Origin of the sequence: Bacillus cereus group sp. BceL062 (assembly GCF_051780025.1) — a bacterium.
GTDB classification, from domain to species: Bacteria; Bacillota; Bacilli; order Bacillales; family Bacillaceae_G; genus Bacillus_A; species Bacillus_A toyonensis.
The window spans coordinates 57,672-115,342 of the sequence record NZ_JBPWGY010000008.1; the positions used below are offsets into that span (position 1 = coordinate 57,672).

Consider the following 57,671-nt stretch of genomic DNA (forward strand, 5'->3'; position numbering starts at 1 on the left):
GATGTAGAAGTGTTAAAATATGTACCAAGCGAAGGCAAAATAATTGATTAAGATATTATTTTCGACAAATTAAAACATAGACTTTATAATTTTCTATGTAACGGTAACAACCTATTTACAAGTAGGTTGTTATTTTTTTACGATAGGATGAAATATTGGTACTGAAGAGCTGAGAAACCTGTTTCAGTATTATAAGTTTGAAAAAGAAAGAGGACGAGCCATATGCTAAAAGGGAAAAAGATACTCCTATGTGTAACAGGAGGCATTGCGGTCTTTAAAGCGGCTGCGTTAACTAGTAAATTGACACAAGCTGGTGCTATTGTAAAGGTGATCATGAGTGAGTCGGCAATAAAATTTGTTACGCCTCTTACATTCCAAGCACTTTCTCGTCATGATGTATATACAGATACATTCGATGAGAAAGACTCAGCTGTTATTGCTCATATCGATTTAGCAGATTGGGCAGATGTAGTACTTGTTGCACCTGCTACAGCCAATTGTATCGGGAAGTTAGCTGGTGGTATTGCGGATGATATGATTACAACTACTTTGTTAGCTACTACAGCTCCAGTATGGATTGCACCTGCTATGAATGTGCATATGTACGAAAATAAAATTGTTCAAAAAAATATGATGACGTTAAAAACGTTAGGATATACATTTATTGAGCCTGGGGAAGGCTTTTTAGCGTGTGGTTATGTAGCGAAGGGAAGACTAGAGGAACCTGAAGCAATTATTGCGCGGTTAGAAGAAGCATTCACGGAACAAAAACCACTACAAGGTAAGAAAATGTTAATAACTGCTGGCCCGACGCGTGAAAAGATTGATCCAGTTCGTTTTATGACGAATTTTTCTTCTGGAAAAATGGGGTATGCGATTGCAGAAGTAGCAGCGAACTTAGGGGCTGATGTCATACTTGTTTCGGGGCCGACGGCATTAAATCCGCCACTACATGTAACAACGATACAAGTGGATTCAGCGCAGGATATGTTAGAAGCAGTCCTTCAACATTATCAAAATGTAGATGTTGTCATCAAAACAGCAGCTGTTGCAGATTATCGCCCGAAATATGTTCATGATAATAAAATGAAAAAGCAGAATGGTGATGCTGTAATTGAATTAGAGAGAACGGTAGATATTTTAAAAACGCTAGGTGAGAAGAAGGGTAAACAGTTACTTATCGGTTTTGCTGCTGAAACGACAAACGTAGAGGAATACGCAACGAAAAAGTTACGTGAGAAAAATGCGAATATGATTGTTGCGAATGATGTAAAAGCGCAAGGAGCTGGATTTGGCACAGATACGAACATTGTAACAATGTATAGAAAAGATGGAAAAGTTATTGAGTTGCCACTTTTAACGAAGAAAGAGGTAGCTCGCGAAATATTAAAGCAAATTGAAATGATGTTAGAAGATGATCGTTTATGAAATTTGCAAGTGTAATTGTTGATGTACCTGCCCGTCAGACAGATAGACCGTTTGATTACATTATCCCTAGAAAATGGGAAGATATTGTACAGACAGGAATGCGTGTAGTAGTTCCATTTGGTCCAAGAAAATTGCAAGGTTTTATTATTGAGATTAAAGATTCGGTTGACGTGGAAAGTAAGAAATTAAAGACAATCCATGAAATATTAGATGTAACACCGGTTTTAAATGATGAATTATTAAAGCTTGGATATTGGCTTACAAGTGAAACGTTATGTTATATGATTTCAGCATTTCAAGTCATGCTTCCGACAGCGATAAAAGCAACGTATAAAAAGCGTCTACAACTTCGTAAACAAGAAGAAGTAGCACCTGCAATACTGTATTTATTTCAGGATAAGGAAGCAATCGATTGGGAAGTTATTGAGGCGCAGCCACATTTATACCGCGCTATTCAACAAGAAATTAAAAATGGTACGATGGAAGTCGTATATCAAGTGAAAGATAAAGTGCAGAAGAAGAAACAAAGAGTCGTTCAGCCAGAGTTGCCGGAAGATAAATTAGAATTAGCTGCATTTGAATTGAAAAGTAAAAAACAACAAGATGTACTCTATTATTTTGTGGAAAATTATAAAAGTGTACCGTTGAAATTGTTAACAGAAGAGCTACAAATAACAGATGCTCCAATAAAATCACTTGTTAAAAAGGGGCTAATCTCAGAAAAATATGTGGAAGTATACCGGAATCCGTATGACGATGATGATTTTGAACAAACGAAACCATTTCCACTTACAGAGGAACAAAAGCAAGTTATTACACCTATTTTATCATCAATTACAAATGAAACTTACAATCCATTTTTACTATATGGTGTTACAGGAAGCGGAAAGACAGAAGTATATTTACAATCTATAGCAGCGGTGCTGAAGAAGGAAAAAGAAGCTATTGTACTCGTTCCTGAAATTGCGCTAACGCCTCAAATGGTAGATCGTTTTAAAGGTAGATTTGGCTCGCAAGTAGCGGTTCTTCATAGTGCACTGTCTGTTGGTGAAAAATATGATGAATGGCGTAAGATTTTAAGAAAAGAAGTGAAAGTGGTAGTTGGTGCCCGTTCAGCTATTTTTGCTCCTTTTGAAAATTTAGGGATTATTATTATTGATGAAGAGCATGAATCGAGTTATAAGCAAGAAGATAACCCGAAGTATCATGCAAGAGATGTAGCGGTGTGGAGAGGGCAATATCATAAATGTCCAATCGTTCTTGGAAGTGCAACGCCTACACTTGAATCATTTGCAAGAGCGACAAAAGGTGTTTATGAACTATTAACGATGGAAAAACGTATGAACGAACAAGCTTTACCAACAGTAGAAATTGTTGACATGCGTGAAGAACTTCGCGACGGGAATCGATCGATGTTTTCGAAGGCGTTGCATGAAAAAATAGCAGATCGACTAGAAAAGAAAGAACAAATGGTTCTCTTTTTAAATAGGAGAGGTCATTCAACATTTGTGATGTGTCGTGATTGCGGGTATGTTGTACAATGTCCACATTGTGATATTTCGCTGACGTATCATAAAATGAACCATCGTTTAAAATGTCATTATTGCAGTTATGAGGAGAATATGCCAACTGCGTGTCCAGCTTGTCAAAGTACATATATTCGTTTCTTTGGTACAGGCACACAAAAAGTAGAAGAAGAAATTACAAAACTATTTCCAGAAGCGCGAGTCATTCGAATGGACGTAGATACGACAAGTCGCAAAGGAATGCATGAGAAGTTATTAAAGGCATTTGGTGAAGAGAAAGCAGATATATTACTTGGGACACAAATGATCGCCAAAGGACTTGATTTTCCGAAAGTAACGCTCGTTGGTGTTTTAACTGCAGATACGATGCTTCACTTACCTGATTTTCGGGCGAGTGAAAAAACATATCAATTATTGACGCAAGTAAGTGGACGGGCAGGTAGACATGAATTGCCAGGGGAAGTTGTAATTCAAACGTATACGCCAGAACATTATAGTATAGAGTTAGCAAAGAACCAGCAATATGATGTGTTTTTTGACCAAGAAATGCAAATGAGACGAACAAGACAATATCCACCTTATTACTATGTTGTACTTGTAACGGTATCTCATCCAGAATTATTAAAGGCAGTGCAAGTGACGGAAAAAATTGTCGGTCATTTACGAATGCATTGTTCGCAGCAAACGATGGTGTTAGGGCCAGTTGCTTCAGCAATTCCAAGGATAAAAGATAGATATCGTTACCAATGCATGATAAAATACAAACGGGAACCAAACTTAAAGAACGTGCTCAAAATGGTAAATGAACATTATCAAGCAGAAATGCAAAAAGAGCTACAAATCTCAATTGATTTTAATCCAACAATGTTAATGTAGCGGAGGGAAATATGGCAGTTTTAGAAATAGTAAAGCATCCAAATGAAGTGTTAGAAACACCATGTGAAAGAGTAATTAACTTTGATAAAAAGTTAGTGAAATTGTTGAAAGATATGCATGAAACAATGTTAATGGCGGACGGAGTCGGTTTAGCTGCACCTCAAGTAGGGGTAAGCTTGCAAGTAGCAGTTGTTGATGTCGATGATGATACTGGGAAAATCGAGTTAATCAATCCATCAATATTAGAAAAACGTGGTGAACAAGTAGGTCCCGAAGGCTGTTTAAGCTTCCCGGGACTTTATGGTGAAGTGGAACGTGCAGATTATATTAAAGTAAGAGCACAGAATCGCCGAGGTAAAGTGTTTTTATTAGAAGCGGAAGGATTTTTAGCGCGTGCAATTCAACATGAAATCGATCATTTACACGGTGTTCTATTTACATCGAAAGTGACAAGATATTATGAAGAAAACGAATTAGAATAGGTGTTAAAAGGAGCGGTTTTTAAATGATTAAAGTAGTATTTATGGGAACACCGGACTTTTCAGTGCCGGTGCTTCGTCGTCTTATCGAAGATGGCTATGATGTAGTAGGTGTTGTGACGCAACCAGATCGTCCGGTAGGTAGAAAAAAAGTATTAACACCTACACCTGTTAAAGTTGAAGCGGAGAAACATGGTATTCCGGTGTTACAACCACTGAAAATTCGTGAAAAAGACGAATATGAAAAAGTATTAGCATTAGAGGCGGATTTAATTGTAACAGCTGCGTTCGGTCAGATTGTACCAAACGAAATTTTAGAAGCGCCAAAGTACGGATGTATTAATGTCCATGCCTCTTTACTTCCAGAACTACGCGGTGGTGCACCGATTCATTATGCAATTATGGAAGGTAAAGAAAAAACAGGAATTACAATTATGTATATGGTAGAAAAATTAGACGCTGGTGATATTTTAACGCAAGTGGAAGTGGAAATTGAAGAGCGTGAAACGACGGGCTCGTTATTTGATAAGTTAAGTGAAGCCGGTGCACATCTTCTATCTAAAACAGTACCTTTATTAATTCAAGGTAAGTTAGAACCGATTAAACAAAATGAAGATGAAGTGACATTCGCATATAATATAAAACGTGAGCAAGAGAAAATTGATTGGACAAAAACAGGTGAAGAAGTATACAATCACATTCGCGGATTGAACCCATGGCCAGTTGCATATACGACTTTAGCAGAACAAGTTGTTAAAGTATGGTGGGGAGAGAAAGTTTCTCTAGAAGCGAAAGCTGAACCAGGTACAATAGTTGGTCTTGAAGAAGATGGATTTGTTGTTGCAACAGGGAATGAAACAGGTGTTAAAATTACTGAATTGCAACCGTCGGGTAAAAAGCGTATGAGTTGTTCACAATTTTTACGTGGGACAAAACCTGAAATTGGCACGAAGTTAGGAGAAAATGCATGAGACAAAATGTTCGTGAATTAGCTCTTGATGGTTTAATTCAAGTAGAAAAAAGTGGTGCATATAGTAACTTACTTTTAAATAATCTAATTGAAAAAAATGCAATTGATAGAAAAGATATTGGTTTATTAACTGAAATTGTATATGGAACGATTCAACGTCGTGACACATTAGATTATTATTTACAGCCCTTTTTAAAAAAGAAGGTTGAGGCGTGGGTAAGAGTGTTGCTTCGCTTATCTTTATATCAAATGATATATTTGGACCGAGTGCCAGAAAGAGCGGCTATTCATGAAGCGGTTGAAATAGCAAAGCGTCGTGGGCATAAAGGGATTTCAGGCATGGTGAACGGAGTATTGCGTTCAATTCAGCGAGAAGGTGTACCTTCATTAGATGAAATCAAAGATCCAGTGGAACGTCTTGCAATTGCAACGAGTCACCCAGTTTGGTTAGTACAAGATTGGGCATCTGAATATGGTTTAGAGACAGCAGAGAAAATGTGTGAAGTAAACATGTTACCACCAGTACCTACAGCACGTGTGAACGTTGATAAAGTAACGGTAGAAGAAGCAATTGAGTTGTTGGCAAGTGAAGGAATAGAAGCAAAGTCTGGCGATTTGTCAGATGATGCAATTCAAATTGAAAGAGGGAATGTAGCGCATACAGAAGCGTTTAAAAAAGGGTTCCTTTCTATTCAAGATGAAAGCTCTATGCTTGTTGCACGTGCTTTAGAACCGAATGAGGGAGAGACAGTTCTTGATAGTTGTGCTGCTCCTGGTGGTAAAACTACGCATATAGCTGAGCGTTTAAAGGGAACTGGTAAAGTAATGTCTCTTGATTTACACGCGCATAAAGTGCGTTTAATTAAACAACAAGCAGAGCGACTTGGTCTAGAAAATATAGAAACAAAAGCGTTAGATGCTAGAAAAGTGCAAGAGCACTTTGCAAATGAAACTTTTGATAAAATATTAGTAGATGCACCATGTTCTGGATTTGGGGTAATTAGACGTAAACCTGATATTAAGTTAGGAAAAGATAAAGGCGATAGTGAAAGATTATCGACGATTCAACTTGCGATATTAGAAAAGATAGCACCATTATTAAAACAAGGCGGTCGTCTTGTTTATAGTACGTGCACAATTGAGAAAATAGAAAATGAACAAGTAATAGATAAATTTTTAAAAGAACATCCTGAATTTGAATGGGATACTACGATAAAAGAACGTATGCCAGAAAAATTAAGTCCGTATATTAATGAAGGTCAAGTACAAATTTTACCGCATTATTTTGCAACGGATGGCTTTTATATTGCTTGTTTAAGGAAGAAGGTGTAGCATCATGGAAACGACTGTAAAAAAACAAAAGAAAAATGTAGAAACGAAAAAACCATCAATTTACTCTTTACAACTTCATGAAATGCAAGATTGGTTAAAGGAACAAGGAGAACCGAAGTTCCGTGCTGGACAAATTTTTGACTGGCTATATAAAAAACGTGTAAAAAATTATGAGGATATGTCAAACCTTTCTAAAGGATTGCGTGATAAATTGTCGAATTCCTTTGATATTACTACTTTAAACACGTTAGTAAAACAAACGTCTTCGGATGGAACGATTAAATTCTTATTCCAGTTATATGATGGATATTCTATTGAAACGGTATTAATGCGACATGAATACGGAAATTCTATTTGTGTAACAACACAAGTTGGTTGTCGTATTGGCTGTACGTTCTGTGCTTCTACACTTGGCGGGTTAAAACGAAACCTAGAAGCTGGAGAAATTGTAGCGCAAGTAGTAGAAGTGCAACGCGCGCTTGATGAAACGGAAGAACGTGTAAGTTCTCTTGTTGTTATGGGAATTGGAGAACCATTTGATAACTATGATAATTTAATGGGATTTTTACGCATCACTAACCATGAAAAAGGACTTCATATTGGTGCAAGACATATGACAGTTTCGACGAGTGGTATTATTCCGAAAATTTACAAGTTTGCTGAAGAAGAGTTACAAATTAATTTTGCGATTTCATTGCATGCTCCAAATTCAGAATTACGTTCAAAATTAATGCCGATTAACCGTGCTTATAAGCTACCTGATTTAATGGAAGCTATTAAATACTATGTAAATAGAACAGGGCGTCGTATTACATTTGAATATGGACTATTTGGAGGAGAAAATGACCAAGTTGAGCACGCTGAAGAACTTGCTGCGCTCTTAAAAGGTGTAAAGTGTCATGTGAACTTAATTCCGGTTAACTACGTACCAGAACGTGATTACGTACGAACACCACGTGAGCAAATTTTCTTATTTGAAAAAACGCTTAAAGATCGTGGAGTGAATGTAACAATTCGCCGTGAACAAGGTCACGATATTGATGCTGCCTGCGGTCAGTTGCGTGCGAAGGAGCGCAAAGAAGAGACGAGGTGACGAGATGAAAGCCGTGTTTCTATCGGATAAAGGGAAAGTTCGTCAACATAATGAAGATAGTGCAGGAGTTTTTCACAATTTAGATGGAAATATTTTAGCGGTAGTAGCAGATGGAATGGGAGGTCATCGAGCTGGCGATGTAGCTAGTTCGATGGCCATTCAATTATTCCATGATTATTGGAAGCAAACGCATAATATGAATGAGCCTAAAAAAGTAGAAGAGTGGTTACATACTAGTGTTGGAATTATTAATGAACGCATTTTTGAATATTCTAAACAACACGTAGAGTGTGATGGTATGGGAACAACGATTATCATAGCAATTTGTACGCCTAATTTTGTAACAATAGGTCATATAGGAGATAGTCGTTGTTATATGGTATCAGAGGGAGTAATGTCGCTCGTAACGGAAGATCATTCACTTGTAAATGAACTTGTGAGACATGGTGAAATTTCAAAGGAAGATGCAGAATACCACCCGAAAAAAAATGTTTTGTTAAGAGCGCTAGGAACAGAAGAAAAAGTCGGATTAGATGTTAAAACATTGGTACTTGAAGAAGATGATCAATTGCTTCTTTGCTCTGATGGATTGTCTAATAAAGTCCCTATGACTGATATGCAACAAATTTTACAGTTAAATGAACAGCTCGAAGCTAAGGTGCAAAGTCTCATTCAATTGGCGAATGATCGTGGTGGAGAGGATAATATTACTCTTGTTCTTATTGATTATGCGGATTCGACAAACGAAAGTAGGTGAAGTGCAACGTGCTGATTGGAAAACGCTTAAATGACCGTTATAAGCTGCTAAAAATGATTGGCGGTGGAGGGATGGCCAATGTATATTTAGCTCATGATGACATACTCGGCCGAGATGTAGCGGTGAAAATATTAAGACTCGACTATTCCAATAACGAAGAGTTTATTAAACGTTTCCATCGAGAAGCGCAATCTGTTACAACGTTGTCGCATCCAAATATTGTGAATATGTATGATGTTGGAGAAGAAGATGGTATATATTATCTTGTAATGGAGTATGTACCTGGACAAACATTAAAGCAATACATAATTGAGCAAGGGATGTTACCTATAGGGGAAGCTCTTGATATTATGGAGCAATTAACATCCGCCATGGCACACGCTCATCATTTTGAAATTGTGCATCGTGATATAAAACCGCACAATATTTTAATTCGAGCTGATGGAGTAGTAAAAGTAACAGATTTTGGAATTGCGACAGCTACAAGTGCAACAACTATTACACATACAAATTCAGTACTTGGTTCGGTGCATTATTTATCACCAGAACAAGCGCGCGGCGGGATAGCAAATAAACAATCAGATATTTATTCGCTTGGTATTGTTATGTTCGAATTGTTAACAGGAAGACAACCGTTTTCTGGTGAATCTGCTGTTGCAATAGCTTTAAAACATTTACAAAGTGAAATACCGTCTCCAAGAAGATGGAATGAAAATATTCCGCAAAGTGTTGAGAATATTATATTAAAGGCAACTGCTAAAGATCCGTTCCATCGATACCAATCTGCTAATGCGATGAAACGAGATATTGAAACGGCTTTATATCCAGAACGAATTAATGAACAGCCATTTTACATACCAGAAGATATGGAAGCGACGAAAGCGATTCCAATTATCCAACAAGAACAATTATTTGAAAATGTAACTGATGAAACGATTGTTTTAAGTGGAAGTAAAGTGGATGAACCAAAAAGAAAAGAACATACTGAATTAGATAAGAAGAAAAAACGAAGTAATAAATGGATTAAGGTTTTAATTACGACATTTTTACTTTTAGCAATTGGAATAACATTAGCTCTTACTGTTATTCCGGGATTCTTTATTCCGAAAGATGTAAAAGTTCCTGATGTGGCTGGTATGAAATATACGACAGCTGTAAATAAATTAGTAGAAAAAGGTTTTGAAGTGACAGAACCTAATATTGTATATACAGATGATGTGGAAGCTGGAGATGTAATAAAAACTGATCCTGTAGCAGGAAGAGTAGTGAAGGAAAGTTCTAAAATTACTATCTATCAATCAGGTGGAAAAAAGAAAAGTAAGATGAAGGATTTTACAGGTCAAAACTTTGAGAGTGTAAAACCCGAGTTAGAAGAAAGATATAAACAGGTTACTGAAAATTATATTGAAAATGATAAACCAAAAGGTGAAATTGTAGAACAAATACCGACACCTGATCAAATGGTTGTAGAGGCGGAGCAAGAACTGAAAGTTTGGATAAGTAAAGGTCCTTATCAAAATAGACCAGGTGATTTTTCAAGATGGACTGAAAATAGTGCAACTGGTGATTTGAATGAGAGAAAATTAACTCCAGATATAAAACGAGAGTATTCAGATACGGTTGATAAAGGTCTTGTAATTTCGCAATCGCCAAAACCAGGAACTCCGTTAAAAGAAGGAGATAAAGTGACACTTATCATCTCGAATGGCCCTAAGCCGAAAGTAACAAAAACAGTGAAGGTGGATAACATTTCTATCCCATATGAGTCTTCTATAATAGGTGAGAAAAAACCGCAAACAATAGAAATTTATAAAGAAGATATGCAACAAAAGATGGATAGACCAATTGAAACTAGAACGATTTCAGAGTCGGCAACAATTTCTTTAGAATTTGTAATTCAAGAAGGCTCAAAGGGTCACTATAAAATCGTACGGGATGGAGTAACGATTATCGATAAGGAAGTACCATATCCAACTCAATAATAGTGAATTCCATTTTCTTTTTATAGAGAATGGAATGCATTACCCTTGCCTGTTATGCTGTCTACAAGGTGGACTGTATAACAGGCAAAAATATATGACTCAAAAAGCTATACAAGTGATATTGTTGTAAAAAATATTTCGAATTGATGGTAGAGATTAAATATATGAACCTGGTTATATATTGGTGGGTTTTAAAATAATTGTTTAAAGAACTCTAGTCTATTCGTTTTAATTACAGCTTCACTTTATACAAAATAAAGGAGAATTATATGCCAGAAGGAAAAATTGTAAAAGCTTTAAGTGGATTTTATTATGTACAACATGAAGAAGGGATTACACAATGTCGTGGGCGTGGTGTATTTAGAAAAAATAAAATTACACCACTTGTAGGAGACCAAGTCGTTTTTCAAGCAGATAACCCAACGGAAGGCTACGTGCTTGAAGTATTTGATCGAAAAAATGAACTTGTTAGGCCTCCTATTGCTAATGTGGATCAAGCAATCCTTGTTTTCTCTGCAGTAGAACCAGATTTTAATCCTGGACTGTTAGATCGATTTTTAGTGCTGATTGAATATCATAACATTAAGCCGATTATTTGTATTAGTAAGATGGATTTAGTGGATGAAAAGATGCGAGAAACCGTTGAAGCTTATGCAAATGATTATCGTGAAATGGGTTATGATGTATTATTTACTTCTATAAATACATCGGAAAGTATTGCTATTTTAAAACCATTTTTAGAAGGTTGTGTTTCTGTCGTTGCTGGCCAATCAGGTGTTGGGAAATCTTCAATGCTTAACGTATTACGTCCGGATTTAGAACTAAAAACAAATGATATTTCCTCACATTTAGGACGCGGAAAACATACGACAAGACACGTGGAATTAATTGCAGTTGGAAGTGGACTTGTTGCGGATACACCTGGTTTTAGTTCACTTGATTTCATAGATATAGAGGTAGAAGATCTTACATATTGTTTTCCTGAGTTGAAAGAAGCGAGCCAATACTGTAAATTTAGAGGGTGTACACATCTTTCTGAACCGAAATGTGCGGTGAAAGCTGCGGTTGAAGAAGGAAAGATTACAGAATATCGTTATAAGAATTACCAACAATTCGTAGAAGAAATTAGAGAGAGAAAGCCGAGGTATTAGTTATGATTAAAATTGCACCATCGATCTTATCAGCAGATTTTTCAAAATTAGGGGAAGAAATTAAAGATGTAGAAAAAGGTGGAGCTGATTACATTCATGTCGATGTAATGGACGGGCATTTTGTACCGAATATTACGATTGGGCCATTAATTGTAGAAGCGATCCGTCCGATTACATCATTACCGTTAGATGTGCATTTAATGATTGAAAATCCTGATAACTATATCCCAACTTTCGCGAAAGCGGGAGCGGATATTATTACTGTTCATGTAGAGGCGTGTCCTCATTTACATCGTACAATTCAGTTAATTAAATCTCATGGCATTAAAGCAGGGGTTGTATTAAATCCACATACGCCAGTTTCGGTGATTGAGCATGTGTTAGAAGATATAGATATGGTATTACTTATGACGGTGAATCCTGGATTTGGTGGACAGAAATTTATCCATTCTGTATTACCGAAAATTAAACAAGTTGCAGAAATGGTTAAAGAGCGAAATCTAGAAGTCGAAATTGAAGTTGATGGTGGTGTCAACGCTGAAACGGCAAGACTTTGTGTTGAAGCAGGAGCAAATGTACTTGTAGCTGGATCAGCGGTATACAATCAAAAAGACCGCGGTGAAGCGATCCGTATCATTCGTGGATAATGAATGAACAGATCCCTATCCTAGTGAAGTTTCGGGTTTAGTAAGACTTCACTATTTAGACAGGATAGAGCGAAAAATATGTAAAAAGGCAATCTACCGAATGGCAGATTGCCTTTTTACAATAGAAGGGGAAGGAAAAATGATTATTCATATTTTAGCAGGAGGCCCTGCAGAATATTGCGCAGATTTTTCTCGATATGAAAATGAAGAAGTAGTGTGGGCGGCGGTTGATAGAGGAGTGTACCATTTACTAAAAAGAGGGATTACTCCATCTGTTGCGTTCGGAGATTACGATTCAGTAACTGAAGAAGAATTAGTATGGATGGGACAGCAAACAGATGAATTACATATTGTTCCACGAGAAAAAGATCAAACGGATTTAGAGATTGCAATTAGTTGGGCTTTAGAACAGAAACCCAAATTAATTCGTATTTTTGGTGCAACTGGTGGGCGGTTGGATCATGGTTTAGCAAATATACAGATGCTTTTAAAGGGTTTAGAAGCAAAAGTGGAAATGTGTATTGTGGATAATAAAAATGAAATAATGGTGAAAAAAGTTGGTACATATACAATTGGAATAAATAAAAATTTCCCCTATGTATCATTTGTGCCAGTTACTGAAAGTGTAGAAGGTATTACACTACAAGGATTTAAGTACCCTCTTACTAATAAAACGATAGAGTGGGGATCGACACTTTGTATTAGTAATGAACTCATTGAGGAAAAAGGTACTTTTTCATTCGCATCTGGCATATTAATGATGATAAGAAGCACTGATTGAAGAAACAATTTTGCTCCTTGCATCATATAGTGGGCAAGTGGAGTAAAGGGGATTAGGAGGGAAACCATGAGATTTTATACAATTAAGTTACCTAAATTTCTTGGTGGAATTGTTCGTGCGATGTTAAACACCTTCAAAAAAGACTAAAAAAAGCACCGATAATAGGTGCTTTTTCCATTGGTATAGTAAAAAAAGAGCCTAGCGGCTCTTTTTTTTATTATTAAACACGTTCGATTTTGCCAGATTTTAATGCTCTAGCAGAAACGTAAACACGTTGAACTTTACCGTCGATGCGTACGCGAACTTTTTGAAGGTTAGCGCCCCATTTACGTTTTGTAGCGTTCATTGCGTGAGAACGAGAGTTACCAGAACGAGCTTTTCTTCCAGTGATAGCACAAACACGAGCCATTTATATTTCCCTCCCTTGACACCTTACCATACGTAATTTTTCAATGTTAGTCTTTTTTGCGATGCTAAAAACACTACTATAATTTAACACAACTAAAAAGAGAATGCAACACTGTAGAAAAAAGAAATCAAGAAAAATTACTTGACACTATATGTAAGTGAAGAAAAGTTGAAATCAAGAAAATTTGCTTGACATATTATAGTGGTACATGTTGTATAATAACAATGGACTATTTTGCTCATCATAGAAAAGTGTAGTATAAAACATAAAATATGAGAGTGAAAAGAAAGAACGATGGAATTTTCTTTGAAAAGATTATATGATAGTAACTAAAGTAGTCTAGCTCACTTTCACCATTTATGAAGGGGGAAACGAGATGTCAATTGAAATTAAAACGAAGTACGGTCAAATTGATATTAGTACAGATGTAATTGCAACAATTGCTGGAGGTGCCGCGGTAGATTGCTACGGTATCGTAGGTATGGCATCAAAAAATCAGTTAAAAGATGGATTAACAGACATTTTACGAAAAGAAAACTTCACTAGAGGTGTTATTGTTCGTAAAGATGAAGATGAAGTACATATTGATATGTATATTATTGTGAGCTATGGTACGAAAATTTCAGAAGTAGCACATAACGTGCAGACGAAAGTGAAATATACATTAGATCAAACTGTAGGACTAGCAGTAGATTCTGTAAACATCTACGTACAAGGAGTTAAAGTAATAAACTTGTAATGTGCATTAAGGAGGAAAATCTGTGTCAATTCAAAAAATTGATGGGAAACGTTTATCACAAATGATCATGCAAGGAGCGAATAATTTAACAAATAATGTTCAGCTTGTTGATGCATTAAACGTATTTCCAGTTCCAGATGGCGATACCGGTACAAACATGAACTTATCAATGACTTCAGGCGCACGTGAAGTGAAAGCAAATCCTTCACAGCACGCTGGTAAAGTCGGTGTAAGTTTAGCCAAAGGATTATTAATGGGAGCTCGTGGTAACTCTGGCGTTATTTTATCTCAGTTATTCCGTGGTTTTTCAAAATCCATTGAACAAAAAGAAGAATTAACAACAGTTGATTTTGCTGCAGCTTTAGATGCTGGGGTAGAAGCGGCTTACAAAGCGGTTATGAAACCGATTGAAGGAACGATTTTAACGGTTGCAAGAGAAACGGGTAAATATGCAGTGACAGTTGCGAAAAAACAGCGCGACTTTGTTTTGTTTATGGAAGACGTTGTGAAAGAAGCCAATGCATCGTTAAATCGTACGCCAGATTTATTACCTGTATTAAAACAAGTTGGCGTTGTAGATAGCGGTGGTAAAGGTCTTGTTGTTGTATATGAAGGATTTTTAGCTGACTTAAAAGGAGAAACAATTTCTTCTGATGTGTCTGCCCAACCATCTATGAATGACATGGTACGCGCAGAACATCACCGTAGTGTACAAAGCCAATTGAGTACAGAAGATATAAAGTATGGATATTGCACGGAATTCATGGTGAAATTAGAGCCTGAAAAAATGAAGGAACATAATTTCTCTGAACAAAAATTCCGTGAAGATATTAGTGTATACGGAGATTCACTACTTGTTGTATCAGATGATGAGGTTGTTAAGGTTCATATTCATGCGGAACATCCTGGAGATCCTATGAATTATGGGCAACGCTATGGTAGTTTAATTAAGATTAAAGTAGAAAATATGCGTGAACAGCATACCGCTTTATTAGATGAACCTACTATGGTTCCTGAGCAAACAACTCAATCGAAAGAAAAACAACCATATGGTATCGTAACTGTAGCTATGGGATCTGGTATTAAAACTTTATTTGAGAGCATTGGTGCAACGAAAGTAATCGAAGGTGGCCAAACGATGAATCCGAGTACGGAGGATATTGTGAAGGCGATTGAAGAGGCGAATGCTGAAAAAATCATCATCTTACCAAATAACGGAAACATCGTGATGGCAGCAGAACAAGCAGCGTCAGTTGTTGATCAAGAAGTTATTGTTATTCGTTCAAAAACAGTTCCTCAAGGTATGGCTGCAATGTTAGCATTTAATCCAGTTGGAACGTTGGAAGAAAATGAAGAAAACATGAAAGAAGCTTTATCTCATGTGAAAACGGGTCAAATTACGTATGCTGTTCGTGATACGGAAATTGACGGTGTAGCAATTCAAAAAGACGATTTCATGTGCATTGCAGATGGAAAAATCGTATCAACAAATGCTGAAAAAGTAGGAGCTGCAAAGCAATTATTAGAAGCATTGATTGATGAAGAGTCTGAAATCGTAACGATTCTACAAGGTGAAGATGCAACTGATGAAGAAGTAGCTGAGTTAGTTGCATTTGTAGAAGAGAAATTTGAAGATGCTGAAGTAGAAGTGCATGCTGGGAATCAACCAGTGTATTCTTTCATCTTCTCTGTAGAATAAAAAAGATTCGTTTTGAAAATAAATGGATCACTTACTTGCTAATGGATCAGAAGTAGTAATGTGAACGTTATTACTAGTTTTTATTCAAAAGGCTAGCATATGGAATAAAGAAAAGAGCCTTGCTGCTAATAGTGAGGCTCTTTTTTACTTGTTGTGTATATAAGGGATTTGAGTAGTTTCTCTTAGAATGCCTATGATAGAATATATAAGGTGAAAGATAGCGATTGCAGATGTTAATTGATACTCAAATAGAGTGTAACAAAGAAAATAATGTGACGGAGTGTGAGAATCTTGAATGAAGTTGTACAAGTTCCTGTTACAGATGTAAAGGGAATCGGAGGAGAAACATCTGAATTACTACACGAGATGGGAATTTATACAGTTTCTCATCTATTAGAGCATTTTCCGTACCGTTATGAAGATTATGCGATGAAAGATCTTGCTGAAGTAAAGCATGATGAGCGTGTAACAGTTGAAGGGAAAGTTCATAGTGCTCCGTTACTACAATACTATGGTAAGAAAAAATCACGTCTTACAGTTCGTGTTCTCGTCGGTCGTTATTTAATTACGGCTGTATGTTTTAATAGACCTTACTATAAGCAAAAGTTAAATTTGGATGAAACGGTAACGATTACTGGTAAATGGGATCAACATCGTCAAACAATTGCTGTATCAGAGCTTCATTTTGGACCGGTTGTTCGTCAACAAGAAGTAGAGCCTGTATATTCAGTGAAAGGAAAGCTTACAGTAAAACAAATGCGCCGTTTTATTGCACAAGCGCTAAAGGAGTATGGAGATTCTATAGTCGAAGTGCTACCAGATGGTTTGTTAAATCGGTATAAATTATTACCACGTTATGAAGCACTCAGGGCGTTGCATTTTCCGGTAGGGCAAGAAGATTTAAAGCAAGCTCGTCGCCGTTTTGTATATGAGGAGTTTTTCTTATTTCAGCTAAAAATGCAAACACTAAGGAAAATGGAGAGAGAAAATTCAAAAGGTACGAAGAAGGAAATCCCGTCAACAGAATTACAAGAATTTATCGATGCACTTCCGTTTCCGTTAACTGGTGCACAGCGCCGGGTTGTAGATGAAATTTTAAAGGATATGACATCTCCTTATCGGATGAACAGGCTGTTGCAAGGTGACGTTGGTTCTGGGAAAACAGTTGTTGCTGCGATTGGTCTCTATGCCGCAAAATTAGCTCATTATCAAGGTGCTTTAATGGTTCCTACAGAAATTTTAGCCGAACAACATTATCAGTCGCTTGCGGAGACGTTTTCTCATTTCGGTATGACGGTTGAACTGTTAACGAGTTCGGTTAAGGGTGCGAGACGTCGGGAAATTTTGGCGAGATTAGAGCAGGGAGAAGTAGATATCCTTGTTGGGACGCACGCTTTAATTCAAGATGAAGTTATATTTCATAGGTTAGGTCTCGTTATTACCGATGAACAGCATCGATTTGGTGTAGCGCAGCGCCGGGTTTTACGTGAGAAAGGTGAAAGTCCAGATGTATTGTTTATGACGGCAACCCCAATTCCGCGAACGTTAGCTATTACGGCATTTGGAGAGATGGACGTTTCTATTATCGATGAAATGCCAGCTGGTAGAAAGGTAATCGAAACGTATTGGGCAAAACATGATATGTTAGACCGTGTTCTCGGCTTTGTGGAGAAAGAGATAAAAAAAGGAAGACAGGCATATGTTATTTGTCCTCTTATTGAAGAGTCTGAGAAACTTGATGTACAAAATGCTATCGATTTACATAGTATGCTGACTCATCATTATCAAGGTAAGTGCCAAGTTGGATTAATGCATGGGAGACTATCATCTCAAGAAAAAGAAGAGATAATGGGACAGTTTAGTGAAAATAAAGTGCAAATTCTTGTTTCGACAACAGTTGTTGAAGTAGGTGTGAATGTACCAAATGCGACTGTTATGGTTATTTATGACGCGGAGCGTTTCGGTTTATCGCAGCTTCATCAGCTCAGGGGGCGTGTTGGGCGTGGTAGTGAACAATCATATTGCTTATTAATTGCAGACCCGAAATCAGAAACTGGAAAAGAAAGAGTGCGTATTATGACTGAAACAAATGATGGATTTGTATTGTCAGAAAAAGATTTAGAGTTACGAGGTCCTGGGGATTTCTTTGGAAGTAAGCAAAGTGGTTTACCAGAATTTAAGGTTGCTGATATGGTACATGATTATCGGGCGTTAGAAACAGCGAGACAAGATGCGGCGATACTAGTTGATTCAGAAGCGTTTTGGCATAATGATCAGTATGCTTCGTTGCGTACTTATCTTGACGGAACAGGTGTGTTCCAGGGAGAGAAGCTCGATTAAAAGTAGTCTGCAAAAGTTTTTGTTGCATTCTACTTTTAATGATTATATACTACTGTTAGTACCTAGTCATAAAAATGGATGGTGCGGTATGAAAAAGAGAAGAAGTAAAAAAGAAAGACAAGAATTATTACAACAAACAATAGAAACGAATCCTTTTATAACGGATGAAGATTTAGCAGAAAAATTTCAAGTGAGCATACAGACTGTTCGTCTGGATCGTATGGAGTTATCTATTCCTGAATTGAGAGAACGAATTAAGCATGTGGCTACAAAACAACATGAAGAAGATGTGAAATCTTTACCGTTAGAAGAGGTTGTCGGAGAAATTATCGATATAGAATTAGATAGACATGCGATATCTATCTTTGAAGTAAAGGTAGAACATGTATTTAAAAGAAATCAAATTGCTCGTGGGCATCATTTGTTTGCGCAAGCAAACTCACTAGCTGTTGCAGTTATTGATGAAGAATTAGCTTTAACTGCAAAGTCTACCATTCGATACATTCGTCCTGTAAAATTAGGAGAACGTGTAGTTGCAAAAGCGCGCGTTGAAGATGTAGAGAATGATAAAGGACGGACGGTTGTCAAAGTGCGTAGCTTTGTTGGAGAAGAACTTGTTTTTACAGGCACTTTTGAAATGTATCGATCTAGTAATAATAGTGAGGAAGGTAACAACTTATGAAAATCGCAATAGATGCAATGGGCGGAGATCACGCTCCAAAGGCTGTAGTATTAGGAGCAATGAAAGCTATTAAGGAATATTCAGATTTACATATTACGTTAGTAGGGAAAGAAGCAGAAATCCGTCAATACTTAACGAGTGAAGAGCGAATTACTATCCTTCATACAGACGAAAAAATTGAATCGACAGATGAACCAGTAAGGGCGGTTCGTCGAAAAAAACAAGCTTCAATGGTACTAGCAGCGCAGCAAGTGAAAGATGGTATTGCAGATGCTTGTATATCAGCAGGTAGTACAGGGGCTTTAATGGCAGCAGGATTATTTGTTGTCGGTCGTATGGAAGGAATTGAACGACCAGCTTTATCACCGACAATGCCAACTGTTGATGGAGAAGGTTTTGTTATGTTAGATGTTGGAGCAAACGTTGATGCAAAACCAGTTCATTTATATCAATATGCAGTGATGGGTTCTGTTTACGCAGAGAAGGTAAGAGGAATTAAAAACCCTCGTGTTGGACTTTTAAATGTTGGAACAGAGGATGGAAAAGGAAACGAGCTTTCAAAACAGGTCTTTGCTATGCTCAAAGATGCACCAATTAATTTTGTTGGAAACGTTGAATCAAGAGATTTATTGCAAGGTGTAGCAGATGTTGTTGTGTGTGATGGTTTTACAGGGAACGTAGCTCTAAAATCACTAGAAGGAACAGCACTTGCGCTATTCTCTATGTTAAAAGAGCAATTAATGAGTTCGTTTACGAGCAAATTAGCAGCAGCGGTATTAAAACCAAAACTTATGGTATTAAAAGATAAAATGGATTATTCGGAGTATGGAGGAGCGGCATTGTTTGGATTGAAAGCTCCTGTCATTAAGGCTCACGGTTCTTCAAATGACCAATCGATATTTAGTGCGATTCGTCAAACGAGAGAAATGGTAGCGAAAGAAGTAATTCCTACAATTTCAAGTGTAATGGAGAAGGAGCCGCTTCAATAAGAGGAGGATTTGAAATGGGAAAAATAGCATTTCTTTTTCCGGGCCAAGGTTCACAGGCAGTTGGAATGGGTAGACAGTTAGCGGAGAATAATAACGAGGTTGCGAAAGTGTTTGCGAAAGCAGATGAGGTGTTACACGATTCACTTTCAGAGGTGATTTTTGAAGGGCCGCAGGAAAAGCTTACATTAACGACAAATGCACAACCTGCATTATTAACAACGAGTTTTGCTATTTTGACAGCTTTGAAAGAGTATGACATTACACCTGATTTTGTAGCAGGACATAGTTTAGGTGAATATAGCGCTCTTGTGGCAGCTGGTGCTATAACTTTTGAAGATGCTGTATATGCTGTAAGAAAACGTGGCGAATATATGGAAGAAGCCGTTCCTGGTGGGGAAGGGGCAATGGCAGCTATTTTAGGTGCTGATCCAGATATGTTGAAACGAGTTACAGAAGAAGTAACAAGTGAAGGGTATGCAGTACAGATTGCAAACATGAATAGTACGAAGCAAATTGTAATTTCTGGAACAAATCAAGGGGTAGAACTTGCTTCTCAAAGAGCGAAAGAAAATGGTGCTAAAAGAGCAATTCCGCTTAAAGTAAGTGGACCATTTCATTCCTCTCTTATGAAGCCAGCTGCTGAGAAGTTTCAAAGTGTGTTAAATGAAATTACAATTCAGGATACGAATATTCCTGTTATAGCAAATGTTACAGCAGATGTTATTACACGTGGTGCAGATATTCAAGAGAAGCTAATTGAACAACTGTATTCACCTGTTTTATGGTACCCATCTATTGAAACTATGGTGAAACAAGGTGTGGATATATTTATTGAAATTGGACCTGGAAAAGTACTTGCTGGGCTTATGAAGTCGATTGATTCATCAGTGAAAGCATATGCCATATATGATGAAGCGACATTAAAAGATACCATTTCAAATTTGAGAGGAGAAAACTGATGTTAAAAGGGAAAGTAGCATTAGTAACTGGTGCTTCACGTGGAATTGGTCGCGCGATTGCAATCGATTTAGCGAAACAAGGGGCAAATGTAGTAGTAAATTATGCTGGTAATGAACAAAAGGCGAATGAAGTAGTAGATGAAATCAAGAAATTAGGTTCAGATGCAATTGCGGTAAGAGCAGATGTTGCAAATGCTGAAGATGTTACAAATATGGTGAAACAAACAGTAGATACATTTGGACAAGTCGATATTCTTGTAAATAACGCTGGCGTAACAAAAGATAATTTATTAATGCGTATGAAAGAAGAAGAATGGGATACAGTTATTAATACAAACTTAAAAGGTGTATTCTTATGTACAAAAGCAGTATCTCGTTATATGATGCGCCAACGTCATGGTAGAATAATAAATATTGCTTCTGTTGTTGGTGTTGTAGGAAATCCAGGGCAGGCTAATTATGTTGCTGCTAAAGCTGGTGTAATTGGATTAACAAAAACATCAGCAAAAGAATTAGCAAGTCGAAATATAACTGTAAATGCAATTGCTCCTGGATTTATTGCAACTGATATGACGGACGTATTAGATGAAAATATAAAAGGTGAAATGTTAAAAGTTATTCCGGCTGCACAGTTTGGTGAAGCGCAAGATATCGCGAATGCTGTAACGTTTTTTGCTTCGGATCAAAGCAAATATGTTACAGGACAAACGTTAAATGTTGATGGCGGAATGGTAATGTAATAAAAGAATCGATTTCATCTAGTTTTTTTAGACAATATTTAATATAATATTTGAGGGGAGGTGAATGGAATGGCAGATGTTTTAGAGCGTGTAACAAAAATCATCGTTGATCGTTTAGGTGTAGAAGAAACTGAAGTAGTACCAGCTGCAAGCTTTAAAGAAGATTTAGGCGCAGACTCCCTAGATGTAGTAGAACTTGTAATGCAATTAGAAGATGAATTCGAAATGGAAATTTCTGATGAAGATGCTGAAAAGATTGCTACTGTTGGCGATGCTGTGACTTACATAGAGAGTCATCTATAATGCTTAAGTGAAGTCCCGTTATTTAGCGGGGCTTTCTCGGCTTATATCTGGAGGGACCTATGCCGTACCGAAAATATAGAGAAAAAAAATACGAAACAAAATATCGTGAAGCGTTTAAAGTGTTTCAAGAAAAGATAGGTATTACGTTTACAGATGAAAAATTATTGACTCAAGCATTTACGCATTCATCGTATGTGAATGAGCATCGAAAAAAACCGCATGAAGACAATGAGCGTCTCGAATTTCTTGGAGATGCAGTATTGGAACTTACTGTATCGCAGTATCTGTTTCAAAAATATCCGACAATGAGCGAAGGAGAGTTAACAAAACTACGTGCAGCTATTGTATGTGAGCCATCTCTTGTTCGTTTTGCAAATGAGCTGTCATTTGGAAGCCTTGTTTTATTAGGGAAAGGTGAAGAAATGACAGGTGGACGTGAACGACCAGCTTTATTAGCGGATGTCTTTGAAGCGTTTATTGGTGCCCTTTATCTTGATCAAGGGCTAGAAACAGTTTGGGGATTCTTAAAAGAAATTGTGTATCCGAAAATTAATGAAGGTGCTTTTTCTCATGTGATGGATTATAAGAGTCAATTGCAAGAATTGATCCAGCGTGATGGTAGTGGCAACATTGAGTATCAAATTTTGCAAGAAAAAGGACCAGCCCATAATCGAGAATTTGTGTCACGTGTTACATTAAATAATGTAGCGTTAGGTCTTGGTAGTGGTAAGTCGAAAAAAGAAGCAGAGCAACAAGCTGCTGCAGAAGCATTGAAAAAATTAAAAGAACAACTATAAGGAATCCCCCTTTGAATAGGGGGATTCCTTATGCATAGAATGAAACTTTTCTTTTGTAGATAAATGAAAGGAAAGTAAATCCGTATTATAGCTTGGTTTCGTACAGACAACGTATATAACAACGGAGAATAGGAGGAAGACCTTTCGTGTTTTTAAAAAGATTAGAAATAGCAGGATTTAAATCTTTTGCTGAGCGTGTATCTGTCGATTTTGTTCCAGGTGTTACGTCTGTAGTAGGGCCTAATGGGAGCGGGAAAAGTAATATTACTGATGCAATTCGCTGGGTACTTGGTGAACAATCTGCAAAATCATTACGTGGTGCAAAGATGGAGGATGTTATTTTTGCCGGTAGTGAAACGAGGAGAGCGGTTAATGTAGCTGAAGTAACATTAACTTTAAATAATGAAGATCAACGTTTACCGATTGAATATAACGAGGTGAGTGTAACGCGCCGTGTATCTCGTTCAGGTGATAGTGACTTTTATATAAATAAACAATCTTGTAGATTGAAAGACATTATCGATTTATTTATGGACTCTGGCATGGGAAGAGAAGCCTTTTCAATTATTAGTCAGGGGAAAGTGGAAGAGATTTTAAGTAGTAAATCAGAAGAACGTCGCGGTGTATTTGAAGAAGCGGCAGGTGTGCTGAAATACAAACTTCGTAAAAAGAAAGCTGAAGGGAAATTAGCGGATACACAAGAAAACTTAAATCGTGTACAAGATATTATTCATGAATTGAGTATTCAAGTAGAACCGTTAGAGAGACAAGCTTCTATTGCGAAAGATTATCTCGAGAAAAAAGAAGAGTTAGAGAAAGTAGAAGCTGCGCTTATTGTACATGAAATTGAAGAATTGCATGAGAAATGGGAAGCGCTTCGAAGTCAGTTTGGGCATAATAAAAACGAAGAAGCTAAAATGTCAACGCATTTACAAAAAAGTGAAGAAGAGCTTGAGGAATTACGTGGACAATTACAAGCGGTAGATGAGTCTGTAGATTCCTTGCAAGAAGTTCTTCTTCTTTCTAGCAAAGAGCTAGAAAAATTAGAAGGACAACGTGAGCTGTTAAAAGAGAGGAAGCAAAATGCTACGACGCATTGTGCACAACTTGAACAGTTAATTGTTGAATTGACAGAAAAAGCTAAAAGTTATGATGGTGAAATTGAATCAAGTACAGAAGTGTTAATGCAATTTGTAGATCAAGTAAAAGAATTGGAGAGAAATTTGCTTGATAATGAACAACTGCTTGCAACTTTTGCGGATAATTTAGAGGAACAGATTGAAAATTTAAAAGGGGATTATATTGAACTTTTAAATCAACAAGCTAGTCAGCGTAATGAATTATCTATGATTGAAGAACAGTCTAAACAGCAAAACTCTAAAAATGAACGTCTTGATGAAGAGAATGCGAAATATGTAGAAATGCGTATGGAAATCACAGCTAAAAAGACGAAACTTGTTGAAAGTTATGAACAAGTGAAAGAAAAAATAGCTGGTATCATTTCGAACATACAGAAAACAGAAGCGGCGCTTGGGAAATGTAAGGCGCAGTATAGTGAAAATGAAACAAAACTGTATCAAGCATATCAATTTGTACAACAGGCGCGCTCACGAAAAGAAATGCTAGAAGAGATGCAAGAGGACTATTCTGGTTTCTACCAAGGTGTACGTGAAGTATTGAAAGCTAGAGAAAATAGGTTGCAAGGTATCGAGGGTGCTGTTGCGGAACTGTTAACGGTACCGAAAGAATATGAAGTTGCAATGGAAATCGCTCTAGGTGCAGCAATGCAGCATATCGTTGTACAAACAGAGGAACATGCTCGTAATGCAATTGCATTTTTAAAGCAGAATAAACATGGACGTGCAACGTTTTTACCGCAAGCTGTTATTAAAAGTAGATCGTTATCATTTGAACAGTTACGTGTTGTGAATCAACATCCATCGTTTGTAGGAGTAGCGGCAGAACTTGTGCAGTACAATAATAAATACGAGAATGTCGTTTCGAGCCTATTAGGTACAGTTGTTGTTGCGAAAGATTTACGCGGTGCAAATGAATTAGCGAAACAATTACAATATCGCTATCGTATTGTAACACTTGAAGGTGACGTAGTGAATCCTGGGGGTTCAATGACTGGTGGAGCTGTAAAACAGGCGAAATCTTCTTTATTAGGACGTCAGCGTGAACTTGAAGAATGGACTAAAAAGCTCACTGATATGGAAGAAAAAACAACGAAGCTAGAAAACTTTGTTAAAGCAGTAAAGCAAGAGATTCAAGAAAAAGAAGTACAAATACGCGAACTACGCCAAGGTGTAGAAACTGAGCGTGTAGATGAACAAAAATTAAGAGAAGAAATTAATCAATTAGAATTAGAAGAACATCGAATTAATGATCGCTTATCTATATACGACTTAGAGATAGAAGGATTTTTACAAGATCAAGTGAAAATGCAAGGACGTAAAGGAGAGTTAGAAAAGATTTTAGCAACTCTTCAAGCAGAGATTTCGGAATTAGATAGCAAAATCGTCGCGTTAACGAAACAAAAAAGCGAGCAACATTCTTCAAAAGAAAAAGTTCAGAAGGAAATGACTGAGCTGAAAGTACAAGCGGCTGAACAACAACAACGTTTGTCTAATCAAAAAGAAAAAGTTGAACGATTAACGAAGGAAAAAGAAGAAACTGATACAACACTTGTAAAAACAAAAGAAGATTTAGCATTCTTAAAGCAAGAAATGACATCTAATTCAAGTGGTGAAGAACAAATTACGAATATGATTGAGAAAAAAGCATATGATCGTAATCAAACTTCAGAATTAATTCGCTCTCGCCGTGAACAACGTGTATCATTACAAGAGAGAGTGGAGCATTTAGAACGCAATGTGAAGGAAACGTTAGGCAAGCATAAATATATTCTTGAGTTGTTGAAAGATCAAGAAGTGAAAATTAACCGACTTGATGTTGAGTTGGAAAATAGATTGCAACATTTACGTGAAACATATACGATTTCATTTGAAGCAGCAAAACTGAAGTATACAATGATGATGCCTGCAGAAGATGCGCGTAAAAAGGTGAAATTAATAAAACTATCCATAGAAGAGTTAGGTACAGTAAACTTGGGTGCAATTGATGAATACGAGCGAGTAGCGGAACGTCATACGTTCTTACTAGAGCAACGAGATGATTTAGAAGAAGCGAAAGCGACATTGCACCAACTTATTACTGAGATGGATGAAGAAATGAAAAAACGTTTTTCCACTACTTTTGAAGGGATTCGAACGGAGTTTCAATCTGTATTTACTGAATTATTCGGAGGCGGTAGAGCGGATTTAGTAATGACGGATCCTGGAGACATATTAAATACTGGTATTGATATTGTTGCACAACCACCAGGAAAGAAATTGCAGAACTTAGGTTTACTGTCAGGTGGAGAACGTGCTTTAACGGCAATAGCGCTTTTATTTGGTATTTTAAAAGTACGCCCAGTACCATTCTGTGTACTAGACGAAGTAGAAGCGGCTCTAGACGAAGCGAATGTTGCTCGTTTTGCGCAATATTTAAAGAAATTTAGTGATGAGACGCAGTTTATTGTAATTACACACAGGAAAGGTACAATGGAAGAGTCTGATGTATTGTATGGTGTAACGATGCAAGAATCAGGTGTATCTAAGCTTGTTTCTGTTCGTTTAGATGACGGGGAAGAACTTGTGGCGAGTAAATAGGAAGGATGGGAAGCATGAGCTTTTTTAAAAAACTTAAAGAAAAAATTTCAAAACAAACGGATACAGTAACAGAGAAATTTAAACACGGATTGGAAAAAACGAGAAATTCATTTGCGGATAAAGTAAATGATTTAGTCTATCGTTACCGTAAAGTGGATGAAGATTTCTTTGAAGAGTTAGAAGAGATTTTAATCGGCGCAGACGTAGGGGTTTCGACTGTAATGGAATTAATTGATCAGTTGAAAGAAGAAGTGCAGCGCCGAAATATTCAGGACCCAAAAGAAGTACAAGCTGTTATTTCGGAAAAGTTAGTTGGCATTTATAAAGGTGACAGCGACTTTAGTAATGAAATCAATATGCAAGAAGATCAATTAACAGTTGTTTTATTTGTAGGTGTTAACGGTGTAGGGAAAACGACGACAATTGGTAAACTGGCACATAGATTTAAATCAGAAGGTAAGTCAGTCCTATTGGCAGCAGGAGATACGTTCCGTGCTGGCGCGATTGAACAATTAGAAGTATGGGGCGATCGCGTTGGTGTAGAAGTCATTAAACAAGGGTCTGGTTCTGACCCTGCAGCGGTAATGTATGACGCTGTACAAGCTGCAAAAGCGCGTAAAGTAGATGTATTACTATGTGATACAGCAGGACGTTTGCAAAATAAGGTGAACTTAATGAAAGAGTTAGAGAAAGTGAAGCGTGTAATTGAGCGTGAAGTACCAGGAGCTCCTCATGAAGTGTTACTAGTTATTGATGCAACAACAGGTCAAAACGGTTTAAGTCAAGCGAAAACATTCCGTGAAGCAACGAATGTTACTGGTATTGTTTTAACGAAGTTAGATGGAACTGCTAAAGGTGGTATCGTATTAGCAATTCGTAACGAAATGGATGTACCGGTGAAATTTGTTGGCTTAGGAGAGCAAATGGATGATCTGCAGCAGTTTGATCCAGAACAATATGTGTATGGTTTATTTGCAAATTTAGTGGAAACAGAAGAAGTATAAATGAAAGAAGCGGTATTACCGCTTCTTTTTCTATAAAAAATAAGTGATGTTAAGAAAAAAACTTGACACTCTTTTATACTCCATGTAAACTAATTGATGTAAAGGGAAATCACTTAACAAAGGATGATCCAACATGCTCGAGAAAACAACGAGAATGAACTATTTATTTGATTTTTATCAATCGTTGTTAACGCAAAAACAAAGAAGTTATATGTCGCTTTATTATCTAGATGATTTATCTCTTGGTGAAATTGCGGAAGAATTTGATGTAAGTCGCCAAGCCGTGTATGATAACATTAAACGGACTGAAGCGATGCTTGAAGAATATGAAGATAAATTAGTATTACTTCAAAAGTTTCAAGAGCGACAGCGACTTGTTGCAAAGCTAAAACAGCTAATCAGCGAAGAAGAGCATGTGAATGAAGAAATGAAACAAGTTGTTGAAGCTATCGAAAAATTAGATTAGGAGGGCGGCAATATGGCATTTGAAGGATTAGCCGACCGACTTCAACAGACAATGCAAAAAATCCGCGGCAAAGGAAAAGTTTCTGAAGCCGATGTGAAAGAAATGATGAGAGAAGTTCGTCTAGCTCTTTTAGAAGCGGATGTTAACTTTAAAGTAGTAAAAGATTTTGTAAAGCGTGTGTCTGAGCGTGCTGTCGGACAAGATGTAATGAAAAGTTTGACACCTGGACAACAAGTAATTAAAGTTGTACAGGAAGAACTTACAGAACTTATGGGCGGAGAGCAAAGCAAAATTGCTGTTGCTAATAAGCCACCGACTGTTATAATGATGGTTGGTCTGCAAGGTGCGGGTAAAACGACGACAACAGGTAAGCTTGCGAATTTGCTTCGTAAAAAGCATAATCGTAAACCGATGCTTGTTGCAGCGGATATTTACCGTCCAGCAGCGATTAAACAGCTTGAAACATTAGGGAAGCAATTGGACATGCCTGTTTTCTCTTTAGGAGATCAAGTAAGTCCTGTTGAAATTGCGAAACAAGCGATTGCAAAGGCAAAAGAAGATCATCACGATTATGTTTTAATCGATACAGCAGGTCGCCTGCATATTGATGAAGAACTAATGGATGAATTAGCGAAAGTGAAAGAAGTTGCGAATCCGGATGAAATTTTCCTTGTTGTCGATGCGATGACAGGACAAGACGCGGTAAATGTTGCACAAAGTTTCCATGATCAGTTAGGGTTAACGGGTGTTGTATTAACGAAACTAGATGGTGATACGCGCGGTGGTGCGGCATTATCTATTAAGGCTGTAACAAATACACCAATTAAATTTGCTGGTATGGGTGAAAAACTAGATGCGATTGAAGCGTTCCATCCAGAACGTATGGCATCCCGCATTTTAGGGATGGGCGACGTCTTAACATTAATTGAAAAAGCGCAAGCTACAGTTGATGAAGAGAAAGCAAAAGAACTTGAGCAAAAAATGCGTACGCTTTCGTTTACACTTGACGATTTCCTAGAACAACTTGGACAAGTGCGTCAACTTGGACCACTTGACGAATTGTTAGGGATGCTTCCTGGTGCAAATAAAATTAAAGGGCTGAAAAATGCGCAAGTTGATGAAAAGCAAATTGGGCATATTGAGGCAATTATTCGTTCTATGACTAAATTAGAACGTGAACAACCGGAAATAATTAACGCTAGTCGAAAAAAACGCATTGCCAAAGGTAGCGGTACAACCGTACAAGAAATCAATCGTCTAATCAAGCAATTCGATGATATGAAGAAAATGATGAAAACGATGACTGGAATGCAAAAAGGTAAGAAAAAAGGACTAGGTGGAATGAAGTTTCCATTCATGTAAGAAAAAAAGATGGCTCTGTTAAGAAAAAATACTTTACAAAGCAATAGTCTTTTTGCTAATATAATTATCTGTGTGAAATAAATTCGGAGGTGCTTTATAAAATGGCAGTTAAAATTCGTTTAAAACGTATGGGAGCTAAAAAAACTCCTTTCTATCGTGTAGTTGTTGCAGATTCTCGTTCTCCTCGTGACGGACGTTTCATTGAGGAAATCGGTACTTATAATCCGGTTGCTCAACCAGCTGAAGTTAAGATCAACGAAGAAGCAGCATTAAAATGGTTAGGAAACGGTGCTAAACCATCTGATACAGTTCGTAACTTATTCTCTAACCAAGGTATCATGGAGAAATTCCACTTATCTAAACAAGGTAAGTAATTGAGGCAATGACTATGAAGAAGTTAGTCGAGACGATTGTCAAGCCTCTTGTCGATCATCCTGAAGATGTAAAAGTTACACAGGAACTTTACAACGGAGAGATAAAGTATCGATTAACTGTACATCCTGAGGATGTTGGAAAAGTCATTGGTAAGCAAGGGAGAGTTGCGAAAGCGATTCGAATGCTCTTGTATTCAGTGGGACATCATAATGATGAAAAAGTAACACTGGAAATTCAATAAACGTAAAAAGGGCGAGGAGTTATATCCTCTCCCTTTTTTAACATTTAAAGAGAAGTTGCATGTTCCATATGTGAAATGGAGATGCTTAATTTATATAGAAACCAGGGGTGACATACTATTTATGACAAAATGGTTTAATGTAGGGAAAATTGTAAATACTCATGGCGTAAGAGGAGAAATTCGTGTTATTTCTCGTACTGATTTTCCGGAAGAGCGATATAAAGTAGGAAACACTCTATACATATCGAATGAGAAAAGTACAGACTTCCTTCCGGTGAAGGTAACTTCTCATCGTCAACATAAGACATTTGATTTATTAACATTTGAAGGATACAACAATGTAGATGAAGCAGAAAAGTTTAAAGGCTCTTTAATAAAAGTACCAGAAGAGCAGTTAGGCGAACTTGCTGAAGGTGAATACTACTACCATGAAATTATTGGTTGTAGTGTTGTAACGGAAGAAGGAGAAGCGTTAGGAACGATTAAAGAGATTCTATCTCCTGGTGCAAATGATGTTTGGGTAATTAAACGTCCAAAGGGCCAAGATCTTTTAATTCCTTACATTGATGATGTTGTACTTCAAGTTAATATTGAAAATAAATTAGTAACCATTCATGTAATGGAAGGGCTACTATAATGAAAATTGATATTTTAACGTTGTTTCCAGACATGTTTACCGGTGTATTTGGGTCTTCCATCTTAAAGAAGGCGCAAGAAAAAGAAGCGGTAAGCCTTCGTGTTGTTAACTTTCGTGATTATACAACGAGTAAGCATAATAGTGTAGACGATTACCCTTACGGCGGAGGTGCTGGTATGGTGCTTACTCCTCAGCCTATTTTTGATGCGGTGGAAGATTTAACGAAAGAAACAGAGCGTAAGCCGAGAGTTGTCTTAATGTGTCCGCAAGGGGAAAGATTTACTCAGAAGAAAGCGGAAGAGCTTGCAGAGGAAGAACATTTAATCTTTGTATGTGGGCATTATGAAGGATATGATGAACGAATTCGTGAGCATCTCGTAACCGATGAGATTTCTATTGGTGACTACGTATTAACAGGTGGAGAATTAGCCTCTATGGTTATTACTGATAGTGTAGTACGTCTCCTGCCAGGCGTACTAGGAAATCATGCTTCACAAGTGGAAGATTCGTTTAGTACAGGGTTATTGGAACATCCACATTATACACGTCCTGCTGATTTTCGTGGTATGAAGGTACCAGATGTTTTAATGTCAGGAAATCATAAAAATATTGATGAATGGCGCCATAAAGAATCCTTGCGTCGTACGTACACACGTAGACCGGATTTATTGGAAGAAAGAGAATTATCTAAGCAAGAAGAGAAATGGTTGGAACAGATTAAAGAAGAACGATAAGGGCTTCATATATTTTCTATTGCAACAGTCCTAGCAATATGCTATTATAACATTTGTGCTACTGAAATCAGTAGCCGTATTAACGATGTTCCGCTGTAATTTAATAAGACTTTATAAGAGCATCTGTTTAAAGGAGAGAATTTAATATGCAACAATTAATCGCAGAAATTACAAAAGGCCAATTAAAAACTGACCTTCCTTCATTCCGTCCTGGAGACACTTTACGTGTACACGTAAAAGTAGTTGAGGGAACTCGTGAAAGAATTCAGCTTTTCGAAGGTGTTGTAATCAAACGTCGTGGTGGCGGAATCAGTGAAACATTCACAGTTCGTAAGATTTCTTACGGTGTAGGTGTTGAGCGTACATTCCCAGTTCACACGCCAAGAATCGCGAACATCGAAGTACTTCGCCGTGGTAAAGTACGTCGTGCTAAGTTATACTACTTACGTAACCTTCGCGGTAAAAAAGCACGTATTAAAGAAATTCGATAAGACATGTATGGGAGCTTGTAAATGCGCAAGCTCCCTTTTTCCAATCTATATAAAATTTTGGTATAATACGAGCAGCTTACATAACCGTGGAGGGGAAATACATGAAAAAAGAGACGAGTTCACTTTGGGAATGGATCAAAGCAATTTTGATTGCTGTTGTATTAGCTGGTGTTATTAGACAGTTTTTCTTTGCACCAATTCTCGTAGATGGGGTATCAATGGCGCCAACTTTACATGATCGAGATCGAATGATTGTAAATAAAATTGGTTATCACATAGGAGACCCAAAACGCTTCGATATTATCGTATTCCGCGCAACGGAAGATAAAGATTATATTAAGCGTATTATTGGCCTGCCAGGCGATGAAATAGAGTATCGGAATGACAAACTATATGTTAACGGAAAGGTTTATGAGGAGCCGTATTTAGATAAGCAGAAAAAACAGCTTGCTGATGGACCGCTTACATATGATTTTACTCTTGAAGAAATGACGGGAAAGAAAACTGTTCCAAAAGATCAATTATTTGTTTTAGGGGATAATCGTCGTTTTAGTAAAGATAGCCGTTCGATTGGTACGATTTCAATGGATCAAGTACTTGGTAAAGCCAATATGCTATATTGGCCGTTAAAAGATGCACGTATTGTGAAATAAATGAAAAAGAAGGTGGCAACATGGTAATTCAATGGTTTCCAGGGCATATGGCTAAGGCTAGACGCCAAGTAACAGAAAAATTAAAATTAATTGATGTTGTAATTGAACTTGTAGATGCTCGATTACCATTATCATCTCGAAACCCGATGATTGATGAGATTATTACACATAAGCCAAGGCTTGTTGTTTTAAATAAAGCGGATATGGCAGATGATCGTCTAACGAAAGAATGGATTGCATATTTTAAAGAAAAAGGGCATATGGCAATTTCAATTAATGCACAAGCTGGACAAGGTATGAAGGAAATTACTGCGGCTTGTAAAGTGCTTGTTAAAGAGAAGTTTGATAAGATGGTTGCGAAAGGGATTAGACCGAGAGCAATTCGTGCTTTAATTGTCGGTATACCGAATGTTGGTAAATCTACGTTAATTAATAAATTGGCGAAGAAAAACATTGCTAAAACAGGAGATCGTCCAGGTGTGACAACAGCTCAACAATGGATTAAAGTTGGGAAAGAAATGGAACTGTTAGATACACCAGGTATTTTGTGGCCTAAATTTGAAGATCAATTAGTGGGTCTTCGTTTAGCGACAACGGGTGCAATTAAAGATTCAATTTTAAATTTACAAGATGTAGCTGTTTATGCATTACGTTTTATGGAGAAACACTATCCAGAACGTTTAAAAGAGCGATATAATTTAGATGAAATTCCAGAAGATATTGTAGAGTTATTTGATGCAATTGGAAAATACAGAGGCTGTTTAATGGGCGGCGGAATGATTGATTATGATAAAACATCTGAACTGGTACTTCGTGAACTTCGCGGTGGAAAACTTGGTAAAATGACGTTTGAAACACCAGAAGAGTTTGTGGAGCAAGTAGAAGAGGTAGAGAAAATAGAAGAAGTATAAGACGTGCGTTTGTACGTCTTTTCTTTTTGTATACGTTTATAAAGGAGTGTACTTATATGCAAAAAATGACAATACAAGAAGCGGAGAATTTACTGCAAGAAATTATGAGTGAAGAAGATGATCGCTTTCAAATGTTAATGAAAGATGAACGAAAGGGCATTCAAAAACTTATTTTGAAGTGGTACAAACAAAAAGAGTTAGCACAAAAGGAAAAAGAAAAATTTCTAGAAATGTCTAAGTATGAAAATGCGTTACGTGAAAAAGGAATCACATATATTGCTGGCATTGATGAAGTAGGGCGTGGACCATTAGCTGGGCCCGTTGTGACGGCAGCTGTCGTTCTTCCAGATGATTTTTATATTCCAGGGTTAGATGACTCAAAAAAGCTGAGTGAAGCGAAGCGAGAGCGTTTTTATGATGAAATAAAAGCACAAGCAATTGCGATTGGAGTTGGAATTGTATCACCGCAAGTCATAGATGAGATAAATATTTATCAAGCGACGAAACAAGCGATGTTAGATGCTGTTGCGAATTTATCTTGTACACCACAATATTTATTAATTGATGCGATGAAGCTTCCTACATCAATTCCACAAACATCCATTATTAAAGGTGATGCGAAAAGTGTTTCTATTTCAGCTGCATCTATTATCGCGAAGGTGACGAGAGATCGTATGATGAAAGAGCTTGGGGAAAAGTATCCTGCATATGGATTTGGACAACATATGGGGTATGGAACGAAACAGCATTTAGAAGCGATTGAAGCGCATGGAGTATTAGAGGAACACCGGAAATCATTTGCGCCAATTAAAGATATGATTCAAAAATAAGCTGTGAATATACAGCTTATTTTTTTATTTTGGTATATGAACATTATTATTTTCGAAAAAGAATAAAGCGATTTCAGTTTTCTGACACTTTATTGTAGACAGCGTGCCAATCATCTTATACAATGGCAATGTAATGTTTTTTAAACATTAAAAAACTTTTCGAGTAAAACAGGAAAACAGGGGAGGATGGGACCATGAATATCCATGAGTACCAAGGTAAGGCAGTCCTTAAAAGCTATGGGGTTAGCGTTCCGAACGGGAAAGTTGCATTTACAGTAGAAGAAGCTGTAGAAGCAGCGAAAGAATTAGGAACGGATGTATGTGTAGTTAAAGCGCAAATTCACGCTGGTGGACGCGGCAAAGCTGGCGGTGTAAAAGTTGCGAAAAATTTAGAAGAAGTTCGTACATATGCAGAAAGCATTTTAGGAACTACACTTGTAACGCATCAAACAGGTCCTGAAGGTAAGGAAGTAAAACGCTTACTTATCGAAGAAGGTTGCGATATTAAGAAAGAATATTATGTAGGTCTAGTGTTAGATCGTGCAACTTCTCAAGTTGTTTTAATGGCATCTGAAGAAGGTGGAACAGAAATTGAAGAAGTAGCAGAAAAAACACCTGAAAAAATCTTTAAAGAATATATTGATCCAGCAGTAGGTTTACAAGGTTTCCAAGCGCGTCGAATCGCATTTAACATCAATATTCCAAAAGAGCTTGTAGGACAAGCTGTGAAGTTTATGATGGGCTTATATCGTGCGTTTATTGAAAAAGATTGCTCTATTGCTGAAATTAATCCACTTGTTACAACAGGTGACGGTAAAGTAATGGCGTTAGATGCAAAATTAAACTTTGATTCTAATGCATTATATCGTCATAAAGACATTTTAGAGCTTCGTGATCTTGATGAAGAAGATTCAAAAGAAGTTGAAGCATCTAAATATGACTTAAACTACATTCCTTTAGATGGAAATATCGGTTGTATGGTAAATGGTGCAGGTTTAGCGATGGCTACAATGGATATCATTAAACATTACCATGGTGACCCAGCTAACTTCTTAGATGTTGGTGGCGGTGCAACGGCTGAAAAAGTAACAGAAGCATTCAAAATTATCCTTTCTGACAAAAATGTAAAAGGTATCTTCGTTAACATTTTTGGTGGCATTATGAAGTGTGATGTTATCGCAGAAGGTGTTATTGAAGCAACGAAGCAAGTAGGTCTTGAATTACCTTTAGTTGTACGTCTTGAAGGTACAAACGTAGAATTAGGTAAGAAAATTTTAAATGAGTCTGGCTTAAATATTGTTGCAGCAGAATCTATGGCAGACGGTGCACAGAAAATTGTTTCACTAGTGGGCTAATAGAAAGCGGGGGAGAAAAATGAGCGTATTAGTTAATAAAGATACAAAAGTTATTGTTCAAGGTATTACTGGTTCTCAAGGATTATTCCATACAAAACAAATGATTGAATACGGTACGAAAATTGTCGGTGGTGTAACACCTGGTAAAGGCGGCACTGATATTGAAGGTGTACCAGTATTTGATACAGTAGAAGATGCTGTGAAAGCAACAGGCGCAAACGCTTCAGTTGTATACGTTCCACCCGCTTTTGCTGCTGATGCAATTATGGAAGCAGTTGATGCGAAGATTGATTTAGTAGTATGTATTACTGAAGGAATTCCTGTATTAGATATGGTTAACGTAAAGAGATATATGGCTGGTAAACATACACGTTTACTTGGACCAAACTGCCCAGGTGTCATTACACCTGATGAATGTAAAATCGGTATTATGCCAGGATACATTCACAAAAAAGGTCATGTAGGTATCGTATCTCGTTCTGGTACATTAACATATGAAGCTGTACACCAGTTAACACAAGAAGGTATTGGCCAATCTACTGCTGTAGGTATCGGTGGGGACCCTGTTAACGGTACAGACTTTATTGATGCGTTAAAAGCATTTAATGAAGATGAAGAAACACATGCTGTAATTATGATTGGTGAAATCGGAGGTACGGCAGAAGAAGAAGCAGCTGAATGGGTAAAAGCTAATATGACAAAACCAGTTGTAGGCTTCATTGGTGGCCAAACAGCGCCTGAAGGCAAACGTATGGGTCATGCGGGGGCAATCATTTCTGGCGGCAAAGGAACTGCTGCTGAAAAGATTAAAACAATGGAAGCTTGTGGTATTAAAGTGGCTGAAACACCAGCTGTTATGGGTGAAACGTTAATCTCTGTTTTAAAAGAAAAGGGATTATTTGAAACTTGTAAAAACTATTAATCTTTTTGAAAGGCACCTTCTTATTTGAGGGTGTCTTTTTACAATTTTTCTGTTTACATAATAAAAATTATGGGTAAGGAGAATTAGGATGAAAAGAGAGCGATTATTACATCTTCATTACGTGTTAGCGGATCATTGGAAGGCGATGGAGAGGCTGCTATATGTCGATCCAGAATTGAAGGTAATATACAATTTTAACCAAAAACAAATGGAAAACTACACTGGAATATCCCCGAAAAAATCTGCAGAACTAGTACATTTCCTCCAAAATTCAAACCTTTTGCAATATATATCTTATTTAGAGAGAAATCAAATCTTTTATGTGACTATATGGGATGAAAATTACCCGCAATTATTACGTGAAATACAAGACCCTCCTTTTGTTTTATATGGAAAAGGAGAGAAGAATTTTCTAAATAAAGTAAATAAATTAGCGGTTGTTGGAACGAGAGAACCGTCGTTATACAGTCGTGAGAGTATGGAGTTTATTTTACATCCTTTATTAGAAAGAGAATGGCTTATTGTGAGCGGATTTGCAAAAGGGATAGATACAATATCTCATGAAGTTACAGTAAAGAAACATCGTCCGACTATTGCGATATTGGGACACGGATTATCTTATATGTATCCGAAAGAGAATAGACGTTTATATGAAAAGTGGGAGGAATATATATTGCTATTAACAGAGTATCCTCCGCACTATGCACCGAAAAAATGGTATTTTCCAAAAAGAAATCGAATTATTAGCGGGATAAGTAAAGGGGTTTTAGTTGTAGAAGCAAAATCAAGAAGTGGGTCACTTATTACGGCAGACCTTGCATTAGAGCAAAATAGAGAGGTATTTGCGCTTCCTGGACCAATATTTATTGATAGTGCATCGGGAACGAATCAGCTTATTCAACAAGGTGCAAAACTAGTACGAAATGCAGAGGATATCTTTGAAGAAATAATAAATTAACCTTATATTTTTATGTTTTTATTAAACAATTATTGACAAATGGTAGATTGGCACTGTATGGTATATTCATTCTTGATTGACAAAAACAAGAGAAATCAATAAGATTAATGAAGACTTGAATCCACCTCTTAAGGAGGCACTAGCATGTCAGATTACCTCGTAATCGTGGAGTCGCCTTCTAAGGCGAAGACCATTGAGAAATATTTAGGGAAAAAATACAAAGTCGTTGCGTCCATGGGACATGTTCGCGATTTACCTAAAAGCCAAATGGGGATAGAAGTAAAGAACAACTTCACCCCGAAGTATATTACCATTCGTGGTAAAGGTCCCGTTTTAAAAGATTTAAAATCAGCGGCAAAAAAAGCAAAGAAAGTCTATCTCGCGGCCGATCCAGACCGTGAAGGAGAAGCAATTGCTTGGCATTTAGCGAATACGTTAAATGTGGATGTTGAATCAGATTGTCGAGTTGTCTTCAATGAAATTACAAAAGATGCAATAAAAGAATCATTTAAACATCCTCGTGCAATTAATATGGATTTAGTAGATGCACAACAAGCAAGACGTATACTTGATCGTCTAGTTGGTTACAATATTAGTCCTTTATTATGGAAGAAAGTAAAAAAAGGATTAAGTGCAGGTCGTGTACAATCTGTAGCAGTTCGTTTAATTATCGAACGTGAAAGGGAGATTCAAAACTTTGAGCCTGAAGAATTCTGGACAATTAAAACAGAGTTTGTAAAAGGGAAAGATACATTTGAAGCAAGCTTTTACGGTGTAGATGGTGAAAAGGTTCAATTAACGAATGAAACGCAAGTGAATGAAATAATTGAACAGATGAAAGATAATGCGTTTTCAGTTGAAAATGTAACGAGAAAAGAGCGAAAACGTAATCCCGCTTTACCGTTTACAACATCTTCCTTGCAACAAGAAGCAGCACGTAAGTTAAATATGCGAGCAAAGAAAACAATGATGCTTGCACAGCAACTGTATGAAGGGATAGATCTTGGGAAACAAGGGACTGTGGGTCTTATAACGTATATGAGAACTGACTCAACGCGTATCTCAGAAACAGCTCAAACAGAGGCTCGTACTTACATTACTGAGGCGTATGGTGCGGAATACATAGGAACAGAGAAGAAGAAAGAAACGAAAAAATCAAATGCACAAGATGCGCATGAGGCAATTCGTCCTACTTCGGTAATGAGAAAGCCAGAGGAACTAAAAAGTTTCTTAGGTCGTGACCAACTTCGGTTGTATAAATTGATTTGGGAGCGATTTGTTGCAAGTCAAATGGCGTCTGCTATAATGGATACTGTTACAGCGAAACTCATTAATAACAATGTTCAGTTCCGTGCAAGTGGCTCGGTTGTAAAGTTCCCGGGGTTTATGAAAGTGTATGTTGAGTCAAAAGATGATGGTGCGGAAGAAAAGGATAAGATGTTGCCACCGTTAGAAGTGGGAGAAACGGTATTTTCAAAAGATATAGAGCCGAAACAACACTATACCCAACCACCGCCACGTTATACAGAGGCTCGTTTAGTAAGAACACTTGAAGAACTTGGGATTGGAAGACCATCCACTTATGTGCCGACACTTGAAACAATTCAAAAACGCGGTTATGTTGCTTTAGATAATAAACGTTTCGTTCCAACTGAATTGGGTGGAATAGTAATCGAACTTATTTTAGAGTTTTTCCCAGAAATTATTAACATTGAATTCACAGCTAACATGGAGCAAAGCCTTGATGAAGTGGAAGAAGGAAATGCGAATTGGGTGAAAATTGTTGATGATTTCTACGTAGGATTTGAACCGCGCTTAGAAAAAGCGGAAAAAGAAATGCGTGAAGTGGAAATTAAAGATGAACCAGCTGGGGAAGACTGTGAATTATGTGGTCATCCAATGGTCTTTAAAATGGGTAAATATGGGAAGTTTATGGCTTGCTCGAATTTCCCTGATTGTCGTAATACAAAACCGATTGTGAAAGAAATCGGTGTAATTTGTCCGAAGTGTGAAGAAGGACAAATTATTGAACGTCGTAGTAACAAAAAGAAACGTCTTTTCTACGGATGCGGTACGTATCCAGAATGCGACTTTGTATCTTGGGATAAGCCGATTGGCCGTAAATGTCCGAAGTGTGAAGGGATGCTTGTAGAGAAGAAGTTGAAAAAAGGCGTGCAAGTACAATGTATTTCGTGTGATTATGAAGAAGAACAACAAATGTGAGCGTAACTGCTCACATTTTTTTCGGGAAGAAAAGGAAAGGTGATATATATGACAACACAAGTAGTAAACGTCATTGGCGCAGGTCTTGCAGGAAGTGAAGCAGCTTACCAAATTGCAAAACGTGGTGTCCAAGTAAAATTATATGAAATGAGACCAGTAAGGCAAACGCCAGCTCATCACACAGATAAGTTTGCTGAATTAGTGTGCAGTAACTCATTACGTGCAAACACATTAACAAATGCCGTTGGAGTTATTAAAGAAGAAATGCGTTTAATGGATTCTGTCATTATTCGTGCAGCTGATGAGTGCTCTGTGCCAGCTGGAGGAGCTTTAGCAGTTGACCGTCATGAGTTTGCAGCTAAAGTGACTGAATACGTAAAGAATCATCCGAATGTAACTGTAGTGAATGAAGAGCTTACTGAAATTCCAGAAGGACCAACAATTATTGCAACAGGTCCACTTACATCTCCTGATCTTGCTGCACAATTAAAAGAACTAACAGGTGAAGATTATTTCTATTTCTACGATGCAGCAGCACCAATCGTTGAAAAAGACAGCATTGATATGAACAAAGTATATTTAAAGTCTCGTTATGATAAAGGAGAAGCGGCATATTTAAACTGTCCTATGACAGAAGAAGAATTTGATCGTTTTTATGAGGCTTTAATTGCTGCTGAGACAGTACCTTTAAAAGAATTTGAAAAGGAAATTTTCTTTGAAGGTTGTATGCCAGTGGAAGTTATGGCAAGCAGAGGAAGACAGACGCTAGTATTTGGACCAATGAAACCTGTTGGATTAGAAGATCCGAAAACAGGGAAAACGCCATATGCTGTTGTTCAGTTACGTCAAGATGATGCAGCGGGAACGTTATACAATATCGTAGGTTTCCAAACGCATTTAAAGTGGGGACCACAAAAAGAAGTGTTACAGTTAATTCCAGGACTGGAGAACGCAGAAATTGTACGCTACGGTGTAATGCATCGTAATACGTTTATTAATTCGCCTAATTTACTTCGTCCGACGTATCAATATAAACAACGTGATGATTTATTCTTTGCTGGTCAAATGACTGGAGTAGAGGGATATGTTGAATCGGCGGCATCAGGGTTATTAGCAGGTATTAACGCTGCTCGACTTGTAAAAGGCGAAGAGCCAGTTGTATTACCACCTGTAACTGCAATGGGAAGTATGGCAAATTATATTACTGCGACAAATGCGAAAAACTTCCAGCCTATGAATGCAAACTTCGGTCTATTTGCACCGTTAGAGAAGAAGATCAAAAAGAAGGCAGAACGAAATGAAGCGTATGCTACACGTGCTTTAGAAACAATTCAAAATTTTGTAAATATTTAGTTAAATTTCTTGCAAAGGCTACTAAGTTGTGATACGATTTAGTAGCCTTTATTGAGGTGAGTTATGTGAATGTGAAGAAATTGTTACAATTATTCGTTGGATATTTACAAATTGAAAGAAATTATTCAAAATATACAATTGCAAGTTATCAAAATGATTTAGAACATTTTGTGCAATTTATGGAGCGAGAAGGCATATCCTCTTTTTTAGATGTTACATACGCGGATGTTCGTTTGTACTTAACGACGTTGCACGATGAAAAGTTAGCCCGTAAATCTGTCGCAAGAAAAGTGTCAAGCTTACGAAGTTTATATCGTTTTTTAATGCGTGAAGGTTATCGGAAAGATAACCCGTTTGCACTTGCGTCACTCCCCAAAAAAGAATTGTCAATCCCAAAGTTTTTATATGCTGAAGAATTAGAGGAATTATTTGAAGTTTCTGATACGGAAACGCCGCTAGGTCAAAGGAATCAAGCTTTATTAGAGTTGATGTATGCGACGGGGATCCGTGTGAGTGAATGTGTCAACCTACAACTTACCGATATTGACTTTGCAGTGGGAACAATTTTAGTGATGGGAAAAGGAAAAAAACAAAGGTATATTCCGTTCGGAAGTTATGCACAAGATGCTTTAATTACTTATATGGAGAACGGGAGAAAACAGTTAGTTAACAAGACTGAAGAACAATCTCATATGGTATTTTTAAATGCGAAAGGTACGCCGCTAACAAGTCGTGGTGTGCGCTATGTATTAAACGAACTCATTAAGAAGGCTTCATTGACAATGCGGATAAGTCCCCATATGTTAAGGCATACATTTGCTACACACATGTTAGATGAAGGGGCAGATTTACGTACTGTACAGGAGCTGTTAGGTCATGAAAATTTGTCGACGACACAAATTTATACGCATGTCTCTAAAGAAAGATTGCGTTCTGTTTACATGAAGCATCACCCGCGGGCATAAATTGCTTTTAAAGCTATAAAAACATATAAAGGAGTTTTTTCTATGGGAAATTTCCACGCTACAACGATATTTGCAGTTCATCATAATGGAGAATGTGCAATGGCTGGAGATGGCCAGGTAACGATGGGGAATGCTGTTGTAATGAAACATACAGCTCGTAAAGTTCGTAGACTTTTCCAAGGGAAAGTTTTAGCTGGTTTTGCAGGTTCAGTTGCGGATGCATTTACTCTTTTTGAAATGTTTGAAGGGAAATTAGAAGAGTATAACGGGAACTTGCAGCGTGCTGCAGTTGAAATGGCGAAACAATGGCGTGGGGATAAAATGCTGCGTCAGTTAGAAGCGATGCTCATTGTCATGGATAAAACAACTATGCTCCTTGTTTCGGGCACAGGAGAAGTAATTGAACCGGATGATGGTATTTTAGCAATTGGATCTGGTGGAAATTATGCACTTTCTGCAGGTCGTGCTTTAAAACAATATGCAAGTGAACATTTAACTGCGAAGCAGATTGCGAAAGCGAGTCTAGAAATTGCAGGCGATATTTGTGTTTATACGAACCACAACATAATTGTTGAAGAATTGTAGAATCGTAAGGGAGGCATTTTATATGCATTTACATTTTACTCCGCGCCAAATTGTGGAAAAATTAGATCAATACATCATCGGTCAAAAAGATGCAAAGAAAGCGGTTGCTGTAGCTTTGAGAAATCGATATCGTCGCAGTAAACTAGCTGAAAATTTACGTGATGAAATTGCACCTAAAAATATTTTAATGATTGGACCGACAGGTGTTGGTAAAACAGAGGTAGCACGACGAATGGCGAAACTCGTTGGAGCACCTTTTATTAAGGTTGAAGCTACTAAATTCACAGAAGTTGGATATGTAGGTAGAGATGTAGAGTCGATGGTACGTGACCTTGTAGAAACGTCAGTACGCATCGTGAAAGAAGAAATGGTAGTTAAAGTTCAAGATAAAGCAGAAGAGCAAGCGAACCAACGTCTTGTTGAAATTTTAGTGCCAAGTCCGGAGAAGCAATCTGGATTTAAAAATCCATTAGAAATGCTTTTTGGCGGTGCTCAAAATTCGAATCAAACATCCGATGAGCAAGAAGATGTTGAAATCGAAAAGAAACGTCAAGACGTGGAAAGAAAGCTTGCTGCAGGACTTCTTGAAGATGAAATTGTATCGATTGAAGTGACTGAGCAACAGTCTTCAATGTTTGATATGTTACAAGGAACTGGTATGGAACAAATGGGAATGAATTTCCAAGATGCATTAGGAAGTTTTATGCCGAAAAAAACGAAAAAACGTAAACTTTCTGTAAAAGAAGCAAGAAAACTCTTGACAAATGAGGAAGCACAGCGCTTAATTGATATGGATGAAGTTACACAAGAGGCTGTTTATCGTGCTGAACAGCTCGGGATTATTTTTATCGATGAAATTGACAAAATTGCTGGTAAGCAGTCGAATAGCGTAGATGTATCACGTGAAGGTGTGCAACGTGACATTTTACCAATTGTAGAAGGATCGAATGTTGCGACAAAATACGGATCAGTAAAAACGGATTATATTTTATTCGTTGCAGCTGGAGCGTTTCATATGTCTAAACCGTCGGATTTAATTCCGGAATTGCAAGGGAGATTTCCGATTCGAGTAGAATTAACAAAATTATCGATAGATGATTTTGTTAAAATATTAATCGAGCCTGACAATGCGTTAATTAAACAGTATATGGCATTATTAGCGACTGAAGGTATAGAAATTGAATTTTCAGACGAAGCTATTCGTAAGATTGCTGAGATTGCTTATCAAGTTAATCAGGATACAGATAATATTGGAGCAAGAAGACTCCATACGATTATGGAGAAGCTCCTTGAAGATTTATCGTTTGAAGCATCTGAAATTACGTTAGAGAAAATAACGATAACACCTCAATACGTTGAGGAGAAATTAGCAACAATTGCTAAAAATAAAGATGTGAGCCAGTTTATTTTGTAATAGTGTCATCAGGTGACTCGCCCTAGTTTCCAAGTGATGAAAAAATATGTGAGTAACATGTAGGAGGAACTTTTGAAATGGAATTATTAGCAAAAACAAGAAAATTAAATGCGTTATTACAGAGCGCAGCAGGAAAGCCTGTAAACTTTAGAGAAATGTCTGACACAATGTGTGAAGTAATCGAAGCGAACGTATTCGTAGTAAGTCGTCGTGGTAAATTACTAGGTTATGCAATTCACCAACAAATCGAGAACGAGCGTATGAAACAAATGCTTGCAGAGCGTCAATTCCCAGAAGAATATACGCAAAGCTTATTCAATGTAACGGAAACATCTTCAAACTTAGATGTAAACAGTGCTTACACAGCATTCCCAGTAGAAAATAGAGAATTATTCGGTCAAGGTTTAACTACAATCGTACCAATCGTTGGTGGCGGTGAGCGTCTAGGTACATTAGTGTTAGCTCGTCTTGGTCAAGAGTTCTTAGATGATGATTTAATCCTTGCTGAATACAGTTCAACTGTAGTAGGTATGGAAATCTTACGTGAAAAAGCAGAAGAAATCGAAGAGGAAGCACGTAGTAAAGCTGTTGTTCAAATGGCGATTAGCTCATTATCTTACAGTGAGTTAGAAGCAATTGAGCACATTTTCGAAGAGTTAAACGGAACAGAAGGTCTACTTGTTGCAAGTAAAATTGCTGATCGTGTAGGAATCACTCGTTCTGTGATTGTAAATGCACTACGTAAATTAGAAAGTGCTGGTGTAATCGAGTCTCGTTCTTTAGGTATGAAAGGAACATACATTAAAGTATTAAATGACAAATTTTTACATGAACTTGCTAAATTAAAAACAAACTAATTTATAAAAACTCTCCTCAAATGAGGAGAGTTTTTTGTATATAAGAGATTGATGTTGTTTGTGAAAAGCGCCATAATCGTGTTCTTTGGAAAACTATGAATTGAATTTTATTTTTTCGCTTAAAAGAAATACAGGTTGGTAATACTAGAATTCGAGTGTGAATAAAGAAAGTTTTACATTGTTCGCATTTTCGACTTGATTGTAATATTTCAGTATGATATAGTAAGCAGTGGTGTCAGTACAAAGTACACACGTTTACTGATTTAAGTGTTGGTGCTACGGTTGTAGTTTCGCTTAGAGATGAAGTAAACGGAGGATATCAAAAACCATTTAGGAGGAACTATATTATGTCAGTAATTTCTATGAAGCAATTGCTTGAAGCTGGTGTTCATTTCGGACATCAAACACGTCGTTGGAACCCAAAAATGAAGCGTTACATTTTCACAGAGCGTAACGGTATCTACATCATCGACTTACAAAAAACTGTGAAAAAAGTTGAGGAAGCTTACAGAACGATGCGCGACATCGCTGCTGAAGGCGGAGACATTTTATTCGTAGGTACTAAAAAACAAGCACAAGAAGCTATTAAAGAAGAAGCAACTCGTGCTGGTATGTACTTCGTTAACCAACGTTGGTTAGGTGGAACTTTAACAAACTTCCAAACAATCCAAAAGCGTATCAAGCGCCTTAAAGACATCGAAAGAATGCAAGAAGATGGTACTTTCGAAGTACTTCCTAAGAAAGAAGTTGTTCAACTTAAAAAAGAGTTAGAGCGTCTTGAGAAATTCTTAGGCGGTATTAAAGATATGAAAGGTCTTCCAAGTGCATTATTCGTAGTAGACCCTCGTAAAGAGCGTATTGCAGTTGCTGAAGCACGCAAATTACACATTCCAATCATCGGTATCGTTGATACAAACTGTGATCCAGACGAAATCGATCACGTTATCCCAGCAAACGATGATGCAATTCGTGCTGTAAAACTTCTTACATCTAAAATGGCAGACGCGATCCTTGAAGCAAAACAAGGTGAAGAAACTGTTACTGCGTAACAAATTTGGAAAGGTGATAAGGGGTTCGGCCTTTTATCACCTTTTTTAAGGTATAAAAACCTTTTTAAAAGGTATAAATACATATTTTAGGAGGATGAAAAACATGGCAATCACTGCACAAATGGTAAAAGAACTTCGTGAAAAAACAGGCGCAGGTATGATGGACTGCAAAAAGGCTTTAACTGAAACAAACGGCGACATGGAGAAAGCAATTGACTTCTTACGTGAAAAAGGTATTGCGAAAGCTGCTAAAAAAGCTGACCGCATCGCTGCTGAAGGTTTAACTTTCATCGAAACAAACGGTAACGACGGTTTAATCTTAGAATTAAACTCTGAAACTGATTTTGTTGCGAAAAACGAAGGTTTCCAAGCTTTAATTAAAGAATTAGCTGCTCACTTATTAGCTAACAAACCAGCTAACGTTGAAGAAGCTATGGCTCAAACAATTGAAGGCGGTAAAACAGTAGAAGAGCACATCAATGAAGCAATTGCTAAAATTGGTGAAAAACTTACACTTCGTCGTTTCGAAATCGTATCAAAAACGGATGCTGATGCATTCGGCGCTTACCTACACATGGGTGGACGTATTGGTGTATTAACAGTTCTTGAAGGTTCTACTGACGAAGCAGCTGCTAAAGATGTAGCAATGCACATTGCAGCAGTTAACCCTAAATACATTGACCGTGATGCTGTAACAGCTGAAGAAGTTGAGCATGAGCGTCAAGTGTTAACACAACAAGCTTTAAACGAAGGCAAGCCTGAAAAAATCGTTGCAAAAATGGTAGAAGGCCGTCTTGGCAAATTCTTCGAAGAAATTTGCTTACTTGACCAAGCATTCGTTAAAAACCCTGATATGAAAGTTCGTCAATTCGTTGAGTCTAAAGGCGGAACATTAAAAGGATTCGTTCGCTACGCTGTTGGTGAAGGTATCGAAAAACGCGAAGACAACTTTGCTGAAGAAGTAATGAACCAAGTAAAAGGTAACAACTAATACAGATTAGGGAACACATTGTGTTCCCTTTTTTAAAATAAAGATGTAAGCAATTGGAGGTTCATTATGAGTAAACCGAAATATAATCGTGTCGTTTTAAAGCTGAGCGGAGAGGCTTTAGCTGGCGAGCAAGGATTTGGAATTAACCCAGCTGTTATCAAGTCAGTTGCGGAACAAGTGAAAGAAATTGCAGAACTTGATGTAGAGGTTGCTGTTGTTGTTGGTGGCGGTAACATTTGGCGTGGGAAAATTGGAAGCGAAATGGGCATGGATCGTGCAGGAGCAGATTACATGGGCATGTTAGCGACAGTTATGAATTCACTAGCTCTTCAAGATAGTTTAGAGAATATTGGAATTCAAACTCGCGTTCAAACTTCAATTGAGATGCGTCAAGTGGCAGAGCCTTACATTCGTCGTAAAGCAATTCGTCACTTAGAGAAAAAACGTGTTGTTATCTTTGCCGCAGGTACTGGTAACCCATACTTCTCTACAGATACGACAGCAGCATTACGTGCAGCGGAAATCGAAGCGGACGTTATTTTAATGGCGAAAAATAATGTGGATGGCGTATATAGTGCAGATCCATCTATTGATCCAACTGCTACGAAGTACGAAACGCTTACTTACTTAGATGTATTAAAAGAAGGTTTAGGTGTAATGGATTCTACAGCTTCTTCTCTATGTATGGATAATGATATTCCATTAATTGTATTCTCAGTTATGGAAAAAGGTAATATTAAACGTGCCGTTTTAGGCGAAAATATCGGAACAGTTGTAAGGGGGAAATAATTATGGGACAACAAGTATTGAAGTCTTCAAATGAAAAAATGGAAAAAGCAGTTGCTGCTTATTCTCGTGAATTAGCAACAGTTCGCGCTGGTCGTGCAAGCTCGTCTGTATTAGATAAGGTACAAGTTGATTACTATGGTGCACCAACACCAGTTGTGCAATTAGCGAACATTACAGTTCCAGAAGCACGTTTGCTTGTAATTCAACCGTATGATAAAACTTCTATCGGTGATATTGAAAAAGCAATTTTAAAAGCAGATTTAGGCTTAAACCCTTCTAATGACGGAACTGTAATTCGTATTGCATTCCCTGCATTAACAGAAGAGCGTCGTCGTGATCTTGTAAAAGTTGTGAAAAAATATGCTGAAGAAGCAAAAGTTGCGGTTCGTAACGTACGTCGTGACGGTAACGATGATCTTAAGAAGCTTGAAAAAGCTGGCGAGATTACGGAAGATGATTTAAGAGGATATACTGAAGATATCCAAAAAGAAACAGATAAATATATTGCAAAAGTTGACGAAATCGCAAAAAACAAAGAAAAAGAAATCATGGAAGTGTAATAGCGATAACTTCGCAAATATGACCCTCTTCTTAAGGGGGTCTTTTTACACTTTTAGGCATATGTCTGCTTGCTGGAGGGTATGAATGATGTTTAAAAACTTTCCTTTTTTTAAAAGTAAAAAGGACGCATCGTTTGATCATCTCGTTGAAGAAGTGAAAAAAGGGTATATACCAGAACATATTGCCATCATTATGGATGGTAATGGAAGATGGGCAAAGAGGAGAGCTATGCCTCGTATTGCGGGACATCATGAAGGTATGCAAGTTGTAAAGAAAATCACAAAATTTGCAAGTAAGCTTAATGTGAAAGTGTTAACTCTTTATGCTTTTTCAACTGAGAACTGGAAAAGACCGAAAAAGGAAGTTGACTATTTAATGAGGCTTCCAGAAGAATTTCTAGGTACATTTTTACCAGAATTGATTGAAGAAAACGTACAAGTCCGAGTAATAGGGCAAAAAGATCGTCTTCCTACGCATACACGCAGAGCGATGGAAAAAGCCATGGAAGATACGCAAGAGAATACGGGATTAATTCTCAATTTCGCGTTAAACTATGGAAGTCGAGATGAAATCGTTTCTGCTGTGCAACATATGATGAAAGATAGTGAGGAAGGAAAAATTCGTGCTGAAGAGATAAGTGAAGAAATGATTTCTTCCTACTTAATGACGGGTTCTTTACCTGATCCAGAGTTGTTAATTCGTACAAGCGGAGAGCTACGTATTAGTAATTTCATGTTATGGCAAATTGCATATTCGGAATTTTGGTTTACGGATGTGTATTGGCCAGACTTTACGGAAGAACATTTGCTAAGTGCGATTACAGACTTTCAACATAGAGGGCGCAGATTCGGAGGCGTGTAGAAAGAGAGGGTTTGGTAGTGAAACAGAGAATTATTACTGGAGTGGTTGCTGCCGCGCTATTCATTCCCATCGTAATTTACGGTGGCGTGCCTTTTACGGTTTTAGTGTATGCACTTGCTTCTATAGGTTTATATGAGTTAATTCGAATGAATAAGCTTACGCTTATTTCAGTACCAACAGTTTTAGCTGCGGTATTATTATGGACTATTTTAGTTCCAAGTAGTGCATCAGAACTATTTAGGTGGATTGGATTAGGTAAATTAGAAATTACGTTTGTGATTGTTTTATTACTTTTATCATATACAGTCCTTTCTAAGAATACATTTACTTTTGATAATGCTTCATTTTTACTTATGGCAACAACATATGTTGCAATGGGATTCTTATATCTGAATGAAACGAGAATATTAGGAATTAAATATGTGTTTTGCGCATTATTTGTTATATGGGCTACTGATTCAGGTGCATATTTCGTAGGAAAAGCATTAGGAAAAAGAAAATTATGGCCAGAAATTAGTCCAAATAAAACGATTGAAGGTTCAGTAGGTGGCATCGTTTGTGGAATTATTGTGGCACTTGTATACAACGTGTTCTTCCCAGTTGAATCGAATGTAGTAATTTTAATTGTGCTGACAATTATCATTTCTATTTTTGGACAAATTGGTGATTTAGTACAATCTGCATTTAAACGTCATTATGGCGTAAAAGATTCAGGTACAATTTTACCTGGACATGGTGGTATATTAGATCGAACAGATAGTTGGTTATTTGTGTTACCAATTCTCTACTTCTTATTGCAATACAATTAATAAATGAACGAGGGGTTGGAGTCATGAAAAACATTAGTTTATTAGGTGCAAGCGGATCAATTGGTACACAAACTTTAGATGTGTTACGCTCGCACCCAGACCAATTCCGTCTCGTTGCTTTTTCTGTAGGGAAAAATATTGACTACGCAGTAAAAGTAATTCAAGAATTTTCTCCGCAAATCGTTTCTGTGCAAAGAGCAGAAGATGTTATAAAATTACAAGCTGTTTCTGGTAATACAAAAGTTGTGTATGGTAGTGAAGGTCTTTTAGAAGTAGCATTACATCCAGATGCGGAGATTTTAGTAAATGCCGTTGTAGGTAGCGTAGGGTTGTTACCAACACTTCGTGCAATTGAGGCGAAAAAAACAATTGGAATTGCAAATAAAGAAACGTTAGTAACTGCAGGGCATCTAGTAATGGAAGCGGCGCGAAAACATAATGTTTCGTTACTTCCGGTAGATAGTGAACATTCAGCTATTTTTCAATGCTTGAATGGTGAAAATGAAAAAAGAATTTCTCGACTCATTATAACGGCTTCTGGTGGAAGTTTCCGTGATAAAACGAGAGATGAATTGCATCATGTGACCGTAGAAGATGCGCTTCGACATCCAAACTGGTCAATGGGTTCGAAAATTACAATTGATTCTGCTACAATGATGAATAAGGGACTAGAAGTAATTGAAGCACATTGGCTTTTTGGTATCCCTTATGAGCAAATTGATGTTGTTTTACATAAAGAAAGTATTATTCATTCTATGGTTGAATTTGAAGATCGTAGTGTAATGGCGCAGCTTGGCTCACCTGATATGCGAGTACCAATTCAATACGCGCTTACATATCCTGATAGATTACCTCTTTCAGATACAAAACAGTTAAACTTATGGGAAATGGGAACATTGCATTTTGAAAAAATGAACCAAGAACGTTTCCGTTGTCTACGTTTTGCGTATGAGGCTGGGAAAACAGGTGGAAGTATGCCAGCTGTAATGAACGCTGCAAATGAAGTAGCTGTTGAAGCTTTTTTACAAAAGAGAATTGGTTTCTTAACAGTGGAAGACCTCATTGAAAAAGCAATGAACCATCACAATGTCATTGCACGTCCGAGCTTAGAGGAAATTCTGGAAATTGATGCAGCCACAAGACGGTTTGTGATGGAACAAATTTAGCAAAGGTGGTTATGGAATTGAATACAGCGATTGCCTTTATATTAATTTTCGGTGCACTCGTATTTTTCCATGAGCTAGGGCATCTATATTTCGCGAAAAGAGCAGGCATTTTATGCCGCGAGTTTGCGATTGGTTTTGGTCCGAAAATATTCTCATTTGAAAAGAATGAAACGGTGTATACGATTCGATTACTGCCCCTTGGTGGCTATGTAAGAATGGCTGGCGAGGATGCGGACACAGTTGAGTTAAAGCCAGGGAAAAAGGTTGGCCTTGTGCTAAATGAAAAAGACGAAGCTGTGAAATTAGTTTTTGATGGATATGAAAAGTATCCAAATGTTCGTGTTATTGAAGTCGAACAAGCCGATTTAGAGCATAATCTAACGATTTCAGGCTATGAAGAGTATGAGGAAGAGCTTCAAACATTCCGAGTGAATGAAAAGGCTCGTATCATTACTGCTGGAGAAGAAATTCAAATTGCTCCGTATAACAGGCAATTTGGCTCTAAAAAATTGGGTCAACGTGCTTTAACAATCTTTGCGGGTCCTGCAATGAACTTCATTTTAGCATTTGTTATTTTTGTGATTCTTGGATTTGTACAAGGGGTTCCCATTGACAAACCAATGGTCGGAAAAATAATGGAAAATAGTGCAGCGCAGCAAGCTGGATTAAAAGAAAACGATACAATTCAAGAAATTGATGGGAAAAGTACAAGTACATGGAAAGATGTTGTTGCCATTGTACGTGAAAACCCGAATAAAGAAATTACGTTACAAGTAAAGCGTGATAATGAACAGCTTAATGTAAAAGTAACTCCAACACTCGATAAAGAAGGTAAAGAAGAAGTTGGTAGAATTGGTGTTTACTCTCCTGTAGAGAAAACAGTGATGGGTTCGATTAAATCAGGATTTGAACAAACGTACGAATGGACGAAACTAATTTTTGAGTCTCTTGTGAAATTAGTAACTGGTCAATTTTCTATTAATGAGTTGTCAGGTCCAGTAGGAATTTATAATCTAACAGATCAAGTCGTAGATTATGGATTTACGCGTGTGCTAAGTTTAGCGGCAGTTTTAAGTATAAACCTTGGTTTATTTAATCTATTACCAGTCCCTGCTTTAGACGGTGGACGTTTATTCTTCTTCTTAATCGAAGCGTTACGAGGAAAACCGATTGACCGTCAAAAAGAAGGAATGGTCCACTTTATTGGTTTTGCATTATTAATGTTACTAATGTTAGTTGTAACATGGAATGACATTCGTAAGTTTTTCTTGTAAAATAAAGTGAAACTTATAATGAAATAGAGATCGTAGAATAAAATCCCTCACCTAACTCGAGGTGAGGGGTTTTACTGCGTGTAAGAGTAAAATGAAGAGGTGCGAATAAATGAAACAAAGTATGGTATTCAGTCCTACATTACGTGAAGTTCCAGCTGATGCTGAAATTAAGAGTCATCAATTATTACTTCGCGCAGGTTTTATGCGTCAAAATGCTTCTGGTATTTATAGTTTTCTACCATTTGGTTTAAAAGTACTACACAAAGTAGAACGTATCGTTCGAGAAGAAATGGAACGCGCAGGAGCTGTAGAATTATTAATGCCAGCGATGCAAGCTGCAGAATTATGGCAAGAATCAGGCCGTTGGTATTCTTACGGATCTGAATTAATGCGTATGAAAGATCGTAACGCTCGTGAATTTGCTTTAGGGGCGACACATGAAGAAGTAATTACTGATCTTGTACGTGATGAAGTAAAATCATATAAAAAATTACCGTTAACGCTATACCAAATTCAAACAAAGTTCCGTGACGAACAAAGACCTCGTTTCGGTTTATTACGTGGAAGAGAGTTTCTAATGAAAGATGCCTATTCTTTCCACGCTACGCAGGAGAGCTTAGATGAAGTGTATGATCGCTTATATAAAGCATACTCTAACATTTTTGCTCGTTGTGGCTTAAATTTCCGTGCGGTTATTGCTGACTCTGGAGCAATGGGCGGAAAAGATACACATGAATTTATGGTATTATCTGATGTTGGTGAAGATACTATTGCATACTCGGATACATCCAATTATGCAGCGAACATCGAAATGGCTCCTGTTGTAGCTTCGTATACGAAGAGTGACGAAGCAGAAAAGGCACTTGAAAAAGTAGCAACGCCAGATCAAAAAGCAATTGAAGAAGTATCTGCATTCTTAAACATTGAAGCAGAACAGTGTATTAAGTCTATGGTATTTAAAGTAGACGAGAAATTAGTAGTTGTACTTGTTCGTGGTGATCATGAAGTAAACGATGTGAAAGTGAAAAATGTATACGGCGCTTCAGTTGTTGAGCTTGCTTCTCATGAAGAAGTAAAAGAATTATTAAATTGTGAAGTTGGTTCATTAGGACCGATTGGTGTAACAGGTGATATCGAAATTATTGCTGACCATGCTGTAGCATCAATTGTAAACGGATGTTCAGGAGCGAATGAAGAAGGGTTCCATTATGTAAATGTAAATCCAGAACGTGACTTTAAAGTAAGTCAATATACAGATTTACGCTTCATCCAAGAAGGAGACCAATCTCCAGATGGAAACGGAACAATTCTTTTCGCACGCGGAATTGAAGTTGGTCATGTATTTAAATTAGGAACTCGCTATAGTGAAGCGATGAACGCAACATTCCTAGATGAAAACGGGAAAACACAAGCACTTATTATGGGTTGTTACGGTATCGGTGTATCTCGTACAGTGGCAGCAATTGCAGAGCAGTTTAATGATGAGAACGGCTTAGTTTGGCCAAAAGCTGTAGCACCGTTCCATGTGCATGTAATTCCAGTAAATATGAAATCTGATGCACAACGTGAAATGGGTGAAAATATTTACAACTCATTACAAGAGCAAGGATATGAAGTATTACTAGATGATCGTGCAGAACGTGCAGGTGTTAAATTTGCAGATGCAGATTTATTTGGCCTTCCAGTTCGCGTTACGGTTGGTAAAAAAGCAGATGAAGGTATTGTAGAAGTGAAAGTACGTGCTACAGGCGAGTCTGAAGAAGTGAAAGTAGAAGAACTTCAAACATATATTGCTAATATTTTAAAATAAGAAGAGGTACCTCGTAATGAGGTACCTTCTCTTTCTTTGTAAACGTATTTTGTAAAAGAAGAAGGGAGACATCTTTCTTTGTAGTACGTTTCAATTTATAATAGCAAATGGAAGGAGAGTGCTTATGTCATTAACAAATGAACAACAAGAGCGATTTCAAATTTTGCTCCAGCAGTTGCAAATACCAGAAGACCTTATAAATCAATATTTACAGGGCGGTGGTATTGAAAAGCTAGTTATTGATAAAGCGAATAAAGGTTGGCATTTTGACTTACAAGTGCCACGTATTTTGCCGACAGAATTATATGAATTGCTAGAAGTGAAGCTTAAGCAATCATTTTCTCATATTGCAAGAACAACATTTGCATTACAAGCAGAGAATAAACAATTTACAGAAGAAGAAGTGAAGGCATATTGGCCGCTTTGTATGGAGCGAATTACATTTTCACCTATGTTTGCTTACTTAAAGAAGCAACTACCTCAGGTAAATGGAGTGAAGTTGTTAATAAATGTGAATAACGAGTTAGAATCTACTGCTTTAAAGAAAAATGTTACGAAACCAGTAGGTGATCAATACGAAGCTTTTGGATTCCCACGTTTTCAGTTAGACACACATATAAAGCAAAATGCAGAAGAAATGCAAAAGTTTCGTGAGCAAACTCAGCAAGAAGACCGTGAGCGTGTAATACAAGCTATGGAAGAAATGGCGAAGAAGCAAGCTGAAGAAAGTAGCGTTGTGCATGAAGGACCGGTTGTACTCGGATATCTTATTAAGCCAGATGAAGAGATTACACCGATGCGAGAAATTCAAGATGAAGAACGAAGAAAAACGGTTCAAGGGTATGTATTCCATGTAGAAACAAAAGAGCTTCGTAGTGGGCGTACGTTATTAACTTTAAAAATAACGGACTATACGGATTCTATTATGATCAAAATGTTTTCGCGTGACAAAGAAGATATTCCAATGCTGCAATCCTTGAGAAAAGGAATGTGGGTGAAAGCACGTGGTTCTGTTCAAAATGATACATTTGTTCGAGATTTAGTAATGATTGCAAACGATATTAATGAAATAACAGGACCATCTCGTAAAGATAAGGCGCCAGAAGGTGAAAAACGTGTAGAGCTTCACCTTCATACCCCAATGAGTCAAATGGACGCTGTTACGCCTGTCTCTAGGCTTGTTGCTCAAGCTGGTAAATGGGGACATGAGGCTATTGCAGTTACAGACCATGCTGTTGCTCAGTCTTTCCCAGAAGCATACTCTGCGGGTAAAAAGGCTGGGGTTAAAGTTATATACGGTGTAGAGGCAAATTTAGTTAATGATGGTGTACCGATCGCATATAACGAAGCGCATCGTTTACTTGCAGAGGAAACGTATGTTGTTTTCGACGTTGAGACGACAGGTTTATCAGCTGTATACGATACAGTCATTGAGTTAGCTGCCGTAAAGATAAAAGGTGGCGAAATCATTGATCGTTTTGAATCTTTCGCAAATCCGCATCAACCATTATCTGCGACGATTATTGAATTAACAGGTATTACAGATGATATGTTAACTGATGCACCAGAAGTGGACGAAGTGTTTAAAAAGTTTGAGGAATGGATGGGTGACCATACACTTGTTGCTCATAACGCAAGCTTTGATATGGGCTTTATTAACGTAGGTTTTAAAAAGGCAGGGCTAGCAAAAACGAATAACCCTGTTATTGATACGTTAGAACTTGCGCGGTTCTTATTCCCGGAAATGAAAAACCATCGATTAAATACGATGTGTAAAAAGCTTGATATTGAATTAACGCAACATCACCGTGCGATTTATGATACTGAAGCAACGGGATACTTACTTGTGAAAATGCTAAAAGATGTAATTGAAAAGGGATTTGAATATCATGATCAATTAAATGATAGTATGGGACAAGGGGATGCGTATAAACGTGGGCGTCCAAGTCATATGACATTACTTGCTACATCAGATGTTGGATTGAAAAATTTATATAAACTTGTTTCATATTCTCACCTGAATTATTTTTACCGTGTGCCACGTGTACCAAGGTCACTATTAAAAAAATATCGTGAAGGAATTTTAGTAGGAACGGCTTGTGATAAAGGTGAAGTGTTTGAGGCAATGATGCAAAAAGCACCTGAAGAAGTAGAAGAAATTGCGCAATTCTATGATTACATTGAAGTAATGCCTCCAGAGGTGTTACGTCATTTAGTAGAACGTGAACTTGTTCGAGATGAAGGACAATTAAAAACAATTATTTCTAACTTAGTAAAACTAGGTGAGACGTTAGATAAACCGGTTGTCGCTACAGGGAACGTGCATTATTTAGATCAAGAGGATGCTATGTATCGTAAAATTTTAGTGAGTTCGCAGGGCGGAGCAAATCCGTTAAATCGACATTCATTACCGCCGGTACATTTCCGTACAACAGATGAGATGTTAGAGTGTTTTTCATTTTTAGGTGAAGACAAAGCGAAAGAAATTGTAGTAACGAATACACAAAAGGTTGCGTCATTAATTGGTGATGTTCATCCAGTAAAAGATGATTTATACACACCGAAAATTGAAGGTGCTGATGATGAAACGCGTGATATGAGTTATAAAATGGCGCGTAGCATTTATGGGGAAGAGCTACCAGAAATCGTAGAAGCCCGATTGGAAAAAGAATTAAAAAGTATTATCGGACATGGATTTGCTGTAATTTATTTAATTTCACATAAGCTGGTGAAAAAATCGTTAGTAGACGGATATTTAGTAGGTTCGCGTGGATCTGTAGGTTCATCATTCGTTGCAACGATGATGGAAATTACAGAAGTAAATCCATTACCACCACATTATGTATGTCCGAAGTGTAAGCAATCAGAATTCTTTAATGACGGCTCGGTAGGTTCTGGTTTTGATTTACCAGATAAAGAATGTCCAACATGTAATGTTTCATATGTAAAAGATGGACATGATATTCCGTTCGAAACGTTCCTTGGATTTAAAGGAGATAAGGTACCCGATATCGATTTGAACTTCTCCGGCGAATACCAACCACGTGCCCATAACTATACGAAAATACTGTTCGGTGAAGATTATGTATATCGTGCAGGAACGATTGGTACAGTTGCAGAAAAAACGGCTTATGGATATGTAAAAGGTTATGCAAATGATCATAATTTAACGATACGAAATGCAGAAATTGACCGCTTAGTAGCAGGGTGTACCGGTGTAAAACGTACAACTGGACAGCATCCAGGTGGTATTATCGTTGTGCCAGATTACATGGACATCTTTGATTTCTCACCAATACAGTATCCGGCAGATTCAATAGGGGCTGAGTGGAGAACGACACACTTTGATTTCCACTCAATTCATGATAATTTATTGAAACTTGATATACTAGGACACGATGATCCGACAGTTATTCGTATGTTACAAGATTTAAGTGGTATTGATCCGAAAACAATCCCAACAGATGATCCGGAAGTAATGAAGATTTTCTCAGGTCCGGAGTCATTAGGAGTAACGGAAGAACAAATTAACTGTAAAACAGGTACACTTGGTATACCGGAATTCGGTACGAAATTCGTAAGACAAATGTTAGAAGAGACAAAACCAACGACATTCTCAGAGTTAGTCCA

At 37.4% G+C, this 57,671-nt stretch carries 54 protein-coding genes (2 of these 54 cut by a window edge); 53 read left to right on the forward strand and 1 reads right to left on the reverse strand.

Going from position 1 to position 57,671, the window contains the following annotated elements; translation table 11 throughout:
• From rpoZ to spoVM, 13 genes are all read left to right on the forward strand, one after another.
• Nucleotides 1-51: the 3' end of a DNA-directed RNA polymerase subunit omega gene (gene rpoZ / locus ACS2MN_RS18960; RefSeq protein ID WP_000933967.1), read on the forward strand. The gene continues 162 nt to the left of window position 1, outside the view; only the last 51 of its 213 coding nucleotides appear in the window; its start codon lies off the left edge, out of view; its stop codon occupies nucleotides 49-51.
• A 171-nt stretch (nucleotides 52-222) separates the two neighbouring features.
• Complete coding sequence (coaBC, locus tag ACS2MN_RS18965; RefSeq protein ID WP_000911716.1) at nucleotides 223-1,428, forward strand: bifunctional phosphopantothenoylcysteine decarboxylase/phosphopantothenate--cysteine ligase CoaBC; 1,206 nt, start codon at nucleotides 223-225, stop codon at nucleotides 1,426-1,428.
• Nucleotides 1,425-3,830, forward strand: a complete 2,406-nt coding sequence (priA, locus tag ACS2MN_RS18970) for a primosomal protein N' (protein ID WP_000666740.1) — start codon at nucleotides 1,425-1,427, stop codon at nucleotides 3,828-3,830. Before coaBC ends, priA begins: the two co-directional genes overlap by 4 nt.
• Nucleotides 3,831-3,841: 11 nt before the next feature.
• Nucleotides 3,842-4,312, forward strand: a complete 471-nt coding sequence (gene def, locus ACS2MN_RS18975; protein WP_000279472.1) for a peptide deformylase — start codon at nucleotides 3,842-3,844, stop codon at nucleotides 4,310-4,312.
• 23 nt (nucleotides 4,313-4,335) lie between these two features.
• On the forward strand, nucleotides 4,336-5,280 hold the full coding sequence (fmt, locus tag ACS2MN_RS18980; protein WP_000598798.1) for a methionyl-tRNA formyltransferase: 945 nt from the start codon (nucleotides 4,336-4,338) through the stop codon (nucleotides 5,278-5,280).
• A complete protein-coding gene (gene rsmB, locus ACS2MN_RS18985; protein WP_001249657.1) occupies nucleotides 5,277-6,611 on the forward strand; it encodes a 16S rRNA (cytosine(967)-C(5))-methyltransferase RsmB in 1,335 nt (444 codons plus the stop codon). Before fmt ends, rsmB begins: the two co-directional genes overlap by 4 nt.
• Before the next feature lie 4 nt (nucleotides 6,612-6,615).
• The gene (gene rlmN, locus ACS2MN_RS18990) at nucleotides 6,616-7,704 is read left to right on the forward strand and encodes a 23S rRNA (adenine(2503)-C(2))-methyltransferase RlmN (protein WP_000450536.1); all 1,089 of its coding nucleotides are present in this window, start codon (nucleotides 6,616-6,618) and stop codon (nucleotides 7,702-7,704) included.
• Between the two features lie 4 nt (nucleotides 7,705-7,708).
• Nucleotides 7,709-8,461, forward strand: a complete 753-nt coding sequence (locus tag ACS2MN_RS18995; RefSeq protein ID WP_000648690.1) for a Stp1/IreP family PP2C-type Ser/Thr phosphatase — start codon at nucleotides 7,709-7,711, stop codon at nucleotides 8,459-8,461.
• A gap of 8 nt (nucleotides 8,462-8,469) precedes the next feature.
• Entirely contained in the window at nucleotides 8,470-10,443 is a 1,974-nt protein-coding gene (gene prkC / locus ACS2MN_RS19000; RefSeq protein WP_000904738.1) for a serine/threonine protein kinase PrkC, read from the forward strand.
• A gap of 269 nt (nucleotides 10,444-10,712) precedes the next feature.
• Nucleotides 10,713-11,594 carry a ribosome small subunit-dependent GTPase A gene (rsgA, locus tag ACS2MN_RS19005; protein ID WP_001113944.1) on the forward strand — a complete coding sequence of 294 codons (882 nt, stop codon included), beginning with the start codon at nucleotides 10,713-10,715 and terminating at the stop codon, nucleotides 11,592-11,594.
• A gap of 2 nt (nucleotides 11,595-11,596) precedes the next feature.
• Nucleotides 11,597-12,241 carry a ribulose-phosphate 3-epimerase gene (rpe, locus tag ACS2MN_RS19010; protein ID WP_000589965.1) on the forward strand — a complete coding sequence of 215 codons (645 nt, stop codon included), beginning with the start codon at nucleotides 11,597-11,599 and terminating at the stop codon, nucleotides 12,239-12,241.
• Between the two features lie 100 nt (nucleotides 12,242-12,341).
• Nucleotides 12,342-13,022 carry a thiamine diphosphokinase gene (locus ACS2MN_RS19015; protein ID WP_002039429.1) on the forward strand — a complete coding sequence of 227 codons (681 nt, stop codon included), beginning with the start codon at nucleotides 12,342-12,344 and terminating at the stop codon, nucleotides 13,020-13,022.
• A gap of 66 nt (nucleotides 13,023-13,088) precedes the next feature.
• On the forward strand, nucleotides 13,089-13,169 hold the full coding sequence (gene spoVM, locus ACS2MN_RS19020) for a stage V sporulation protein SpoVM (RefSeq protein WP_001213599.1): 81 nt from the start codon (nucleotides 13,089-13,091) through the stop codon (nucleotides 13,167-13,169).
• 73 nt (nucleotides 13,170-13,242) lie between these two features.
• Here spoVM and rpmB read toward each other — a convergent pair whose 3' ends face one another.
• Nucleotides 13,243-13,431 carry a 50S ribosomal protein L28 gene (gene rpmB, locus ACS2MN_RS19025; protein WP_000124776.1) on the reverse strand — a complete coding sequence of 63 codons (189 nt, stop codon included), beginning with the start codon at nucleotides 13,429-13,431 and terminating at the stop codon, nucleotides 13,243-13,245.
• A 376-nt stretch (nucleotides 13,432-13,807) separates the two neighbouring features.
• Here rpmB and ACS2MN_RS19030 point away from each other — a divergent pair, with 376 nt between their 5' ends.
• The 40 genes from ACS2MN_RS19030 to ACS2MN_RS19225 form a co-directional block, all read left to right on the forward strand.
• Complete coding sequence (locus tag ACS2MN_RS19030; RefSeq protein ID WP_000021109.1) at nucleotides 13,808-14,170, forward strand: Asp23/Gls24 family envelope stress response protein; 363 nt, start codon at nucleotides 13,808-13,810, stop codon at nucleotides 14,168-14,170.
• A gap of 22 nt (nucleotides 14,171-14,192) precedes the next feature.
• Nucleotides 14,193-15,869, forward strand: a complete 1,677-nt coding sequence (locus ACS2MN_RS19035) for a DAK2 domain-containing protein (protein WP_000027119.1) — start codon at nucleotides 14,193-14,195, stop codon at nucleotides 15,867-15,869.
• A gap of 291 nt (nucleotides 15,870-16,160) precedes the next feature.
• Nucleotides 16,161-18,209, forward strand: a complete 2,049-nt coding sequence (recG, locus tag ACS2MN_RS19040; protein ID WP_346994734.1) for an ATP-dependent DNA helicase RecG — start codon at nucleotides 16,161-16,163, stop codon at nucleotides 18,207-18,209.
• An 88-nt stretch (nucleotides 18,210-18,297) separates the two neighbouring features.
• Entirely contained in the window at nucleotides 18,298-18,891 is a 594-nt protein-coding gene (gene fapR / locus ACS2MN_RS19045) for a transcription factor FapR (protein WP_000747351.1), read from the forward strand.
• The gene (gene plsX, locus ACS2MN_RS19050) at nucleotides 18,888-19,880 is read left to right on the forward strand and encodes a phosphate acyltransferase PlsX (protein WP_000684090.1); all 993 of its coding nucleotides are present in this window, start codon (nucleotides 18,888-18,890) and stop codon (nucleotides 19,878-19,880) included. Before fapR ends, plsX begins: the two co-directional genes overlap by 4 nt.
• A 14-nt stretch (nucleotides 19,881-19,894) precedes the next feature.
• On the forward strand, nucleotides 19,895-20,839 hold the full coding sequence (fabD, locus tag ACS2MN_RS19055; RefSeq protein WP_000515915.1) for an ACP S-malonyltransferase: 945 nt from the start codon (nucleotides 19,895-19,897) through the stop codon (nucleotides 20,837-20,839).
• Entirely contained in the window at nucleotides 20,839-21,579 is a 741-nt protein-coding gene (gene fabG / locus ACS2MN_RS19060; RefSeq protein ID WP_000911780.1) for a 3-oxoacyl-[acyl-carrier-protein] reductase, read from the forward strand. The genes fabD and fabG overlap by 1 nt, the downstream gene beginning before the upstream one ends.
• Nucleotides 21,580-21,648: 69 nt before the next feature.
• Nucleotides 21,649-21,882: an acyl carrier protein gene (gene acpP / locus ACS2MN_RS19065; RefSeq protein ID WP_000786062.1), complete on the forward strand. Its 234-nt coding sequence runs from the start codon at nucleotides 21,649-21,651 to the stop codon at nucleotides 21,880-21,882.
• 59 nt (nucleotides 21,883-21,941) lie between these two features.
• On the forward strand, nucleotides 21,942-22,679 hold the full coding sequence (gene rncS, locus ACS2MN_RS19070) for a ribonuclease III (protein WP_001146877.1): 738 nt from the start codon (nucleotides 21,942-21,944) through the stop codon (nucleotides 22,677-22,679).
• A gap of 146 nt (nucleotides 22,680-22,825) precedes the next feature.
• Nucleotides 22,826-26,395, forward strand: coding sequence for a chromosome segregation protein SMC (smc, locus tag ACS2MN_RS19075; protein ID WP_087950650.1), 3,570 nt, complete (start codon nucleotides 22,826-22,828; stop codon nucleotides 26,393-26,395).
• A gap of 14 nt (nucleotides 26,396-26,409) precedes the next feature.
• Nucleotides 26,410-27,399: a signal recognition particle-docking protein FtsY gene (gene ftsY, locus ACS2MN_RS19080; protein ID WP_000007643.1), complete on the forward strand. Its 990-nt coding sequence runs from the start codon at nucleotides 26,410-26,412 to the stop codon at nucleotides 27,397-27,399.
• Nucleotides 27,400-27,532: 133 nt separating this feature from the next.
• Nucleotides 27,533-27,865: a putative DNA-binding protein gene (locus tag ACS2MN_RS19085; protein ID WP_000891061.1), complete on the forward strand. Its 333-nt coding sequence runs from the start codon at nucleotides 27,533-27,535 to the stop codon at nucleotides 27,863-27,865.
• Nucleotides 27,866-27,877: 12 nt separating this feature from the next.
• Nucleotides 27,878-29,227, forward strand: a complete 1,350-nt coding sequence (ffh, locus tag ACS2MN_RS19090; RefSeq protein WP_000863463.1) for a signal recognition particle protein — start codon at nucleotides 27,878-27,880, stop codon at nucleotides 29,225-29,227.
• Nucleotides 29,228-29,328: 101 nt separating this feature from the next.
• Nucleotides 29,329-29,601, forward strand: a complete 273-nt coding sequence (rpsP, locus tag ACS2MN_RS19095; protein ID WP_000268750.1) for a 30S ribosomal protein S16 — start codon at nucleotides 29,329-29,331, stop codon at nucleotides 29,599-29,601.
• Between the two features lie 14 nt (nucleotides 29,602-29,615).
• Nucleotides 29,616-29,843 (forward strand): KH domain-containing protein, encoded by a 228-nt coding sequence (locus tag ACS2MN_RS19100; protein WP_000737399.1) that lies wholly within the window; start codon nucleotides 29,616-29,618, stop codon nucleotides 29,841-29,843.
• Between the two features lie 121 nt (nucleotides 29,844-29,964).
• Nucleotides 29,965-30,480, forward strand: a complete 516-nt coding sequence (rimM, locus tag ACS2MN_RS19105; RefSeq protein ID WP_000170280.1) for a ribosome maturation factor RimM — start codon at nucleotides 29,965-29,967, stop codon at nucleotides 30,478-30,480.
• Nucleotides 30,480-31,214: a tRNA (guanosine(37)-N1)-methyltransferase TrmD gene (gene trmD, locus ACS2MN_RS19110; RefSeq protein WP_000686906.1), complete on the forward strand. Its 735-nt coding sequence runs from the start codon at nucleotides 30,480-30,482 to the stop codon at nucleotides 31,212-31,214. The genes rimM and trmD overlap by 1 nt, the downstream gene beginning before the upstream one ends.
• A 146-nt stretch (nucleotides 31,215-31,360) precedes the next feature.
• Nucleotides 31,361-31,705 (forward strand): 50S ribosomal protein L19, encoded by a 345-nt coding sequence (gene rplS, locus ACS2MN_RS19115; RefSeq protein ID WP_001186517.1) that lies wholly within the window; start codon nucleotides 31,361-31,363, stop codon nucleotides 31,703-31,705.
• A gap of 101 nt (nucleotides 31,706-31,806) precedes the next feature.
• Nucleotides 31,807-32,358 carry a signal peptidase I gene (gene lepB / locus ACS2MN_RS19120; RefSeq protein ID WP_000712442.1) on the forward strand — a complete coding sequence of 184 codons (552 nt, stop codon included), beginning with the start codon at nucleotides 31,807-31,809 and terminating at the stop codon, nucleotides 32,356-32,358.
• Between the two features lie 20 nt (nucleotides 32,359-32,378).
• On the forward strand, nucleotides 32,379-33,269 hold the full coding sequence (ylqF, locus tag ACS2MN_RS19125; RefSeq protein WP_000236689.1) for a ribosome biogenesis GTPase YlqF: 891 nt from the start codon (nucleotides 32,379-32,381) through the stop codon (nucleotides 33,267-33,269).
• A gap of 56 nt (nucleotides 33,270-33,325) precedes the next feature.
• Nucleotides 33,326-34,099: a ribonuclease HII gene (locus ACS2MN_RS19130; protein WP_001171132.1), complete on the forward strand. Its 774-nt coding sequence runs from the start codon at nucleotides 33,326-33,328 to the stop codon at nucleotides 34,097-34,099.
• Between the two features lie 194 nt (nucleotides 34,100-34,293).
• Nucleotides 34,294-35,454 carry an ADP-forming succinate--CoA ligase subunit beta gene (sucC, locus tag ACS2MN_RS19135; RefSeq protein ID WP_001020779.1) on the forward strand — a complete coding sequence of 387 codons (1,161 nt, stop codon included), beginning with the start codon at nucleotides 34,294-34,296 and terminating at the stop codon, nucleotides 35,452-35,454.
• Nucleotides 35,455-35,473: 19 nt separating this feature from the next.
• On the forward strand, nucleotides 35,474-36,376 hold the full coding sequence (gene sucD / locus ACS2MN_RS19140) for a succinate--CoA ligase subunit alpha (RefSeq protein ID WP_000115185.1): 903 nt from the start codon (nucleotides 35,474-35,476) through the stop codon (nucleotides 36,374-36,376).
• 88 nt (nucleotides 36,377-36,464) lie between these two features.
• Nucleotides 36,465-37,334, forward strand: a complete 870-nt coding sequence (dprA, locus tag ACS2MN_RS19145; RefSeq protein ID WP_000818053.1) for a DNA-processing protein DprA — start codon at nucleotides 36,465-36,467, stop codon at nucleotides 37,332-37,334.
• A 144-nt stretch (nucleotides 37,335-37,478) separates the two neighbouring features.
• Complete coding sequence (gene topA, locus ACS2MN_RS19150) at nucleotides 37,479-39,557, forward strand: type I DNA topoisomerase (protein ID WP_001286961.1); 2,079 nt, start codon at nucleotides 37,479-37,481, stop codon at nucleotides 39,555-39,557.
• Nucleotides 39,558-39,605: 48 nt separating this feature from the next.
• Complete coding sequence (gene trmFO, locus ACS2MN_RS19155) at nucleotides 39,606-40,910, forward strand: FADH(2)-oxidizing methylenetetrahydrofolate--tRNA-(uracil(54)-C(5))-methyltransferase TrmFO (protein WP_000212000.1); 1,305 nt, start codon at nucleotides 39,606-39,608, stop codon at nucleotides 40,908-40,910.
• Between the two features lie 65 nt (nucleotides 40,911-40,975).
• Nucleotides 40,976-41,875 carry a tyrosine recombinase XerC gene (gene xerC / locus ACS2MN_RS19160; protein WP_346994736.1) on the forward strand — a complete coding sequence of 300 codons (900 nt, stop codon included), beginning with the start codon at nucleotides 40,976-40,978 and terminating at the stop codon, nucleotides 41,873-41,875.
• A 42-nt stretch (nucleotides 41,876-41,917) separates the two neighbouring features.
• Nucleotides 41,918-42,460, forward strand: a complete 543-nt coding sequence (gene hslV, locus ACS2MN_RS19165) for an ATP-dependent protease proteolytic subunit HslV (protein WP_000526274.1) — start codon at nucleotides 41,918-41,920, stop codon at nucleotides 42,458-42,460.
• Nucleotides 42,461-42,482: 22 nt separating this feature from the next.
• The gene (hslU, locus tag ACS2MN_RS19170) at nucleotides 42,483-43,874 is read left to right on the forward strand and encodes an ATP-dependent protease ATPase subunit HslU (RefSeq protein WP_346994737.1); all 1,392 of its coding nucleotides are present in this window, start codon (nucleotides 42,483-42,485) and stop codon (nucleotides 43,872-43,874) included.
• 77 nt (nucleotides 43,875-43,951) lie between these two features.
• Nucleotides 43,952-44,731, forward strand: coding sequence for a GTP-sensing pleiotropic transcriptional regulator CodY (gene codY, locus ACS2MN_RS19175; protein ID WP_000421291.1), 780 nt, complete (start codon nucleotides 43,952-43,954; stop codon nucleotides 44,729-44,731).
• Nucleotides 44,732-45,078: 347 nt separating this feature from the next.
• Nucleotides 45,079-45,780: a 30S ribosomal protein S2 gene (gene rpsB / locus ACS2MN_RS19180; RefSeq protein WP_000111485.1), complete on the forward strand. Its 702-nt coding sequence runs from the start codon at nucleotides 45,079-45,081 to the stop codon at nucleotides 45,778-45,780.
• Between the two features lie 103 nt (nucleotides 45,781-45,883).
• Entirely contained in the window at nucleotides 45,884-46,771 is an 888-nt protein-coding gene (tsf, locus tag ACS2MN_RS19185) for a translation elongation factor Ts (protein WP_001018579.1), read from the forward strand.
• Between the two features lie 66 nt (nucleotides 46,772-46,837).
• Nucleotides 46,838-47,560, forward strand: coding sequence for a UMP kinase (gene pyrH, locus ACS2MN_RS19190; RefSeq protein WP_000042662.1), 723 nt, complete (start codon nucleotides 46,838-46,840; stop codon nucleotides 47,558-47,560).
• Between the two features lie 2 nt (nucleotides 47,561-47,562).
• Nucleotides 47,563-48,120, forward strand: a complete 558-nt coding sequence (gene frr / locus ACS2MN_RS19195) for a ribosome recycling factor (protein ID WP_000531505.1) — start codon at nucleotides 47,563-47,565, stop codon at nucleotides 48,118-48,120.
• 85 nt (nucleotides 48,121-48,205) lie between these two features.
• Nucleotides 48,206-48,982, forward strand: coding sequence for an isoprenyl transferase (gene uppS, locus ACS2MN_RS19200; RefSeq protein ID WP_000971308.1), 777 nt, complete (start codon nucleotides 48,206-48,208; stop codon nucleotides 48,980-48,982).
• Nucleotides 48,983-48,999: 17 nt separating this feature from the next.
• On the forward strand, nucleotides 49,000-49,791 hold the full coding sequence (gene cdsA / locus ACS2MN_RS19205) for a phosphatidate cytidylyltransferase (protein ID WP_000813595.1): 792 nt from the start codon (nucleotides 49,000-49,002) through the stop codon (nucleotides 49,789-49,791).
• Nucleotides 49,792-49,814: 23 nt separating this feature from the next.
• Entirely contained in the window at nucleotides 49,815-50,957 is a 1,143-nt protein-coding gene (dxr, locus tag ACS2MN_RS19210; RefSeq protein ID WP_000790354.1) for a 1-deoxy-D-xylulose-5-phosphate reductoisomerase, read from the forward strand.
• 17 nt (nucleotides 50,958-50,974) lie between these two features.
• Entirely contained in the window at nucleotides 50,975-52,231 is a 1,257-nt protein-coding gene (rseP, locus tag ACS2MN_RS19215) for an RIP metalloprotease RseP (RefSeq protein ID WP_346994738.1), read from the forward strand.
• 109 nt (nucleotides 52,232-52,340) lie between these two features.
• Entirely contained in the window at nucleotides 52,341-54,041 is a 1,701-nt protein-coding gene (locus tag ACS2MN_RS19220) for a proline--tRNA ligase (RefSeq protein WP_000814320.1), read from the forward strand.
• 124 nt (nucleotides 54,042-54,165) lie between these two features.
• On the forward strand, nucleotides 54,166-57,671 hold the 5' portion of the coding sequence (locus ACS2MN_RS19225; RefSeq protein WP_087969808.1) for a PolC-type DNA polymerase III. It continues 796 nt past the right edge of the window; 3,506 of the gene's 4,302 nt are visible here — the first part of the coding sequence; the start codon lies at nucleotides 54,166-54,168; its stop codon lies off the right edge, out of view.

Excerpts from the sequence above, each read along its gene's own strand:
- coaBC (WP_000911716.1), top strand. The coding sequence starts at position 223 with ATGCTAAAAGGGAAAAAGATACTCCTATGTGTAACAGGAGGCATTGCG.
- priA (WP_000666740.1), top strand. The coding sequence starts at position 1,425 with ATGAAATTTGCAAGTGTAATTGTTGATGTACCTGCCCGTCAGACAGAT.
- def (WP_000279472.1), top strand. The coding sequence starts at position 3,842 with ATGGCAGTTTTAGAAATAGTAAAGCATCCAAATGAAGTGTTAGAAACA.
- fmt (WP_000598798.1), top strand. The coding sequence starts at position 4,336 with ATGATTAAAGTAGTATTTATGGGAACACCGGACTTTTCAGTGCCGGTG.
- rsmB (WP_001249657.1), top strand. The coding sequence starts at position 5,277 with ATGAGACAAAATGTTCGTGAATTAGCTCTTGATGGTTTAATTCAAGTA.
- rlmN (WP_000450536.1), top strand. The coding sequence starts at position 6,616 with ATGGAAACGACTGTAAAAAAACAAAAGAAAAATGTAGAAACGAAAAAA.
- ACS2MN_RS18995 (WP_000648690.1), top strand. The coding sequence starts at position 7,709 with ATGAAAGCCGTGTTTCTATCGGATAAAGGGAAAGTTCGTCAACATAAT.
- rsgA (WP_001113944.1), top strand. The coding sequence starts at position 10,713 with ATGCCAGAAGGAAAAATTGTAAAAGCTTTAAGTGGATTTTATTATGTA.
- rpe (WP_000589965.1), top strand. The coding sequence starts at position 11,597 with ATGATTAAAATTGCACCATCGATCTTATCAGCAGATTTTTCAAAATTA.
- ACS2MN_RS19015 (WP_002039429.1), top strand. The coding sequence starts at position 12,342 with ATGGCAGATTGCCTTTTTACAATAGAAGGGGAAGGAAAAATGATTATT.
- spoVM (WP_001213599.1), top strand. The coding sequence starts at position 13,089 with ATGAGATTTTATACAATTAAGTTACCTAAATTTCTTGGTGGAATTGTT.
- rpmB (WP_000124776.1), bottom strand. The coding sequence starts at position 13,431 with ATGGCTCGTGTTTGTGCTATCACTGGAAGAAAAGCTCGTTCTGGTAAC.
- ACS2MN_RS19030 (WP_000021109.1), top strand. The coding sequence starts at position 13,808 with ATGTCAATTGAAATTAAAACGAAGTACGGTCAAATTGATATTAGTACA.
- fapR (WP_000747351.1), top strand. The coding sequence starts at position 18,298 with ATGAAAAAGAGAAGAAGTAAAAAAGAAAGACAAGAATTATTACAACAA.
- plsX (WP_000684090.1), top strand. The coding sequence starts at position 18,888 with ATGAAAATCGCAATAGATGCAATGGGCGGAGATCACGCTCCAAAGGCT.
- fabD (WP_000515915.1), top strand. The coding sequence starts at position 19,895 with ATGGGAAAAATAGCATTTCTTTTTCCGGGCCAAGGTTCACAGGCAGTT.
- fabG (WP_000911780.1), top strand. The coding sequence starts at position 20,839 with ATGTTAAAAGGGAAAGTAGCATTAGTAACTGGTGCTTCACGTGGAATT.
- acpP (WP_000786062.1), top strand. The coding sequence starts at position 21,649 with ATGGCAGATGTTTTAGAGCGTGTAACAAAAATCATCGTTGATCGTTTA.
- rncS (WP_001146877.1), top strand. The coding sequence starts at position 21,942 with ATGCCGTACCGAAAATATAGAGAAAAAAAATACGAAACAAAATATCGT.
- ftsY (WP_000007643.1), top strand. The coding sequence starts at position 26,410 with ATGAGCTTTTTTAAAAAACTTAAAGAAAAAATTTCAAAACAAACGGAT.
- ACS2MN_RS19085 (WP_000891061.1), top strand. The coding sequence starts at position 27,533 with ATGCTCGAGAAAACAACGAGAATGAACTATTTATTTGATTTTTATCAA.
- ffh (WP_000863463.1), top strand. The coding sequence starts at position 27,878 with ATGGCATTTGAAGGATTAGCCGACCGACTTCAACAGACAATGCAAAAA.
- rpsP (WP_000268750.1), top strand. The coding sequence starts at position 29,329 with ATGGCAGTTAAAATTCGTTTAAAACGTATGGGAGCTAAAAAAACTCCT.
- ACS2MN_RS19100 (WP_000737399.1), top strand. The coding sequence starts at position 29,616 with ATGAAGAAGTTAGTCGAGACGATTGTCAAGCCTCTTGTCGATCATCCT.
- rimM (WP_000170280.1), top strand. The coding sequence starts at position 29,965 with ATGACAAAATGGTTTAATGTAGGGAAAATTGTAAATACTCATGGCGTA.
- trmD (WP_000686906.1), top strand. The coding sequence starts at position 30,480 with ATGAAAATTGATATTTTAACGTTGTTTCCAGACATGTTTACCGGTGTA.
- rplS (WP_001186517.1), top strand. The coding sequence starts at position 31,361 with ATGCAACAATTAATCGCAGAAATTACAAAAGGCCAATTAAAAACTGAC.
- lepB (WP_000712442.1), top strand. The coding sequence starts at position 31,807 with ATGAAAAAAGAGACGAGTTCACTTTGGGAATGGATCAAAGCAATTTTG.
- ylqF (WP_000236689.1), top strand. The coding sequence starts at position 32,379 with ATGGTAATTCAATGGTTTCCAGGGCATATGGCTAAGGCTAGACGCCAA.
- ACS2MN_RS19130 (WP_001171132.1), top strand. The coding sequence starts at position 33,326 with ATGCAAAAAATGACAATACAAGAAGCGGAGAATTTACTGCAAGAAATT.
- sucC (WP_001020779.1), top strand. The coding sequence starts at position 34,294 with ATGAATATCCATGAGTACCAAGGTAAGGCAGTCCTTAAAAGCTATGGG.
- sucD (WP_000115185.1), top strand. The coding sequence starts at position 35,474 with ATGAGCGTATTAGTTAATAAAGATACAAAAGTTATTGTTCAAGGTATT.
- dprA (WP_000818053.1), top strand. The coding sequence starts at position 36,465 with ATGAAAAGAGAGCGATTATTACATCTTCATTACGTGTTAGCGGATCAT.
- topA (WP_001286961.1), top strand. The coding sequence starts at position 37,479 with ATGTCAGATTACCTCGTAATCGTGGAGTCGCCTTCTAAGGCGAAGACC.
- trmFO (WP_000212000.1), top strand. The coding sequence starts at position 39,606 with ATGACAACACAAGTAGTAAACGTCATTGGCGCAGGTCTTGCAGGAAGT.
- hslV (WP_000526274.1), top strand. The coding sequence starts at position 41,918 with ATGGGAAATTTCCACGCTACAACGATATTTGCAGTTCATCATAATGGA.
- hslU (WP_346994737.1), top strand. The coding sequence starts at position 42,483 with ATGCATTTACATTTTACTCCGCGCCAAATTGTGGAAAAATTAGATCAA.
- codY (WP_000421291.1), top strand. The coding sequence starts at position 43,952 with ATGGAATTATTAGCAAAAACAAGAAAATTAAATGCGTTATTACAGAGC.
- rpsB (WP_000111485.1), top strand. The coding sequence starts at position 45,079 with ATGTCAGTAATTTCTATGAAGCAATTGCTTGAAGCTGGTGTTCATTTC.
- tsf (WP_001018579.1), top strand. The coding sequence starts at position 45,884 with ATGGCAATCACTGCACAAATGGTAAAAGAACTTCGTGAAAAAACAGGC.
- pyrH (WP_000042662.1), top strand. The coding sequence starts at position 46,838 with ATGAGTAAACCGAAATATAATCGTGTCGTTTTAAAGCTGAGCGGAGAG.
- frr (WP_000531505.1), top strand. The coding sequence starts at position 47,563 with ATGGGACAACAAGTATTGAAGTCTTCAAATGAAAAAATGGAAAAAGCA.
- uppS (WP_000971308.1), top strand. The coding sequence starts at position 48,206 with ATGATGTTTAAAAACTTTCCTTTTTTTAAAAGTAAAAAGGACGCATCG.
- dxr (WP_000790354.1), top strand. The coding sequence starts at position 49,815 with ATGAAAAACATTAGTTTATTAGGTGCAAGCGGATCAATTGGTACACAA.
- ACS2MN_RS19220 (WP_000814320.1), top strand. The coding sequence starts at position 52,341 with ATGAAACAAAGTATGGTATTCAGTCCTACATTACGTGAAGTTCCAGCT.